49 protein-coding genes (1 of these 49 cut by a window edge) are annotated in these 57,671 nt (G+C 64.2%); 26 read left to right on the forward strand and 23 right to left on the reverse strand.

Annotated features, from left to right (window positions below; genetic code table 11):
- Nucleotides 1–11: 11 nt before the first annotated feature.
- The 3 genes from I6F24_RS28515 to I6F24_RS28525 are packed head-to-tail and all read right to left on the reverse strand — an operon-like array spanning nt 12 to nt 3,183.
- Nucleotides 12–887, reverse strand: a complete 876-nt coding sequence (locus tag I6F24_RS28515; protein ID WP_036023925.1) for an acyl-CoA acyltransferase — start codon at nt 885–887, stop codon at nt 12–14.
- A 41-nt stretch (nt 888–928) separates the two neighbouring features.
- Nucleotides 929–1,909 carry an amino acid--[acyl-carrier-protein] ligase gene (locus I6F24_RS28520; protein WP_225152344.1) on the reverse strand — a complete coding sequence of 327 codons (981 nt, stop codon included), beginning with the start codon at nt 1,907–1,909 and terminating at the stop codon, nt 929–931.
- 56 nt (nt 1,910–1,965) lie between these two features.
- Entirely contained in the window at nt 1,966–3,183 is a 1,218-nt protein-coding gene (locus I6F24_RS28525; RefSeq protein WP_225152347.1) for an acyl-CoA dehydrogenase family protein, read from the reverse strand.
- A 359-nt stretch (nt 3,184–3,542) separates the two neighbouring features.
- Between I6F24_RS28525 and I6F24_RS28530 the strand changes: the two genes are divergently transcribed.
- The 3 genes from I6F24_RS28530 (at nt 3,543) to mtnA (ending at nt 5,915) form a co-directional block, all read left to right on the forward strand.
- A complete protein-coding gene (locus tag I6F24_RS28530) occupies nt 3,543–3,815 on the forward strand; it encodes a phosphopantetheine-binding protein (protein ID WP_036002155.1) in 273 nt (90 codons plus the stop codon).
- 87 nt (nt 3,816–3,902) lie between these two features.
- Nucleotides 3,903–4,778, forward strand: coding sequence for an S-methyl-5'-thioadenosine phosphorylase (locus tag I6F24_RS28535; protein ID WP_057025947.1), 876 nt, complete (start codon nt 3,903–3,905; stop codon nt 4,776–4,778).
- A gap of 30 nt (nt 4,779–4,808) precedes the next feature.
- Nucleotides 4,809–5,915, forward strand: coding sequence for an S-methyl-5-thioribose-1-phosphate isomerase (gene mtnA, locus I6F24_RS28540; RefSeq protein ID WP_225141268.1), 1,107 nt, complete (start codon nt 4,809–4,811; stop codon nt 5,913–5,915).
- Nucleotides 5,916–6,035: 120 nt separating this feature from the next.
- Here the strand turns inward: mtnA and I6F24_RS28545 are convergent, their stop codons facing one another.
- Nucleotides 6,036–6,671, reverse strand: coding sequence for an HAD-IA family hydrolase (locus I6F24_RS28545; RefSeq protein WP_036002146.1), 636 nt, complete (start codon nt 6,669–6,671; stop codon nt 6,036–6,038).
- 104 nt (nt 6,672–6,775) lie between these two features.
- Here I6F24_RS28545 and I6F24_RS28550 point away from each other — a divergent pair, with 104 nt between their 5' ends.
- Together I6F24_RS28550 and I6F24_RS28555 are read left to right on the forward strand one after the other, a co-directional pair.
- Nucleotides 6,776–7,534 carry a trypsin-like serine protease gene (locus I6F24_RS28550; RefSeq protein WP_036002143.1) on the forward strand — a complete coding sequence of 253 codons (759 nt, stop codon included), beginning with the start codon at nt 6,776–6,778 and terminating at the stop codon, nt 7,532–7,534.
- A 125-nt stretch (nt 7,535–7,659) separates the two neighbouring features.
- Nucleotides 7,660–9,162, forward strand: a complete 1,503-nt coding sequence (locus I6F24_RS28555) for an NAD(P)/FAD-dependent oxidoreductase (RefSeq protein WP_225152349.1) — start codon at nt 7,660–7,662, stop codon at nt 9,160–9,162.
- A gap of 230 nt (nt 9,163–9,392) precedes the next feature.
- Here I6F24_RS28555 and I6F24_RS28560 read toward each other — a convergent pair whose 3' ends face one another.
- On the reverse strand, nt 9,393–10,319 hold the full coding sequence (locus tag I6F24_RS28560) for a response regulator (RefSeq protein WP_225130491.1): 927 nt from the start codon (nt 10,317–10,319) through the stop codon (nt 9,393–9,395).
- A complete protein-coding gene (locus I6F24_RS28565) occupies nt 10,303–13,674 on the reverse strand; it encodes an ATP-binding protein (protein WP_225152351.1) in 3,372 nt (1,123 codons plus the stop codon). The genes I6F24_RS28560 and I6F24_RS28565 overlap by 17 nt, the downstream gene beginning before the upstream one ends.
- Nucleotides 13,675–13,843: 169 nt before the next feature.
- Here I6F24_RS28565 and urtA point away from each other — a divergent pair, with 169 nt between their 5' ends.
- The 8 genes from urtA (at nt 13,844) to I6F24_RS28605 (ending at nt 21,679) form a co-directional block, all read left to right on the forward strand.
- A complete protein-coding gene (gene urtA / locus I6F24_RS28570) occupies nt 13,844–15,103 on the forward strand; it encodes an urea ABC transporter substrate-binding protein (protein WP_036002134.1) in 1,260 nt (419 codons plus the stop codon).
- A 146-nt stretch (nt 15,104–15,249) separates the two neighbouring features.
- Entirely contained in the window at nt 15,250–16,176 is a 927-nt protein-coding gene (gene urtB, locus I6F24_RS28575) for an urea ABC transporter permease subunit UrtB (RefSeq protein ID WP_225141260.1), read from the forward strand.
- Between the two features lie 17 nt (nt 16,177–16,193).
- Nucleotides 16,194–17,336 carry an urea ABC transporter permease subunit UrtC gene (gene urtC / locus I6F24_RS28580; RefSeq protein ID WP_225113327.1) on the forward strand — a complete coding sequence of 381 codons (1,143 nt, stop codon included), beginning with the start codon at nt 16,194–16,196 and terminating at the stop codon, nt 17,334–17,336.
- 10 nt (nt 17,337–17,346) lie between these two features.
- Nucleotides 17,347–18,102: an urea ABC transporter ATP-binding protein UrtD gene (gene urtD, locus I6F24_RS28585; RefSeq protein ID WP_225152353.1), complete on the forward strand. Its 756-nt coding sequence runs from the start codon at nt 17,347–17,349 to the stop codon at nt 18,100–18,102.
- A 68-nt stretch (nt 18,103–18,170) separates the two neighbouring features.
- Nucleotides 18,171–18,860: an urea ABC transporter ATP-binding subunit UrtE gene (gene urtE, locus I6F24_RS28590; RefSeq protein ID WP_036002119.1), complete on the forward strand. Its 690-nt coding sequence runs from the start codon at nt 18,171–18,173 to the stop codon at nt 18,858–18,860.
- Nucleotides 18,861–18,887: 27 nt separating this feature from the next.
- Nucleotides 18,888–20,117, forward strand: coding sequence for a formamidase (gene fmdA, locus I6F24_RS28595; protein WP_036023909.1), 1,230 nt, complete (start codon nt 18,888–18,890; stop codon nt 20,115–20,117).
- A 109-nt stretch (nt 20,118–20,226) separates the two neighbouring features.
- Nucleotides 20,227–20,604 carry a zinc ribbon domain-containing protein gene (locus I6F24_RS28600; protein WP_225144867.1) on the forward strand — a complete coding sequence of 126 codons (378 nt, stop codon included), beginning with the start codon at nt 20,227–20,229 and terminating at the stop codon, nt 20,602–20,604.
- 34 nt (nt 20,605–20,638) lie between these two features.
- Nucleotides 20,639–21,679: an aliphatic amidase gene (locus I6F24_RS28605; RefSeq protein WP_225152355.1), complete on the forward strand. Its 1,041-nt coding sequence runs from the start codon at nt 20,639–20,641 to the stop codon at nt 21,677–21,679.
- A 191-nt stretch (nt 21,680–21,870) separates the two neighbouring features.
- Here I6F24_RS28605 and I6F24_RS28610 read toward each other — a convergent pair whose 3' ends face one another.
- The 4 genes from I6F24_RS28610 to I6F24_RS28625 all read right to left on the reverse strand — a co-directional run bounded on the left by I6F24_RS28610 (nt 21,871) and on the right by I6F24_RS28625 (nt 28,251).
- Nucleotides 21,871–22,692, reverse strand: a complete 822-nt coding sequence (locus tag I6F24_RS28610) for an MlaD family protein (protein WP_036002108.1) — start codon at nt 22,690–22,692, stop codon at nt 21,871–21,873.
- A gap of 157 nt (nt 22,693–22,849) precedes the next feature.
- Nucleotides 22,850–25,066, reverse strand: coding sequence for an acetate--CoA ligase family protein (locus tag I6F24_RS28615; protein WP_225144869.1), 2,217 nt, complete (start codon nt 25,064–25,066; stop codon nt 22,850–22,852).
- A gap of 134 nt (nt 25,067–25,200) precedes the next feature.
- Nucleotides 25,201–25,770: a class GN sortase gene (locus tag I6F24_RS28620; protein WP_225144870.1), complete on the reverse strand. Its 570-nt coding sequence runs from the start codon at nt 25,768–25,770 to the stop codon at nt 25,201–25,203.
- A 216-nt stretch (nt 25,771–25,986) separates the two neighbouring features.
- Complete coding sequence (locus I6F24_RS28625; RefSeq protein WP_225152357.1) at nt 25,987–28,251, reverse strand: marine proteobacterial sortase target protein; 2,265 nt, start codon at nt 28,249–28,251, stop codon at nt 25,987–25,989.
- A 186-nt stretch (nt 28,252–28,437) separates the two neighbouring features.
- Here I6F24_RS28625 and I6F24_RS28630 point away from each other — a divergent pair, with 186 nt between their 5' ends.
- The 9 genes from I6F24_RS28630 to I6F24_RS28670 all read left to right on the forward strand — a co-directional run bounded on the left by I6F24_RS28630 (nt 28,438) and on the right by I6F24_RS28670 (nt 39,228).
- A complete protein-coding gene (locus tag I6F24_RS28630; protein ID WP_057025963.1) occupies nt 28,438–29,208 on the forward strand; it encodes a helix-turn-helix transcriptional regulator in 771 nt (256 codons plus the stop codon).
- A gap of 127 nt (nt 29,209–29,335) precedes the next feature.
- Nucleotides 29,336–30,472, forward strand: coding sequence for an acyl-CoA dehydrogenase family protein (locus tag I6F24_RS28635; protein WP_225152386.1), 1,137 nt, complete (start codon nt 29,336–29,338; stop codon nt 30,470–30,472).
- Between the two features lie 116 nt (nt 30,473–30,588).
- The gene (locus tag I6F24_RS28640) at nt 30,589–31,752 is read left to right on the forward strand and encodes an acyl-CoA dehydrogenase family protein (RefSeq protein WP_225130465.1); all 1,164 of its coding nucleotides are present in this window, start codon (nt 30,589–30,591) and stop codon (nt 31,750–31,752) included.
- The gene (locus I6F24_RS28645; RefSeq protein ID WP_225130463.1) at nt 31,752–32,408 is read left to right on the forward strand and encodes a glutathione S-transferase family protein; all 657 of its coding nucleotides are present in this window, start codon (nt 31,752–31,754) and stop codon (nt 32,406–32,408) included. Before I6F24_RS28640 ends, I6F24_RS28645 begins: the two co-directional genes overlap by 1 nt.
- Before the next feature lie 184 nt (nt 32,409–32,592).
- Nucleotides 32,593–33,393, forward strand: a complete 801-nt coding sequence (locus I6F24_RS28650) for an AraC family transcriptional regulator (protein ID WP_036023887.1) — start codon at nt 32,593–32,595, stop codon at nt 33,391–33,393.
- Between the two features lie 218 nt (nt 33,394–33,611).
- The gene (locus I6F24_RS28655) at nt 33,612–34,478 is read left to right on the forward strand and encodes a 3-keto-5-aminohexanoate cleavage protein (protein WP_225152359.1); all 867 of its coding nucleotides are present in this window, start codon (nt 33,612–33,614) and stop codon (nt 34,476–34,478) included.
- A gap of 110 nt (nt 34,479–34,588) precedes the next feature.
- Nucleotides 34,589–36,205 carry an acyl-CoA carboxylase subunit beta gene (locus I6F24_RS28660; RefSeq protein ID WP_225152361.1) on the forward strand — a complete coding sequence of 539 codons (1,617 nt, stop codon included), beginning with the start codon at nt 34,589–34,591 and terminating at the stop codon, nt 36,203–36,205.
- Nucleotides 36,202–38,178: an acetyl-CoA carboxylase biotin carboxylase subunit gene (locus tag I6F24_RS28665; protein WP_225152363.1), complete on the forward strand. Its 1,977-nt coding sequence runs from the start codon at nt 36,202–36,204 to the stop codon at nt 38,176–38,178. The genes I6F24_RS28660 and I6F24_RS28665 overlap by 4 nt, the downstream gene beginning before the upstream one ends.
- 246 nt (nt 38,179–38,424) lie before the next feature.
- On the forward strand, nt 38,425–39,228 hold the full coding sequence (locus I6F24_RS28670) for a hypothetical protein (RefSeq protein ID WP_225156532.1): 804 nt from the start codon (nt 38,425–38,427) through the stop codon (nt 39,226–39,228).
- Between the two features lie 105 nt (nt 39,229–39,333).
- On the opposite strand, the gene I6F24_RS28675 is transcribed toward I6F24_RS28670, so the two are convergent.
- Together I6F24_RS28675 and I6F24_RS28680 are read right to left on the reverse strand one after the other, a co-directional pair.
- On the reverse strand, nt 39,334–40,308 hold the full coding sequence (locus I6F24_RS28675; RefSeq protein WP_036002174.1) for an ABC transporter substrate-binding protein: 975 nt from the start codon (nt 40,306–40,308) through the stop codon (nt 39,334–39,336).
- 493 nt (nt 40,309–40,801) lie between these two features.
- Complete coding sequence (locus I6F24_RS28680; RefSeq protein ID WP_346656940.1) at nt 40,802–41,803, reverse strand: ABC transporter substrate-binding protein; 1,002 nt, start codon at nt 41,801–41,803, stop codon at nt 40,802–40,804.
- A gap of 598 nt (nt 41,804–42,401) precedes the next feature.
- On the opposite strand from I6F24_RS28680, the gene I6F24_RS28685 reads away from it, so the two are divergent.
- Complete coding sequence (locus I6F24_RS28685; protein WP_306469161.1) at nt 42,402–42,635, forward strand: hypothetical protein; 234 nt, start codon at nt 42,402–42,404, stop codon at nt 42,633–42,635.
- A gap of 813 nt (nt 42,636–43,448) precedes the next feature.
- On the opposite strand, the gene I6F24_RS28690 is transcribed toward I6F24_RS28685, so the two are convergent.
- A complete protein-coding gene (locus tag I6F24_RS28690; RefSeq protein ID WP_225145710.1) occupies nt 43,449–43,820 on the reverse strand; it encodes an SPW repeat protein in 372 nt (123 codons plus the stop codon).
- Between the two features lie 537 nt (nt 43,821–44,357).
- Here I6F24_RS28690 and I6F24_RS28695 point away from each other — a divergent pair.
- Both I6F24_RS28695 and ftsH read left to right on the forward strand, forming a co-directional pair.
- The gene (locus I6F24_RS28695) at nt 44,358–44,639 is read left to right on the forward strand and encodes a hypothetical protein (RefSeq protein ID WP_036002069.1); all 282 of its coding nucleotides are present in this window, start codon (nt 44,358–44,360) and stop codon (nt 44,637–44,639) included.
- A gap of 227 nt (nt 44,640–44,866) precedes the next feature.
- Entirely contained in the window at nt 44,867–46,708 is a 1,842-nt protein-coding gene (ftsH, locus tag I6F24_RS28700; RefSeq protein ID WP_225114817.1) for an ATP-dependent zinc metalloprotease FtsH, read from the forward strand.
- A gap of 6 nt (nt 46,709–46,714) precedes the next feature.
- Here ftsH and I6F24_RS28705 read toward each other — a convergent pair whose 3' ends face one another.
- A complete protein-coding gene (locus I6F24_RS28705; RefSeq protein ID WP_128262508.1) occupies nt 46,715–46,948 on the reverse strand; it encodes a hypothetical protein in 234 nt (77 codons plus the stop codon).
- Nucleotides 46,949–47,324: 376 nt separating this feature from the next.
- On the opposite strand from I6F24_RS28705, the gene rpoH reads away from it, so the two are divergent.
- On the forward strand, nt 47,325–48,212 hold the full coding sequence (gene rpoH, locus I6F24_RS28710) for an RNA polymerase sigma factor RpoH (protein WP_225152369.1): 888 nt from the start codon (nt 47,325–47,327) through the stop codon (nt 48,210–48,212).
- A 343-nt stretch (nt 48,213–48,555) separates the two neighbouring features.
- Here rpoH and I6F24_RS28715 read toward each other — a convergent pair whose 3' ends face one another.
- The 9 genes from I6F24_RS28715 to I6F24_RS28755 all read right to left on the reverse strand — a co-directional run.
- Nucleotides 48,556–48,888 carry a hypothetical protein gene (locus I6F24_RS28715; RefSeq protein WP_036002054.1) on the reverse strand — a complete coding sequence of 111 codons (333 nt, stop codon included), beginning with the start codon at nt 48,886–48,888 and terminating at the stop codon, nt 48,556–48,558.
- Nucleotides 48,889–48,967: 79 nt separating this feature from the next.
- A complete protein-coding gene (groL, locus tag I6F24_RS28720) occupies nt 48,968–50,587 on the reverse strand; it encodes a chaperonin GroEL (RefSeq protein WP_225134689.1) in 1,620 nt (539 codons plus the stop codon).
- 36 nt (nt 50,588–50,623) lie between these two features.
- Nucleotides 50,624–50,938, reverse strand: a complete 315-nt coding sequence (groES, locus tag I6F24_RS28725; protein ID WP_036002037.1) for a co-chaperone GroES — start codon at nt 50,936–50,938, stop codon at nt 50,624–50,626.
- 361 nt (nt 50,939–51,299) lie between these two features.
- Entirely contained in the window at nt 51,300–52,286 is a 987-nt protein-coding gene (locus I6F24_RS28730) for a dipeptide ABC transporter ATP-binding protein (protein WP_225152371.1), read from the reverse strand.
- On the reverse strand, nt 52,283–53,290 hold the full coding sequence (locus I6F24_RS28735; protein ID WP_225152373.1) for an ABC transporter ATP-binding protein: 1,008 nt from the start codon (nt 53,288–53,290) through the stop codon (nt 52,283–52,285). Before I6F24_RS28735 ends, I6F24_RS28730 begins: the two co-directional genes overlap by 4 nt.
- Entirely contained in the window at nt 53,290–54,183 is an 894-nt protein-coding gene (locus I6F24_RS28740; RefSeq protein WP_036020171.1) for an ABC transporter permease, read from the reverse strand. Before I6F24_RS28740 ends, I6F24_RS28735 begins: the two co-directional genes overlap by 1 nt.
- Before the next feature lie 9 nt (nt 54,184–54,192).
- Nucleotides 54,193–55,140 carry an ABC transporter permease gene (locus I6F24_RS28745; RefSeq protein ID WP_057025974.1) on the reverse strand — a complete coding sequence of 316 codons (948 nt, stop codon included), beginning with the start codon at nt 55,138–55,140 and terminating at the stop codon, nt 54,193–54,195.
- Between the two features lie 33 nt (nt 55,141–55,173).
- Nucleotides 55,174–56,772 carry an ABC transporter substrate-binding protein gene (locus tag I6F24_RS28750; RefSeq protein ID WP_225152375.1) on the reverse strand — a complete coding sequence of 533 codons (1,599 nt, stop codon included), beginning with the start codon at nt 56,770–56,772 and terminating at the stop codon, nt 55,174–55,176.
- A gap of 412 nt (nt 56,773–57,184) precedes the next feature.
- Nucleotides 57,185–57,671, reverse strand: partial view of an AMP-binding protein gene (locus I6F24_RS28755; RefSeq protein ID WP_036020173.1) — the final stretch only. 1,064 nt of this gene lie beyond the right edge of the window; 487 of the gene's 1,551 nt are visible here — the last part of the coding sequence; its start codon lies off the right edge, out of view — the gene reads right to left on this strand; it ends in the stop codon at nt 57,185–57,187.

A 57,671-nucleotide genomic window follows, 5' to 3' on the forward strand; every position in this document is an offset into this window, starting at 1 on the left:
CGGGCGTTGCTCTACGGCCCGTACAGCACGAGCTCCGTGTCGGTGAGGTCGCCGAGCTGTGGCTGGTGCGGGCCCCTGAAGTATTTTCGGCCGCGCCGCTCGGTGTAAATGCCGACGAGACCGGGAACCGGACCGTTGGCATCGACGGCCACCGCGATCTTGCCGAGCCGCAGCAGCAGCCGTCCGATGCGGCCGGCGCATTCGGCAAATTCTGCGGTGCTCCGGCAATAGATCAGCTTCATGGCGGGCGGTGCGATGAAACCGCGGCGGATGCGCACCGGTTGCAGGATGAAGGGGAAGGTTCCCTTCGGCGTGCGGCACACCAGACTGAGGCAATTGTAACGCGCATGTCGCGTCAAAAGCTCGGTCTCCGCCTCGGAAAGCCCCTTGATCTCCTTGGCGTGCGGCGGAATGACCTCGATCTCGTTCCAGCGCGGGACGCGCGCTAGCGCAGGGACCGAGAAGAATATGCCGCGGCAATAGGCGCGAAAGCCCTGCGTCTCGATGATTGGCCAGGTCCACTGCGCCGGGCTGATGTTGAAATAAGTGACGTGCTTGTGCCGCTGGGCGATCTTGGTCAGCAGCGGCGCGTAGTTGCGGTAGGCCGGGTCGACATACCAGCTCGACAAATTGCACCGGATGGCGGTCTCTTCGCCCTCCTTGCGTGAGGTGTAGATCAAGAGCAGCACGCCGACCGGCCTGCCGTCGTCGTCGAGCATGTAGCCGAAGCGCGGATAGCCCTCCGGCACGGCCCGGAAGGCCTGCCGGCGCAGACCCTGGATCCAGTAGTCGCGTGAACGGCCGACGAAGCCGCGCGTCAGCAAGTCCGCGATCTTATCGACGTCGGACTCGGTGATCTCGCGGCATCGGACCTTGGTATGGATCACGCTCGTCTTGCCCGTGGAAATGGTCGGCCTCGTGCGTTGCTCTAGCGCCAGCCTTCGCCATGGGCCTCGGCCGCGACAGGCGACTGCAGGCTCAGGACGTCCCGCACCTTGGCGGGCCAGGCGGAAAGATCGGTACCGTGAGTGTGGAACATGGCGACGGCCAGACGGTCCATGCCGAAGGCAACGCAGCCGGTGTGGGCCGGCTCGCCGTTGGCGTCCTGGATTCCCCAGGTCGTGCCGAAATGCTCGCGGTGATAGTTGAAGCTCATGCACGCCGTCGGCTGCTCTTCCGAGCGCAGCGGGATGAGCAGCTCGAACTTGAGCTGCTGCTGCTTCTGGCTCACCGCCTTCATCTGGCCGACCCGGCCGAAGAACGGATCGCTGGCATAGTCGACGCGGAAGCTGAGGCCGAGGTCGGTCGCGATCTTCTGCGCGCGCACCATCCAGCGCTCGCGGAAATCGGCGACATCGTCGGGGCTGCCGATGCAGACATATTCGCGCATGCGGAACGATTGCAGCCGGTCGAGATGCTTCGACGGCTCGCGGCGGAAGCAATCCGCGGCAACGTCGAAGCGCAGCCCGCCCTTCGGCAATGGGCCGCGGCTCGCCGCGATCGGATAGACCGGATAGCAGGCGGCCGGCGACAGCACGAGATCAGCCGGCGACAGCGAAGTCGTCCAGTCGCCGCCGGCATCGAAGCGGCTCACCGCGGCGTTGATCTCGCGTTCGGTGCCGTGCAGGCCGCAGACGCAGCCGAGCAGGTTGGGAAAGCTCTTGAGATAGCCGGACTTCTCCAGCTGCGAGCGGCTCATCACCGGCGGGAAGCGCATCACCTCGGTGCCGGCCTCGCGATGACCGGTGATCAGCGCGGCGAGCTTCTCGACGATGCCCTCATAGAGGGCGGTGCGGGCATAGACGCCATCGGCGCCCATGCGGTGGAACAGCTTGTCGGCGAGATGATCGAGCGGATCGATCATTTGCGGCGCGGTGGTGGGCGAGTCGGGGAGGACGGCAATATTCATGGTTCGATGTCCTGCTATCTCAAAATTGTTCTTGTTGAATCGGCCGCGGAGCTACGTCAGTCGCGAAGGCTCGCCGGCACCCCGCTCATCAATGTCGACGTCGCGGCATTGGCCAGGATCCGGTCGTTGTTGATCATGATCGGCGACGACAGCACGTCGCGGAGGTGGCGGCCCATCGTGAACTCGCCGTCGTTGCGATAGCCGGCAAGTCCCGCGGTGCGCATCGCGTGCATCACGGTCTCGACCGCGAGCTCGGAGGCCTGCACCTTCAAGAGCGTGATCGAGGACTGGAAGTCGAGCGAGCTCAGAGCACGCTCGTCGTGCTCGACGCGGGCGAAAGCGTCGTTATTGGCTGATATCAGCGCGCGCAGCTTGGCCAGCGACATCTTGGCGGCGGTGAAGTGCGCCGCGGCCGGGGGCATCTGTCCGCCGGACGAGCGGGCCGCCTTGCGGATGAAGGCCTGCGCGCGCGTCACCGCCGCAGCGGCGATGCCGGCCCAGGCCGACGACCAGCACAGATGCGCGAATGGCGTCATGGTCTGGGCGTGGATCTTGTCATAGGATTCCGGGAAGATGCGGTCGGCGGGGCAGTCGACCTTCAGCTCGAACCCGGTCGAGCAGGTGCCGCGCATGCCGAGCGTTTCCCAGCCCAGCGTCCGCTTCAGCGAATAATCGTCCTTGGCGAGCGCCAGCAGCACCTGGTCGGAGGCGGCGGCTTCGGTGGCGCGGCGGGCGATGGTGACGAGGCCATCGGCTTCGGCGCCGTAGGAGATCACGGTGGCGTCGCGCACCAGCGAGACGGTATCGCCGGCATGGTCGACCGCAGCCGCGCTGGCGCGGATGTTGCCGCCGTTCTGGCCTTCGGTGGTGGAGGAGGCGAGCAGCCACTGGTCGCGGGCGACCCGGCGCATCATGGTCTCCATCCAGGGGATGCCATGGCCGTGCCTGATGACGCAGGCGACCTTGGTCTGGTGCATCGCGTAGATCATCGCCGTGGACGCGCAGGCGCGTCCGAGCGTGTAGCAGATGTCGGTGACGTCATGGATCGAGGCGCCGAAGCCGCCGAACTCGACCGGAATCATCACGCCGAGCAGCTTCTGCTCGCGTGCGACGTCGAAAGCCCGGTGCGGGAAGCGGGCGTCGCGATCGACCTCGTCGGCGTCGGCCGCGGCCGCTGCGGCGGTCCGGGCGGCGCGCTCGATCAGGGAGGGACCCTGCTCGAGAAAGCTCGCCTGCATTTCGTCGACAGTGAGGACTGCTTCACGCACGTTCATGCTCGTCCGCCTCCGGTTTGCCGTTCGAGATCGCCGGCATCATTCGCGATGCCGCTTGAGGCGATCCTCCAGCCATCTTTGCTTGTGAGACGAGGCTACGGATTTAATTCAAATTCGTCGATGAAATAGAGGGTAAACAAAACCCAATTCCGAACGAACAGTTAAGGTCCGGTTGTTCGCATCGCCGGATTTTCCGGCATCGCGTTAGGACTCTGGAAGAAGGTTGGATTTCCGACAATCTGAGTCATCGTTTACTAAGAAACGCGAAGTATTGGTGCCGCCCATTGCAGGACCGGCAGCCCGCACCCATCGTAGCCGGCAGTCCGGTCCGCCTCCGATAGTCAGATGGGAATTTGCCGATGCAGGCCTTTGATACCGTTTTGCGCAATCGCATCATCAAGCTGGTGAAGGGCATCCTCGAACAGAATTCGCTCACCGCGAACGTTACGCCTTCGGCCAAGCTCGTCGATATCGGCCTGACCTCGATGGACATGGTCAATCTCATGCTCGGCGTCGAGGCCGAATTCGACTTCACCATTCCGCAGTCCGAGATCACGCCGGAGAATTTCCAGTCCGTCGAGACGCTGGAGCGGATGGTCGCGATGCAGCTCCAGCCGGCGACCGCGGCTTAACAGGGGCGCATCTCCCCCCGTTCCAAATCCGCCGCAAAACTGGCATAGCTTAACCATGTCACATTTGGCGGACAGGGTGGAGCAGGCATGACGCAGGCGGTATTGGGCATCATCGGCGGCTCGGGCATCTATGACCTGCCCGGCTTAGAGGGTGCGCGCGAAGAGGTGATCGAGAGCCCCTGGGGCGAGCCGTCGGCTCCTTTAAGGCGTGGCTCCATCGCTGGCCTGCCGATCGTGTTCCTGCCCCGGCATGACAAGGGGCACCGGCTGTCCCCCTCCGACATCAATTATCGCGCCAACATCGACGTGCTGAAGCGCGCCGGCGTCACCGATTTGATCTCGCTCTCGGCCTGCGGCTCCTTCAGGGAGGAACTGCCCCCTGGGACCTTCGTTCTCGTCGATCAATTCGTCGATCGCACTCACAAGCGCGAGAGCTCGTTCTTCGGCCGCGGCTGCGTCGCGCATGTGTCGATGGCGCACCCGGTCTCGCCGCGGCTGCGCATCCATCTGGCGGCCGCCGCGGAAGCCGAAGGCATCGCGATCGCGCGCGGCGGCACTTATGTCTGCATGGAAGGGCCGCAATTCTCCACTTACGCCGAAAGCATGACCTACAAGACGCTGGGCTACTCGGTGATCGGCATGACCAATATGCCCGAAGCCAAGCTCGCCCGTGAGGCGGAGATCTGTTACGCCACCGTCGCAATGGTGACGGATTTCGACTGCTGGCATCCCGACCACGATGCGGTCACTGTGCAGGACATCATCCGCGTGCTGAATTCGAACGCCGACAAGGCGAAGGCGCTGGTGGCGCGGTTGGCCAAGGATTTTCCGCGTGAGCACGAGCCGTGCCCGATCGGTTCGGACCGTGCGCTCGACACCGCGCTGATCACGGCACCCGAGGCGCGCGATCCCGAGCTCCTGAAGAAGCTCGATGCGGTGGCCGGGCGCATCCTGCGAGCGTGAGACGCAAGAAAAACGAAAAGGCAGAATGCCATGAAGGTCGACGGCAAGCATTTCCGCAGCATCTGGCGCGAGCGCGACGGCTGGTCGGTCGGCGCGATCGATCAGCGCCGGCTGCCGCATGAATTCGTCATTGCGCGGCTGACTTCGTGTGAAGATGCGGCCGTTGCTATACGCGACATGCTTGTGCGCGGCGCGCCGCTGATCGGCGCCACCGCCGCCTACGGCATGGCGCTCGCGATGCGCGAGGACGCTTCCGACGCCGGGCTGCAACGCGCTTATGACACGCTGGTCGTGGCGCGGCCGACCGCGATCAATCTGAAATGGGCGCTGGACGAGATGCGCGCGGCGCTCGCGCCGATCGACCCGGTGGAGCGGGCGGAAGCGGCCTATGCGCGCGCCGACGAGATCGCCGAGCAGGACGTCGAGATCAATCGCGGCATTGCCGACAACGGCCTGAAGCTGATCGAGGCGACCGCGGCGAAGAAGCCGGGCGAAGTGGTCAACGTGCTGACCCATTGCAACGCCGGCTGGCTCGCCACCGTCGACTGGGGCACGGCGACGGCGCCGATCTATCTTGCGCATGAGCGCGGCATCAAGGTCCATGTCTGGGTCGACGAGACGCGTCCGCGCAACCAGGGCGCCTCGCTCACGGCCTGGGAGCTTGGCCATCACGGCGTGCCGCACACGGTGATCCCGGACAATACCGGCGGACATCTGATGCAGCACGGCATGGTCGATCTCGCCATCGTCGGCACCGACCGCGTCGCCGCCAATGGCGACGTCTGCAACAAGATCGGCACTTACCTGAAGGCGCTTGCCGCGCATGACAACGGCGTGCCGTTCTACGTCGCGCTGCCGTCGCCGACGATCGATTTCGCCGTTCATGACGGCATCCGCGACATCCCGATCGAGCAGCGCAGCGGCGTGGAGGTCACCGACATGACCGGCCGCACTGCCGATGGCCGGCTGGAGACGGTGCGCATCGTGCCCGAAAACTCGCCGGTCGCGAACTACGCCTTCGACGTGACCCCGGCGCGGCTCGTCACCGGTCTCATCACCGAGCGCGGGGTGCTGAAGCCGGATCGTGCGGCGCTGGCCGCGGCGTTTCCGGAGCGGACCTCTGCTGCGGCGAAGTAGATTTGGTTGGGCGATATCTCGCCACAACCGTCATTGCGAGCGCAGCGAAGCAATCCAGACTCCCTCCGCGGAAAGACTCTGGATTGCTTCGCTGCGCTCGCAATGACGGCGTATGTCGAACTACCCCAGCTTCAGCCCGGTCGCCGTCTCCAGCTCCGCAATCGCCTGCGCCCCGCTCGTCACCTTGATCGTGGTCATGCCCATCTGACGCGCCGGCTTCAGGTTGACGCCGAGATCGTCGAGATAGACGCAATTGTTCGGGTCGACCTTCAGCGTCTCGACCATCATCTGGTAGATGCGTGGATCGGGTTTGCGCAGACCGATCTTGGCGGATTCGATGACGTGATCGAACAGCACCATGACTTCGGCGATGTAGAGAGAACGTCCCGTCATGCTGCCGATCGCGTTGGCCGGCAGATTGTTGGTGATGCAGCCGGTCTTGAATTGCGCCTTGATGCGCTTCAGGGCCTCGACCATCTCCGGGCGCAGATCGCCCTGCAGCAGCGGCAGCACGTCTCGGCCGCGCACCTCCGCACCGAGCGCGAGCGATTCGGCGGCGAACAATGCGTCGAACGTCTCGATGTCGACCTCGGCCCGCTCGAATTTGGCCCAGGCGTTTTCCAGATGATTGGCGGCGTTGGTGCGCCGGATGATATCGGCGGGCAGGCCGCGCTCGGTCTCGAACCGCGTGAACGCCTCGAAGGGCGAGCTCGTCAGCACGCCGCCGAAATCAAAGATCACCGCCTCGATCGCCAATGTCCTGCCCTCGTCAATTGCTTTCCAAGAGGGCTAGCATGCGCTATCGGCAAGAGCCAGTCCGAAGCAATCGCCCGCCTTCATCGATGCCGATGCGTGTTCCCATGAAGAAGCTTGCCACCCTCATCGCAGCTACGCTGCTGCTCGCTGCGCCCGCTCACGCCATCGTCGGCGGCGGCACGCCGCAGGCAGATGGCGTCGCCCGCGCCGTCGTCACCATCGTCGGCTCGCGCGGCAATTTCTGCACCGGCAGTCTGATCGCCCCGAGGCTGGTGTTGACGGTCGCCCATTGCGTGCAGCCGGGCGCGGATTACAAGGTGGTCGATCGCGGCGGCGACGGCCAGCCGCAATTGCTGAACGTGCGCACCGTCGCGATCCATCCGAACTTCAACATGCAGGCGATGCAGGCGCATCGCGCCACCGCCGACGTGGCGCTGCTGCAGTTGGAAATTCCACTGAAGGGAAAATCCACGGTGACGGTCGGCATGCCCACGATTCCAATTCAGGTCGGCAGTCGCTTCGTCGTCGCCGGCATCGGCGTCACGGTTCTCGGTGATGGCAAGAGCGGCGGCACCACGCGCGTGGCCGGCCTCGTTGCAACCGGGCAGCCCGGCACGCTGCAGATTCGTCTGGTCGATCCCGTAACCAACGGTGTTCGCGGCGGAATTGGCGCCTGCACCGGCGATTCCGGCGGCCCCGTGTTCGAGGACAGGTCGAACGGTCCCGTGCTCGTCGGCCTCATCAGCTGGTCGACAGGACCGAACGGCGCCGCCGGTTGCGGCGGCTTGACCGGCGTGACGCCGCTGACGCTCTATCGCGACTGGATCGTGCAGACCGCGCGGAGCTGGGGTGCGGCACTGTGATTTGACCGCGACTTGATCTATGTCATTTTGAAGCGGAGGCGCGGCGGGTGATCATGCCCGTCGCGGAGGAAACGCGCCGTCCAATCAAGGACGGCCACAAAGACAAGCAAGGCATAGAAGCAACAATGAATGTCGCTGTTCGCAGTCACGCCACGGCCAAACAGGCTTCTGAACATTTCGACGTGCTGATCGTCGGCGCCGGCATCTCCGGCATCGGTAGCGCCTATCACATCCAGAAGCAGCTGCCGGGCACGAGCTACGTCATCCTGGAGACGCAGGAAACATTCGGCGGCACCTGGAGCACACATCGCTATCCCGGTATTCGCTCCGACAGCGATCTCCACACTTTCGGCTACAGCTTCAAGCCTTGGGTCGGCCCGCCGATTGCGACCGCCGAAGAGATCCTCTCCTATATGAAGGAGGTGATCGACGACAACGATATCGCGCGGCACATTCGCTACAAGCACAAGATCAATTCCGCGAGCTGGTCGAGCGAGCAGAATCTCTGGACCATCGACGCCGTGACGACCGACACCGGCGAGCCCAGGACCTTCACGGCGAACTTCCTCTGGATGTGCCAGGGCTATTATCGCCATTCCGAAGGCTACACGCCGGAATGGAAGGGCATGGACCGTTTCAAGGGCCGCATCGTCCATCCCCAGACCTGGCCCGACGATATCGACCTCACGAACAAGAAGGTCGTCGTGATCGGCTCGGGCGCGACCGCGGCAACGCTGGTGCCGAACATCACCGACAAGTGCGCCCATGTCACCATGCTGCAGCGCTCGCCGACCTATTTCCGCCTCGGCCGCAACGCCATCGAGATCGCGGAGGAGCTGCGCCGGCTGCAGGTCGACGAAGCCTGGATCCACGAGATCGTGCGGCGCAAGATCCTGTTCGAGCAGGATGCGTTCACCAAGCTCTGCGTGTCCAAGCCCGAGCAGGTGAAGAAGGAGCTGATCGGCCAGATCAGCGCCGTGCTCGGTCCCGACTACGACGTCGAGACCCATTTCACGCCAAAATACCGGCCCTGGCGGCAGCGCATTGCCTTCGTGCCGGATGCCGATTTGTTCAAGGGCATCGCCAGCGGCAAGGCCTCCGTCGTCACCGACGAGATCGAATGCTTCGTCGAGAATGGCATCCAGCTCAAGTCCGGCAAGCTGCTTGAGGCCGATGTCGTCGTCACAGCGACCGGCTTCAATCTTGCCGCGCTCGGCGATATCGCCTTCGAGATCGACGGCAAGCCGCTCGCCTTCGGCGACACAGTCACCTATCGCGGCATGATGTTCACGGGCGTGCCGAACATGGTCTGGGTGTTCGGCTATTTCCGCGCCAGCTGGACGCTGCGCGTCGATCTCGTCGCCGATTTCGTTAGCCGGCTGCTCGGGCACATGAAGGCGAAGGGTGCAAAGAAGGTCGAGGTCAAGCTGCGACCTGAAGACCACAACATGCCGATCCTGCCCTGGATCGATCCGGAAAACTTCAACCCCGGCTACATGATGCGCAACATGAACCTGCTGCCCAAGCGCGGCGACAAGCCGGAATGGCAGCACAGCCAGGATTACTGGACCGAGAAGGACGAGATCCCGAAGACGGACCTGGACGACAAGGCGTTTGTGTACAGTTGACGATGCCGATGTAAGGCGAGGTTAGCGATCGCCACTGTCGTCCCGGGGCGCGAAGCGAGCCCGGGACCCATACTCCCAGGCGGTGGTTATAGAGCGAGCTGGTCACTCCGAGCCTTCGCCAAACTACTCCCTGGGGTTATGGGTCCCGGATCGGCGCTCCGCTTCGCTGCGCTTGTCCGGGACGACACCATTTGCTCGGTTGGCAGCGCCTCAACTCATCTACACCACGCTCAAGAATTCCGCCGCGTCGCATTCGCGGCGATCGCGGCCGCGGCGGTCCGGTTCTCGACGCCGAGCTTGGCGTAGATCTGCTCCAGGTGCTTGTCGACGGTGCGCGGGCTGAGGCCCAGAATTTGCGCGATGTCGCGGTTGGTCTTGCCCTTGCTGAGCCAGGCCAGCACCTCGCCTTCGCGCGTGGTGAGGCCGAGCTCGCTGGTGAATTCGGGCGGCAGCGCGGTGCCGGCTTCCTTGGACAGCCGCAGCAGGAATTCGTTCGGCGCGGTCTCGCCCATGTAATAGAAGCGGAGCTGCGGACTATCGGGCAGCGACGCGGCCTGGGATTTCGAGCCGCTCTTGGCCTTCGCCTGCTCGAGCCATTGCAGCAGCGTCGGCGGCAGCACGAAGTCGTCGGTCTGCGCGCCGTGATGATCGGATAGCAGCTTCTGCGCCTGCGGCGTCGCCCACAGCACGCTGCCCTGGCGATTGACCGCGAACAGGAAACGGCCGGAGACGTCGAGCGCGGCGCGCGCGCTCTGGGTCAGCCGGGCATTGCCGAGATGGACCCGGATGCGCGCCAGCATCTCCTCGATCACGATCGGCTTGGTCACGTAGTCGACGCCGCCGGCTTCCAATCCACGCACGATGTGCTCGGTTTCGGCCAGACCCGTCATGAAGATCACCGGGACATTGGCGAGACCCGCGTCGCGCTTGAGCCGGCGGCAGGTCTCGAAGCCGTCGATGCCGGGCATCACGGCATCGAGCAGGATGATGTCGGGCGTGATCTGGTCGATGATTCGCATCGCCGCGGCGCCGTCGAGCGCCACCATCACCGTCATGCCGGCGCTGTCGAGCGCGTCGGTGAGCAGCCGGAGCGTCTCCGGGGAATCGTCGACGACGAGCGCGACGTCGCGCTTCTTCGATTCAATGCTCATAAGCATGCAACGTCTTCAATGTGTCCATGTACTGGTCGAGATCGAAGCGATCGACCAGCGACCGCATCTGCGCGACGAAGTCGGCATGCTCGGGGTGCTCGCTGCCGATCTCGTCCAGCTTCAGCTGGATGCCCTTGACGTAGCCGATCTGGCCGAGCCCGATCAGCGCCTCGATGTGCCGCAGCGGCGGCTTCGATCCGGTCTCCGGATGCCAGAACGGCACCGCGACCTCATGCGAGCCGTATTGCCATTCGATCTTGAGAAGCTGGCGAATCGTCGCCAGCAGCCGCGGGATGTCGATCGGCTTCATCAGGTAGCCGTCGTGGAAGGGCTGCGCCAGCGGCGTGCCATGAGCCTCGAGCGCGCTTGCCGACACCATCAGGATGCGGGCCTGATGATGGCCGCTGGCGCGCAAGGCCTCGGCGACCGCCCAGCCGTCCATGGCAGGCATCGAGATGTCGAGCAGGAACAGATCGGGCCGGCAATGCTGCGCCAATGCGAGGCAGCCGGCGCCGTCGGGTGCGCTGAGCAGGATGAAGCCGAGCGGCGTCAGCACTTCGCGCAGGAGGTCGCGATGCACGGGATCGTCGTCGGTGACGAGGATGGTCTTGCGCGGGCCGTGATAGCCTGAGACCGGCGCCTCCACCGGCGCGATCCGCTGGGGATTGGCGACCTCCGAGAGCAGGATCTTGACCCTGAAGGTCGAGCCGGTGCCGACCGTGCTCGTGACCTTGATGTCCCCGCCCATCACGCCGGCGAGCAGGCGGCTGATGGTGAGCCCGAGGCCGGTGCCGGTCTGCGGCTGCGACGCGCCGAGCGCACCCCGCTCGAATGGCGCGAAGATGCGTTCGAGGTCGTCGCCCTGGATACCCGGGCCGGTGTCGATCACCTCGAACTCGGCGACCGGGCTGCGGTAGTGCACCACGAACTGCACGCTGCCGGACTGGGTGAACTTGATGGCGTTCGAGAGCAGGTTGATCAGCACCTGACGCAGCCGCTTCTCGTCGGCATAGACCACCCGCGGTAGCGTCGGCGGCCGCCTGAACACGAAGTCGATGCCCTTGGCGGCGGCCTGGAGGCGGAACATGCCGACGAGCTGGTCGAGGAACTCGCTCAAGCGCACCTCGTCGCGCGACAGATACAGCCGCCCCGCCTCGATCTTGGAGATGTCCAGGATGCCGTCGATCAGGCCGGAGAGGTGGTCGGCGCTGCGGCGAACGACGCGGACCTGGTCGCGCGGCTTGGCGCCGAGAGTCGTATCCTGCTCGAGCAGTTGCGCATAGCCGCTGATTGCATTGAGCGGCGAGCGCAGCTCGTGGCTCAGCCCGACCACATAGCGGCTCTTGGCGAGGTTGGCGGATTCGGCGACCTCCTTGGCACGCTGGAGCTCGGCATCGGTGCGCTTGTGCGCGTCGATCTCCTGGATCAGCAGCGCGGTCTGCCGCCGCGTCTCGGCCTCGGCGGCGCGGCGGCTCTGCTGCGCCAGCACGAACAGCCACGCCACCACGCCGATGATGATGCTGAGCGAGAAGAACACCTTCCACAGCACGTCGGACACGAGCTCGTTGTCGCCGTGCACATTCGCCGACGTCTGTAGATAGATCAGTCCCAGCACCAGGGCGATCAGGCCGGCGGAGACCACGAACACGCCTATATAGTGGCCCACTTGCGAGTTGATCCGGGCGTAGATCGGCTGCGGCATCAGCCGGCCCAGCGCTTCCGACACCTGCGCCTGGAATCTCGCATGCGGCTTGCAGAGATCGTGGCAGCGCGCGTCCAGCGAGCAGCACAGCGAGCAGATCGGCCCCGCGTAAGCGGGGCAGGAGGCCATGTCCTCCGGCTCGAACGAGTGCTCGCAGATGCAGCACTGGATCGCCTCGATGTTCTGCCAGCTCCGCTTCGGCTTGCGCGCGATGTAGTATTTGCCGCCTGTGGCCCAGGCGATCAACGGCGCCGTGAGGAAGGCCGCCGCGAGCGCGATGAAGGCCGACAGCGCCTTCGCGGTCGGCCCGAACAGGCCGTAGAAGGCGCTGATCGAGACGATGGTCGCGATCGTCATCGCTCCCACGCCGACTGGATTGACGTCGTAGAGATGCGCGCGCTTGAACTCGATCTGCTGCGGCCGCAGTCCGAGCGGCTTGTTGATGACGAGGTCGGCGACCAGCGCGCCGACCCAGGCGATCGCGACGTTGGAATAGAGCGCCAGCGTCTGCTCCAGGGCCTTGTAGACGCCGATCTCCATCAGCAGCAGGGCCACGACGACGTTGAAGACCAGCCACACCACGCGCCCGGGATGGCTGTGGGTCAGGCGCGAGAAGAAGTTCGACCAGGCGATCGAGCCGGCATAGGCGTTGGTGACGTTGATCTTGACCTGCGACAGGATCACGAAAGTGCCGGTCAAGGCCAAAGCGAGGTCGGGCTGCGACAGCACATAGCGGAATGCTTCGAGATACATGTGCGCCGGCTCGGCGGCTTCTTCCGGCGGCACGCCGTGGCTGAGTGCGAAGAAGGCGAGGAACGAGCCCGCCAGCAGCTTCAGCGCGCCCAGCACGATCCAGCCCGGCCCCGCGCTCATCAGCGCCATCCACCAGGAGGCCCTGGAGGCGCGGCGGTCGCGCGGCAGGAACCGCAGGAAGTCGACCTGCTCGCCGATCTGCGCCACCAGCGAGAACACGACCGAGGCCGCAACGCCGAACAGCAGGAGATCGAAATGCCCGTTGAGGTCGCCGTGCTCGCCGGAGAACTTGTGCCACTCCGCAAAGGAGCGCGGGTTGTGCCAGGCGATCGCGGCAAACGGAATGATGTGAAGGATCACCCACAGCGGCTGCGTCCACAATTGGAAGCGGCTGATCAGCGTGATGCCGTAGGCCACCAGCGGGATGATGACGACGGCGCTGATGAGATAGCCCACCGGCCGCGGAATCCCGAAGCACATCTCGACCGCTGAGGCGAGGATCACGGCCTCGATCGCGAAGAAGATGAAGGTGAAGGAGGCGTAGATCAGCGAGGTGACGGTCGAGCCGATGTAACCGAAGCCGGCACCCCGCGTCAGCAGGTCGATGTCGATGCCGCATTTGGCGGCATAGTACGCAATAGGCACCCCGCAGCCGAAGATGATGATGGAAACCACGACGATGGCGGCAGTCGCGTTGGTGACGCCATAGTTCAGCGTGATGGTCCCGCCGATCGCCTCCATCGCCAGGAACGAGATCGCGCCCAGTGCCGTGTTGGCGACGCGGGCGGCGGACCAGCGCCGCGCGCTCTTGGCGGTGAAGCGCAGGGCGTAATCTTCCAGCGTCTGGTTGGCGACCCATTGATTGTACTGGCGCCTGACGCGGTCTATTCGCTGCCGCCCTGCCACTTAACCCCACTCCCGATACGGACCCGGACCCCTCGCAAATTCCGTACCAGAAGCCTACGTCGGCATTTTGCGGTGCAGTATACGCGATCTTGCGTATGCGTGGGCTGCATAAATTCGAGCCATCCTCACGGGCACCAATCGCGTGTTCTCGAACAAAAGTGGGGTGCTCATGTCAGACGAAGCAAACAAGGGCCTGTTGTCGCCGCTGCGGCGCAAATTATTGATGGGAATGGCCGCGGTCCCGGCCATCACCATGCTGCCGCGCGGGTCATTTGCGCAGGCGCCGGCGACCTCGGCGGTCAACACCACGGGTCTGGCCGTCACCGACACCGAGGTCACGGTCGGCATCCTGCATTCGGCGACCGGCACCATGGCGATCTCCGAGACCGGCTCGATCCAGGCCGAAAAGCTTGCGATCGAGCAGATCAACGCGGCCGGCGGCGTGCTCGGCCGCAAGATCAAGTTCATCCAGGAGGACGGCGCATCGGACTGGCCGACCTTCGCCGAGAAGGCGAAGAAGCTCCTCGTCAACGACAAGGTCGCGGCGATCATGGGCTGCTGGACCTCGGCCTCGCGCAAGGCGGTGCTGCCGGTCGTCGAGCAATATAACGGCATGCTCTACTACCCGACCTTCTACGAAGGCCTCGAGCAGTCCAAGAACGTCATCTATACCGGCCAGGAAGCGACCCAGCAGATTCTCGCCGGCCTGAACTGGATCGCCAAGGAGAAGGGCGCCAAGTCCTTCTTCTTCATCGGCTCGGATTACATCTGGCCGCGCACCTCCAACAAGATCGCGCGCAAGCACGTCGAGAACGTGCTCAAGGGCAAAGTGGTCGGCGAGGAATATTATGCGCTCGGCTCGACGCAGTTCAATTCGGTCATCAACAAGATCAAGCTGACCAAGCCGGACGTGATCTTCACCGACGTCGTCGGCGGCTCCAACGTCGCCTTCTACAAGCAGCTCAAGGCGGCCGGCATCGATCTCTCCAAGCAGGCACTGCTGACGATCTCGGTGACCGAGGACGAGATCGACGGTATCGGCGGCGAGAACATCGCGGGCGCCTATGCCTGCATGAAGTACTTCCAGTCGCTCGACAATGCGAACAACAAGGCTTTCGTCTCGGCGTTCAAGAAGATGTGGGGCGAGAAGACCGTGATCGGAGACGTCACCCAGGCTGCCTATCTCGGCCCGTGGCTGTGGAAGCTGACGGTCGAAAAGGCCGGCTCTTTCGACGTCGACAAGATCGCCACGGCTTCGACAGGCGTCGAGTTCAAGGGCGCGCCGGAGGGCTATGTGCGCATCCATGAGAACCATCACCTCTGGTCGAAGACCCGGGTGGGGCGCGCCAAGCTCGATGGCCAGTTCGAGCTGATCTACGAGACCGCCGATCTCGTCGAGCCGGATCCGTTCCCGAAGGGTTACCAGTAAGAAGCGTTACCGTTAAGACGCGGCGTCCGCCGCACTTTCTCCTCAACGCAAAACCGCTCCCTGGCGTGGATCGCAAGTCCATGCCTCAAGCCCCCGCGTCGCGAACCTGCTCGCGACGCGGGACCCTTTCCCGACGGAGGACACGGATGTTCGGCGACTATTCGATTGGCGACCTCGGCTCGATCTTCGTCATGCAGGGGTTTGCCGGACTGATCCTGTTCTCCGTCTATGTCCTGATGGCGCTCGGCCTTGCCATCATCTTCGGCCAGATGGGTGTCATCAACATGGCCCATGGCGAGTTCATGATCCTCGGGGCCTACGTCACCTGGATGACCTCCAATCTCTTCCAGGCTAATTTGCCGAGCCTGTTCAGCGGCTACTTCTTCCTCGCGATGATCCTGGCCTTCTTCGCCTCCGGCGCCTTGGGGATGCTGGTGGAATGGGTGCTGATCCGGCACCTCTACAAGCGCCCGCTCGACACGTTGCTCGCCACCTGGGGCCTCAGCCTGATGCTGCAGCAGGCATATCGCTCGGTGTTCGGTGCGCGCGAGGTTGGCGTCGAGCTGCCGCAATGGATGCTGGGCTCGCTGCGCGTCACCGACAGCATCGAGGTGCCGATCAACGGCGTCTTCGTGATGTGCCTCACCGTGCTGATCACCATTGCGGTCGCCTACGTTCTCTACATGTCGCGCTGGGGCCGTCAGGTCCGCGCGGTCGTGCAGAACCGCATCATGGCCGGCGCGGTCGGCATCAACACCGAGAAGGTCGACCGCTACACCTTCGGCCTCGGCTGCGGCATCGCCGGTGTCGCCGGCAGCGCCTTCACCATGATCGGCTCGACCGGGCCGACGTCGGGGCAGCTCTACATCGTCGACACCTTCCTCGTCGTCGTGTTCGGCGGCGCCGCCAGCCTGCTCGGCACCATCGCCTCGGCCTTCTCGATCTCGCAGACGCAATCGACGCTCGAGTTCTTCATGTCGGGCTCGATGGCCAAGGTGCTCACACTGCTCGCCGTCGTCGGCATCCTGATGCTGCGGCCGCAGGGTCTGTTCGCCCTCAAGGTCCGCAAATAACGAGAAGCAGGCAAGTCATGATCATCAACTCACGCTTCTTCAATCGATCCGAACTGATGGGCTTCATTGCGCTCGCCGCCGTGCTGTTCGTGATCCTGCCGCTGACGCTGGATGTCTTCCGCCTCAACCTGGTCGCGAAATATCTGACCTACGCCTTCGTCGCGATCGGCCTCGTGCTGTGCTGGGGCTATGGCGGCATCTTGAGCCTGGGGCAGGGCGTGTTCTTCGGCCTCGGCGGCTATTGCATGGCGATGTTCCTCAAGCTCGAGGCCTCCAGCGTCGAGAACACCAAGATACAGTCGACGCCCGGCATCCCCGATTTCATGGACTGGAATCAGATCACGGCGCTGCCGTTCTTCTGGCAGCCGTTCCACAGCCTCACCTTCACCATCCTCGCCATCATCCTGGTGCCCGGCCTGTTCGCTCTGATCATCGGCACCGCGATGTTCAAGCGCCGCGTCGGCGGCACCTATTTCGCGATCATCACCCAGGCCGTCGCGGCCATCCTCACCATCCTGATCGTGGGACAGCAGGGCTATACCGGCGGCATCAATGGCATGACGGACCTGCGCACGCTGAAGGGTTGGGACATCCGGCCCGATCACGCCAAGATCATCCTGTACTTCGTCGAGGTGGTATTGCTGTTCGCTTGCATCGGCATCGCGCAGTTCATCCGCCTGACCAAGCTCGGCCGCATCCTGGTGGCGATGCGCGAGCAGGAGGACCGCGTCCGCTTCTCCGGCTACAGCGTCGCCAATTTCAAGATCTTTGCCTTCTGCATGGCCGCGGTCTTCGCCGCGATCGGCGGCGCCATGTTCGCGCTCAACGTCGGCTTCATGTCGCCGTCCTTCGTCGGCATCGTGCCGTCGATCGAGATGGTGATCTACACCGCGGTCGGCGGGCGGATGTCGATCTTCGGCGCGGTCTGGGGCGCGATCCTGGTGAACTTCGCCAAGACCAGCCTGTCGGAATCCTTCCCGCAACTCTGGCTGTTCGGCCTCGGCGCGCTGTTCATCGCGGTCGTGCTTGCTTTCCCGAACGGCTTGTCCGGGCTCTGGGCCGATTACGTGCAGCCGCGCATCGACCGGCTGTTCGCCTCGCGCAAGGCGAAGGAGAACTGGACCGACAATTCCGTCGCCGACGGCGCGCCGGCAGAGTGAGGAGGCGATCATGCTCATCGGTCATCAGCCGAAGGACTTCCTGCTCGCGGTCTCCGGCCTCACCGTCTCGTTCGACGGGTTCAAGGCGGTCAACGATCTCTCGTTCTATGTCGAGGAGAACGAGATCCGCGTCATCATCGGCCCCAACGGCGCCGGCAAGACCACGGTGCTCGATCTGATCTGCGGCAAGACCAAGGCGACCTCGGGCTCGATCCAGTTTCGTGGCAAGGAGCTCACGAAGATGAAGGAGAACGAGATCGTGCAGACCGGCGTCGGGCGCAAGTTCCAGACGCCGTCGGTGTTCGAGGATCTCACCGTGTTCGAGAACCTCGAGATCTCGTTTCCGCGCGGCCGCACCGTGTTCGGCTCTCTGACCTTCCAGCGCGACCAGCTGGTGAAGGAGCGGGTCGAGGAGGTCGCGGAGATGATCTTCCTCAAGGACAAGCTCAACACCTATGCCGACGAGCTCAGCCACGGCCAGAAGCAGTGGCTCGAGATCGGCATGCTGCTGATCCAGGATCCCGACCTCTTGATGCTCGACGAGCCCGTCGCCGGCATGAGCGTGTCCGAGCGCGTCAAGACCGCCGAATTGCTCAACCGCATCATCAAGAACCGTTCGGTGCTGGTGATCGAGCACGACATGAAGTTCGTTGAGGACATCGCGCACAAGGTCACCGTGCTGCACCAGGGCCAGATCCTCTCGGAGGGGACGATGGAGAAGGTGAAGAACGATCCCAAGGTCATCGAAGTGTACCTCGGTCACTAGCGCATGATCCCGGAAAGTGGCGTCCGGTTTCCGGACAAGATCATGCGCCAGAAGCAAGGAGCAGGCTGATGCTGGCTATTTCTGATCTCCACGTCGCCTACGGCCAGAGCGAGGTGCTGCACGGGCTCAACGTCAAGGTCGCGGCGAACGAGATCGTTGCGATCATGGGCCGCAACGGCATGGGCAAGACTACGCTGATGAAGTCGCTGATGGGCATCCTGCCGGCTAAAAGCGGCTCGGTGAACATGGATGGCGCCGAGCTCGGCAACCTCAAGAGCTTTGAGCGCGTCGCCAAGGGTCTCGCCTATGTGCCGCAGGGCCGCATGATCTTCTCCACCATGACGGTGAAGGAGAACATCGAGACCGGGCTCGTCGTCTCCGGCGGCTCCGAGGTGCCTGACGACATCTACGAACTGTTCCCGGTGCTGCTGGAGATGAAGGGCCGCCGTGGCGGCAATCTCTCCGGCGGGCAACAGCAACAATTGGCGATCGCGCGCGCGCTCGCCACCAAGCCGAAGGTGCTGCTGCTGGACGAGCCGACCGAAGGCATCCAGCCCTCGATCATCAAGGAGATGGCGCGCACGTTGAAGCGCATCCGCGACGAGAAGGGGCTCTCGATCGTCGTTTCCGAGCAGGTCCTGAGCTTCGCGCTCGACATCGCCGACCGCGTGCTGGTGATCGAGAACGGCGAGATCGTGCGCGATGATCCGCGCGATGCCGTCGATGCCGCGCAGGTCTCGAAATATCTGTCCGTCTAACCAACCGTGTAAAAGGGGAGCATCTCGATGCCAGAGACATTGATCAAGGTCGATCTCACCAAGTCGGCCTATGAAAACGACATGGTGCACAACCGCTGGCACCCCGACATCCCGATCGTGGCCTGGGTCAATCCCGGCGACGATTTCATCATCGAGACCTATGACTGGACCGGCGGCTTCATCAAGAACAACGATTCCGCCGACGACGTGCGCGACATCGACCTGTCGATCGTGCACTTCCTCTCCGGCCCGATCGGCGTCAAGGGCGCCGAGCCCGGCGACCTTCTCGTCGTCGACCTGCTCGACGTCGGTCCGCTCAAGGAGAGCCTGTGGGGCTTCAACGGCTTCTTCTCCAAGCAGAACGGCGGCGGCTTCCTCACCGACCATTTCCCGCTGGCGCAGAAGTCGATCTGGGACATCAAGGGTCTCTACACCTCATCGCGTCACGTGCCCGGCGTCAACTTTGCCGGTCTGATCCATCCTGGCCTGATCGGCTGTCTGCCCGATCCGAAGATGCTGGACACCTGGAACAAGCGCGAGGCCGAGCTGATCTCGACCAACCCGACCCGCGTGCCCGGCCTTGCCAATCCGCCGTTCGCGCCGACCGCCCATGGCGGCCGCGCCAAGGGCGATGTGAAAGCCAAGATCGGCGCCGAGGGTGCGCGCACCGTGCCGCCGCGCGAGCATGGCGGCAATTGCGACATCAAGGATCTCTCGCGCGGCTCGAAGATCTACTTCCCGGTCTACGTCCCCGGCGCGGGTCTTTCGATGGGCGACCTGCACTTCAGCCAAGGCGACGGCGAGATCACCTTCTGCGGCGCGATCGAGATGGCCGGCTGGCTGCACCTGAAAGTCGAGGTGATCAAGGACGGCATGTCGAAATACGGCATCAAGAATCCGATCTTCAAGCCGTCGCCGATCACGCCGAACTACAAGGACTATCTGATCTTCGAGGGCATCTCGGTGGACGAGGCCGGCAAGCAGCATTATCTCGACGTCCACGTCGCCTATCGCCAGGCCTGCTTGAATGCGATCGAGTATCTCAAGAAGTTCGGCTATTCCGGCGCCCAGGCCTATTCGATCCTCGGCACCGCGCCGTGCCAGGGCCACATCTCCGGCGTCGTCGACGTGCCCAACGCCTGCGCCACGCTATGGTTGCCGACCGAGATCTTCGACTTCGACGTGATGCCGTCGGCGGCCGGACCCATCAAGCACATCACCGGCGACATTCAGATGCCGATCTCGCCGGACAAGTGACGCCGCGCTCCCTCTCCCCGTTCTCACGGGGAGAGGGTTCGGGGTGAGGGGCTGTCTCCACACGCACGGTGGCAGCGAGTTGTGTTGAGCACAGAAGTGGGATGATGCGATGCCGGTCTACGAATATCTCTGTGACGACTGCGGTCCCTTCAAGGACCTGCGCCCGATGGCGGAATGCGACGATCCGCAGAGCTGCCCACACTGCGAGACGATGGCGCCCCGCGTCATCCTGACGGCGCCGAACTTCTTCTGCATGCCGGCGGAGAAGCGCAAGGCGCACGCCGTCAACGAGCGCAGCACGCACGCACCGCAGACGCTGGCGCAATACAAGGCCTCGCACGGCCCGGGCTGCGGCTGCTGCTCCTGGGGCAAGACCGTGAAGGACAAGAGCGCAGCGGATAGGACAAAGCCGGCGCGGCTGGTGACCAAGACCAGGAGCGGTGCCAAGGGCTTTCCGACCGCACGCCCTTGGATGATCAGCCACTAACCCACGCCAGCATCAGACAACAGGAGCGCTCCACATGCTTCACGGTGACATCTCCAGCAGCAACGACACGGTCGGCGTCGCGGTGGTCAATTACAAGATGCCCCGCCTGCACACCAAGGCCGAGGTGCTCGACAACGCCCGTAAGATCGCCGACATGATCGTCGGCATGAAGGTCGGGCTGCCCGGCATGGATCTCGTGATCTTCCCGGAATATTCCACGCAAGGCATCATGTACGATGCCAAGGAGATGTACGAGACGGCCTCGATGGTGCCGGGTGAGGAGACCGCGATCTTCGCGGAAGCCTGCCGCAAGGCCAAAGTGTGGGGCGTGTTCTCGCTCACCGGCGAACGCCACGAGGAGCATCCGCACAAGGCGCCCTACAACACCCTGATCCTCATGAACGACAAGGGCGAGATCGTGCAGAAGTATCACAAGATCATGCCCTGGGTGCCGATCGAAGGCTGGTACCCCGGCAATTGCACCTATGTCTCCGAGGGGCCCAAGGGTCTGAAGGTCAGCCTGATCATCTGCGATGACGGCAATTATCCGGAGATCTGGCGCGACTGCGCCATGAAGGGCGCGGAGCTGATCGTGCGCTGCCAGGGCTACATGTATCCGGCCAAGGAGCAGCAGGTCATGATCTCAAAGGCCATGGCCTGGGCCAACAACGTCTATGTCGCGGTCGCCAATGCCGCCGGCTTCGACGGCGTCTATTCCTATTTCGGCCACTCCGCGATCATCGGTTTCGACGGCCGCACGCTCGGCGAATGCGGCGAGGAGGATTACGGCATCCAGTACGCGCAGCTGTCGAAGCATCTGATCCGCGACGCGCGCCGCAACGGCCAGTCGCAGAACCATCTCTACAAGCTGGTTCACCGCGGCTACACCGGCATGATCAATTCCGGCGACAGCCCGCGCGGCGTCGCCGCGTGCCCGTATGATTTCTACAAGAACTGGATCAGGGATCCCGAAGGCACGCGCGACATGGTCGAAGCAATGACCCGCGCGACGCCGGGCACCGAGGAATGCCCGATCGACGGCATCCCGAACGGCGCGGCGGCCGGCAATTACTGAGCCGTCGCCGATTCCGCCTTACCCTCCCCTGGAGGGGGAGGGTTGATCGCGCGTAGCGCGAGCGGGGTGGGGCGATCCCTCCTCTCGGGCGCTGTTGGATGGGGAGAGACCGTCACCCCACCCCGTCTCACATTTCGCTACGCTCCATGTGAGCCGACCCTCCCCCTCCAGTGGAGGGTAAGAAAGAGGCGTTACCGCTTCTGCTCGGTGGGCCTGCGCGGGGGCCGCGGCGGCGCCGGCGTGCCGCTCATCTTGTTGGCGGCCTCGCTGACGTCGAGCAGCGAGCGGCGAATGTCGTCGAGGTAGGCCGCCGATTTCTTCTTCATGGTGCCGGCAAGCTCGTGCAGTCCCTGGATCTTCTCGAACAGCTCGTCGGCCTTGCCGTCGACGAAGCCCGGCACCGCGCCCTCGATCTTGGCGACCGCCTTGTCGAAGCCCGCAAAGGCGCTGTCGACCTTGGCCATGACCGAATCGATCTCGGCGCCCTTGCTCCTGAGGTCGGCGGTATAGGTCTCGAACGTGTGCAGGCCCTCCTTGATTGCGGGGGCGTTGTTCACGATGGTGCGGTCGACGCTGTGCAGGGTTTCGACGATGGTTTCGGCGTCGCTGAGATCGGCCGTCAGCACCGGGATGCCGTCCGCGTCCAGCGGCACCGGCGGTGCAGAGGGGGCGCCGCCGATCAGTGAGATCGCGGCAATGCCGGTGAGGCCCTGGAACTCGATTCCGGCCACGGTGTCCTTGCGAATCGGCGCGGTGTTGTCGAGCATGACGAGTGCCACGATCCTGCGCGGACTATCCAGCTTGATCGACAGGATCTGGCCGGCGGGCACGCCGTCGAAATTGACCGGCCCGCCGCGGCGCAGCCCGCTGGCGGAGCCGCCCTCGAACACCACGCGCAACTGGCTGCGGCTCTGGATGGTGCGCCATTTCTGCGCGCCGAGCAGGCCGCCGAACGCCACGGCGATCGCTGCCAGCGTTGCCGTTCCGATCACAAGATTGCTCGCGCGTGCCATGCAGGGGCGATTTTACGGCCAAAGCGGGGAAGTTGGAAGGAGCCCGCGATGTTACGTAGGGCGGGTTAGCGAAGCGTAACCCGCCACCATCTCTCGTACGCCTGGGGATGAATTGGTGGATTACGCTGCGCTAATCCACCCTACGGACCTACGCACCTCAATGCCCGGCCGCCCGCTTTGCCGCAGCATTGTTCAGCACGATCAGGGCATCGACGGCCACGCCCGTCCTGGTGTTGATCAGGAACGGGTTGATATCGATCGAGGCGATGCGATCGCCCGCATCCGCGATCAGGTTGGACAGCCCGACCAGCGCCTTCACCGCCGAGGCCTCGTGCAAGACCGGCCTGCCGCGATAGCCGCGCATCTTGACGCCGGCCTTGGTGCGGCCGATCAGGAGCCGTGCCTCGCTCTCATCCAGCGGCGCGCCGGCGAGCGCGACGTCCTTCATCAGCTCGATATCGATGCCGCCGGTGCCGAACAGCACGACCGGCCCCATCTCTGCATCGAGCGAGGCGCCGACGACGAGCTCGAGCTCGGCCTTGACTTGCTGTGCGATCAGGATGCCGTCGAGCTTCGGCTTGCCCTTGAGCTTCGCCACCCGCGCGGTGATGTCGGCGAACGCCTTCTTTACCTCGGCTGCGCTGTTGAGGTTCAGCACCACGCCGCCGATGTCCGACTTATGCAGGATCTCCGCACTGACGAGTTTTGCCACGACCGGAAAACCGATCTGCTTCGCAATCTTCACGGCGTCCGCCGCAGTCTGCGCGATCGCCTCCTTCGAGATCGGGATCCCGTAGGCCTTGAGCAGCTTCTTCGAGGCGACCTCGTCGAGCGCAGCACCGGTCGCCGATTTCAACGTCTTCTCCAGCACGGCGCGGGCGGCGGGTTTCGAGCTCGAGACGATATCGGGCACCTCCTTGCGCAGCTTCGCATAGGCGAGCAGCGACTTGATCGCGGTCACCGCGCGGTCCATGCCCTGCATGACCGCGAGATGCGGCAGCGACTTCCGCAAGCCCTTGGTGTATTCGGTGAAGCCGATCGACATCGCACTGATGTAGATCACCGGCTTGCCCGCCTGGCTCGCCATCTCGTTGACGATGCGCAAATTGCGCTCGCGCAGCTCGTGCGGCGCCTTCGGCAGCTCGGCATCGACGATGACGATGTCGATATCGGGGTCGTCGATCATCAGCTTGATCGACTTCATGTAGACGGAGGGATCGACCACTGCGGCAAAGCCAGCATCGAGCGGATTGCCGACGATCGAGCCGGGGCCGAGCATCTTCGCCAGCTCCGCGCTGACATGCGGGCTCAGCGGCGTGAAATTCAGGCCTGCGGCATAGAATGCGTCGATCAGCATGCCGCGCTTGCCGCCGGACAGCGTCACAGCGGCGAGCCGGTCGCCTTTCGGAACGGCCGCGTGCACGAAGCACTCGGTGGTCTCGATCAGCTCGTCGAGGCCGCCGACCCGGATCACCCCTTCGCGCGTCGCGATCGCGTCGAACGTCTCGATCGAGCCGGCGAGTGCGCCGGTATGCGCCATCGCCGCGGCCCGGCCGCCTTCGGAGGCGCCGAGCTTGAGCGCGATCACGGGCTTGCTCGCCGCGCGCGCCGCCTTGCAGGCATCGCGGAACGCCTTGGTGTTGCGCACCCCTTCGAGATAGACGACGATCACCTTGATGCTCGGATCCTCGGCGAAATAGCGCATCAGATCCGGCGTCTCGAGCCCGGTCTCGTTGCCCGTGGTCACCATGTAGCCGACGCCGACACCCCGGTCTTCCAGCGTCTGGCGGATCGCCATGACGATGGCGCCGGATTGGCCGGCGATTGCCACCGCGCCCTGTTCCATGGTGACGATGCGATCGTCGATATTGGTGAAGAGCTTTTCGCCAGCGCTCAAATTGCCGAGGCAGTTCGGACCCGTGACCGCGAGCCCCGTCTCGCGCACCGCAGCCTGCAATTCGGCAGCGAGCTTCTGGCTTTCGTCATCCTGCAGCTCGCTGAAGCCGGAGGTGACGATGGTGGCCGACCGCGCGCCGGCTGCGGCGGCGTCGCGGATCACCTGCACGGCAAAGCGCGCAGGCACCAGCACCAGGACGTGATCGGGCTTCTCCGGAAGACTCGCAAAATCCTTGTAGCAGGGAACGCCCCAGACGGTATCGCGCTTGGCGTTGACCGGATAGAGCCCGCCTTCGAAACCATATTTGATCAGATTGTTCCAGATGCGCTCGGCATAATTGCCGGGCTTGTCGGTCGCGCCCACCAGCACGATGTTGTGCGGGTGCAGCATTGCGTGGATGCCCTTGACGATGTCGCTGGCATCGGGCGGCGGAGACCATGGACGTGATGCGGGCGCAGCAGACACACGGGCTTCCATGGCGTGACCTCACCTGTTGTTCTTATTGGTGTCGCGTCACTCTGTTCTATGGCGAGTCCTTTGGCAACTGTGTGGCTGGTATGCCGTGTGGTGGAATGAAGCGCGCACCGGTGCGTGTCAGTCCGATCGGCGATCTATCCGTCGGCGCCAATCAATGTCGCATGCAGGATGTAGCGCTCGGGGCCGGATGTGACGGCATCGAATGGCCAGCAGGTCGCGAGAACAAGCTCGAAACCCTGTGCCATGGGATCGATGCCGGATGCATCGAAGCGAACCACGGCCGAGGAATCCGCGCGATAGCGAAAGTGTCGACCGTCACTGCGCGTGACATCGATGACGTCGCCAATGGCAACATCCTTCAGGAAGCGGAAATGAGTGTCGCGATGGGCGGCATAGACGGCAATCCCGCGTTCGCCCGCATCAGCCGTGTGCTGGATATGACCTGGCCCGAAAGCGAGCGCTTGTCCGCTCGCGCCTTCCAGCACGATGGCGCTGGCACCGATCCGCTTCACCTCGATCCGCGCGACCGGCCAGGTGTCGGCCCAGGACCAGGGCTTTACCGCCTGTCCCGTGGCAATGCTCCGGTCGAAGGCGCGCTCCAGCAGCACCTGCGCCAGCCACGCCTTGGCATGGATATAGGCGCCGTCGCCGAACAGGAAGAGGCCGACAAGCGCGAGGACCAGCGGAGAGATGAAGCGGGGCATTGTGTTTCGTCTCTCGTCATTGCGAGCCACCGGGTCCGCGCGAAGCGCGGCCCGATGACAGGCTCCGCGAAGCAATCCAGACTGTCTCCGCGGCGGCAGTCTGGATTGCTTCGTCGCTTCGCTCCTCGCAATGACAGTGAAAAAAGGCGCGCGCGGCCGTTTGGAGGGGACGGGCAGCCGCGCGCGCTAACAGAGGAGTTCGGGGGAGCTCCTCTCTCAAGCGGCGTCGGTGAGCAAGGTCCGACGCCGGTTGAACACGAACAGGATCAGGGCGAGCACGATCAGGATGAAGCCCGCGATCATCTTCAGCTCGGCCGAGGTCGCGGTCTTGGGCAGGCGGATCGCATCGGGCGCAGCAGGCATAGGCCGTCGCGTTGCCGGCTGATTGCGCGCATCGGCATGGCGCTCGTGCAGCTGTGTCGGCGTCAGATGCGGCCGCTCGCCGAACACCTTCTCGAAATCCCAGCCCGCGGGCAGGTTGATCGGCAGCTCGCTGAGCTTGAGCGGTTCGCCTTCGGGACGGCTTGGCGTCTTGTCGACCGCGACGAGGCTGGTCAGCCGCGTGACGATCTGATGGTCGAGCGCGAGCGCCAAGATCGCCTTGTCGGAGGCTTCGGGTGTCATCTCGCGCAGGGTGCGCGCCACCTCCGCATCGGCGATCTTGCGCCTGGCCCAGAGCTTTGACAGGCCCTTGCCTTCGGCTGCGTTTTGCAGCGGCAGCGTCACCGACCACGGACGGTCGCCGACGCGGCCCTTGATCTCGAGCGAGCCTGCGAGCTTGTCGAGCCTCGCCGCCAGCACCAGGGGCTCGTCGCGATAGACGTCAGGAATGATCGCCGGGGTGACGTCGGCATTGGCTTCGGAAAACGTTGCGGTGAGGCCGGTCACGGCCGGATTCTCCAGCTTGGCGAAGAGGCCGCGCATGCGCTCCTCCACTTGCTCGGTGGAGCCGATATGGGTGAAGGCGCCGCGGCCGAGCTCGGCGGCGCGGGTCATCAGATAGGTGTTGGGCGCGGACCCGATGCCGACCATGAAGATGCGCGAGCGGCCGCGCATCGTCGTGATCGCATCGAACAATTGCTGCTCGTTGCCGATCGCGCCGTCGGTCAGGAACACGACCTGGCGGACCATGCCGGTGTCGCCGAGCCTGTCGGTCAGCGCCGCGCGCATCGCCGGCACCATCTCGGTGCCGCCGCGCGCCTGCAACGCGCCGACGAAGGACGTCGCCTCGCCGACATGGGCGGCATCGGCCGGCACGGCGGCCGGAAACAGCATGTCCATGGTGTCGTCGAAACGGATCACGTTGAAGCGGTCATTCGGCTGCAGGCGGCCGAGAGCGTAGAGCAGGCTTGCCTTGGCCTGCACGATGGACGTGCCGCCCATCGAGCCGGAATTGTCGATCACGAACACGACCTCGCGCGGCAGCGGCTTCTGCGCCGCCTGCTCGGCGCTCGGCGGGGTGACGAAAGCGAGCAAATAATCGGCATCGCCGATGTGCTCGCGGAACAGTCCGACCGACGGCGCTGTCTCGGCCGCCGGCTTCCAGGTCAGCTCGAAATCACGGTCGGCGGGCACGGCACCGTCGGCGAGCGTCACCACGCGCGTCATGTTATCAGGGCTTTCCGTCTTGACGTTGTGATGGTGGCTCTTGACCTCGCCGAGCGCAAAGCCGGCCTGCAGGCGCACAATGATGCTGGTCGGATTGAGCGGCGCATGTTTGGCGGGATCCAGCACAGGGGGCGAGATGCGCTCGCGATCCGGCACCGGGTCCGACGTCGCCGCGCCCCAGCCCGAGCCGTCCTTGCGGAAGTCGACGCTCTGGATGATCGGCGCGGGATTGTAGCGCGGCCCGACCACGAGCGGCAGGCGCAACGAATATTCGTTGCCGACTTGATGCACCGGCTCCTGGTACTCGATCTGCACCAGCACGGTTTCGCCGGGACCGATATTGGCGACCGAGTTGGTGAAGATGTTCGGCCGCTCCTGCTCGGTGAGCGCGGCCTTCTGGCCGGCGCGGCGCGCCTCCTCGTAGATCACGCGCGCTTGCTGCCGTTCCTTGATGTCGCCGATGATGACGCGGTCGCCGACCACCATCTTCAGTGTGTCGACGGCGCCGCCGGCCGCGAGCGGATAGACGTAGGTGGCCTCGACCCAATCCTTGGTCGGGTTGCGAAATGCTTGCGTGACGCGGGCGCGCAAGGTCGGGCCCGACACGGTGATGTCGATATCGGTCCCGAGGCGAATCGCCTCCGTGGTAGTGCCGTCCTCTTTCAGTAGCAGGCTGCCCGACCGTGCTTCGCCGGGCTGGAGCAGGCTGGCCTGTTCGGTCGTCGCCGACCAGCTCGCCCCGAAACTCACCAGCAGGGCCAGGAAGGCGACCAGCATCACGGCGATGCCCTGCGCCAGAAGGAACAGTCCGACCTTGATGAGGCGGCTCAACAGCGGGTGGTCGTCCCTATCGGCCGTGTCGTAGGCGCTCATTTGGCTTGCTCCGAAGCATGTTTGCTAGTCCTCAGCATCCGCCGGCGGGGCGGGATTTCGCGAGCAGAATGATCGGCAATGTTCCGCCGCGGCCGGCCCAGGCTCGCTTGAGCCGGGGCGGTCATGTGCGGTTTTGTGCTGGTTTGTCCGCCCTGCTAGAGTGACCGGCCTGGAGCGGGGCTGACGATGCAGATGCAGGACAAACTCACGGACAAGCAGCTTTCGGACGAGCAGAGCCGCGAGATCGCCGAGACCATCCGCGAGGAGCTCGCCCGGCGCCGGATGTCGCGGCAGGCGCTGGCCGAGCAAGCCAAGCTCAGCCTGTCGACGCTGGAGAAGGTGCTCGGCGGCCGGCGGCCGTTCACGCTGGCGACGACAGTCCGGCTGGAGCAGGCGCTCGGCGTTTCCTTGCGCAAAAATGTCGTCGCGGCGGCGCCTCCCGCCGCAAACGACGTCGCGCCCGACAGTCTCGGCTCCTATGCGCATCGCGCGGTGACCTGGCTCGAGGACGTCTACATCACCCTGCGGCCGTCGTTCGGCGACAAGGACGCGATCTTCGCCTACCGCACCGAGATCGCCTGGGAGCCGAAACTCTCGTCGCTGGTCTTTCGCGAGGGCGATCGGACCGATGCCGCCTACGAGCATACCGGCGAGGTCGCCGTTCCGCATCAGTCCGGCTTCATCTACCTCGTCATCATCAAGCACGGCCAGCACCGCGTGATCACGGTGTCGCGGCCGACGGTATCAGGCGAGATGTACGGCATCATCTCGACGCTGCGCGCCGGGCCCGGCTCGCAGCTCACGCCGATCGCCGCGCCGATCGCCTATGTGCCGCTCAGGAATATCCCAAAACCTTCCTTGGGCCGGGTTGCGCCCGAGGATCCCAACCACGCCTTGTATCGAAAGCACTTGCGCCGCACGGTGGAAGAGCCGTTTGCGCTGTTCTTGACGTTGTGACAGCAATCCGCTGGGGGTGCGTTGCTGGCTTGTTCGAAGCGTCCGCCGATCAGCCACTCCGCGCAAGTGAACGGCCCAGGTTAAAGCCATGGTGGCCGGGACGAATCCGGTCGAGGCAAGTCTCGCGATGAAGAGCCCGTTCTATACCGCCGAGCACGACGCGTTCCGCGACGCGATGCGGCGGTTCGTCGAGAAGGAGATCGCGCCCTTCGCCCATGAATGGGACGAAGCCGGCGAATTCCCGCGCGAGCTCTATCGCAAGGCGGCCGAAATTGGCCTCTTGGGACTTGGATTCCCGGAAGAATATGGCGGCGTCGCCGCCGACCAGTTCATGAAGATCGTCGCGAGCCAGGAGCTTGCGCGCGCCGGCGCAGGCGGCGTCAGCGCCAGCCTGATGAGCCACACCATCGGCTCTCCCCCGATCGCGCGGGCCGCACGCGCCGAGGTGAAGGCGCGCGTGCTGCCGCAGGTGCTGGCCGGCGAGAAGATCTCCGCACTGGCGATCACCGAGCCGGGCGGCGGCTCCGACGTTGCCAACCTGAGCACGCGCGCGCGGCGCGACGGCGATCACTACGTCGTCAGCGGGGAGAAGACTTTCATCACCTCAGGGATGCGTGCCGACTACCTGACGGTTGCGGTGCGGACCGGCGGCGAGGGCGCCGGCGGCGTCAGCCTGCTCCTGATCGACGGCGATACGCCCGGACTGTCGCGCACCAAGCTGAAGAAGATGGGCTGGTGGGCCTCCGACACCGCGACGCTGCATTTCGACGCATGCCGCGTGCCTGTCGAGAACCTGATCGGCGAGGAGGGCCAAGGCTTCAAGATCATCATGCAGAACTTCAACAGCGAGCGCATGGGCATGGCCGCGAGCTGCACCGCCTTTGCGCGGGTCTGTCTCGACGAGGCCATCGCCTACGCAAAGGAGCGCAAGACCTTCGGCAAGCCGCTCGCGCAGCACCAGGTCATCCGCCACAAGATCGTCGACATGGCGCAGAAGGTCGCGGCATCGCAAGCCATGCTGGAGATGCTGGCCTGGCGGCTCGAGCAGGGCGAGAGCCCGGTCGCCGAAATCTGCATGATGAAGAACCAGGCGACGCAGACCATGGCTTTTTGCGCCTCGGAAGCCGTGCAGATCTTCGGCGGCGCCGGCTTCATGCGCGGCATCAAGGCCGAACGCATCTATCGCGAGGTCAAGGTCAACGCCATCGGCGGCGGCACCGAGGAGATCATGAAGGATCTGGCCTCGCGGCAGATGGGGTTGTGACTACGGCCGTCATTCCGGGGCGCGAAGCGAGCCCGGAATCCATCGGGCCGCAGACACCGTAGACAAATGGATTCCGGGCTCGCGCTACGCGCGCCCCGGAATGACGAGAGGACAAAATGTTATTCACCGCCGACCACGACGACATCCGCCGCTCGCTACAAAGATTCATCGCCAACGAGATCAATCCGCACGTCGATGCGTGGGAGAAGGCCGACATCTTCCCCGCGCACGAGCTGTTCAAGAAAATGGGCAGCCTCGGCTTCCTCGGCCTGAACAAGCCGGTCGAATTCGGCGGCTCGGGCCTCGACTATTCCTACGCGCTGATGATGGCGGAGGAGCTGGGCGCCATCACCTGCGGCGGCGTGCCGATGGCGATCGGAGTGCAGACCGACATGGCAACGCCCGCGCTGGCGCGGTTCGGCTCGGACGAGGTGCGGCGCGAATTCCTGGCGCCCTCGATCTCGGGCGATTACGTCGCCTGCATCGGCGTCTCCGAGCCGGGCGCAGGCTCCGACGTCGCCTCGATCAAGACCCAGGCACGTTCCGACGGCGATGACTACGTCATCGATGGCGGCAAGATGTGGATCACCAACGGCACCCAGGCCGACTGGATCTGCCTGCTCGCAAACACCGGCGACGGCCCCGTTCACCGCAACAAGTCACTGATCTGCGTGCCTATGAAGAGCAAGGGCGTCACCGTCGCGCGCAAACTCGACAAGATGGGCATGCGCTCGTCCGACACGGCACAGATCTTCTTCGACAATGTCCGCGTGCCCAAGCGCAACCGGATCGGCGAGGAGGGCCAGGGTTTTACCTACCAGATGATCCAGTTCCAGGAGGAGCGCTTGTGGGGCGCGGCCGCCTGTCTGAAGGCGCACGAATACATCATCGACCAGACCATCGAATACACCCGCAACCGCAAAGCCTTCGGGAAGTCGATCCTCGACAACCAGGTCGTGCACTTCAAGCTCGCGGAGATGCAGACCGAGGTCGAGCTCTTGCGCGCGCTGATCTATCGCGCCGGCGAGCAGCTGGTCGCCGGCGAGGATGTGACGCGGCTCGCGACCATGGCCAAGCTGAAGGCCGGGCGGCTCGGCCGCGAGCTCACCGACGCCTGCTTGCAATATTGGGGCGGAATGGGCTTTACCAACGAGACACCGGTCAGCCGCGCCTATCGCGACAGCCGCTTGACCTCGATCGGCGGCGGCGCCGACGAGGTCATGCTGATGGTCCTGTGCAAGATGATGGGCACGCTGCCCGGCAGCAAAGGAAACGCCTGATGATCACGCTGTATCACTGCGACGCCGCACGCTCGTTCCGTCCGCTCTGGATGCTGGAGGAGATGGGGCTGCCCTATGAATTGAAGATGCTGCCGTTCCCGCCGCGCGTCTTCGCCAAGGACTATCTCGCGCTCAATCCGCTCGGCACCATCCCCTTCATGATCGACGGCGAGACCAGGATGACGGAATCCTCCGGCATCTGCCATTACCTCGGCATCACATACGGCCCGACGCCGTTGATGGTCGGCCCTGAAGATCCCGCCTACGGCACGTTCCTGAACTGGATGTACTTCAGCGACGCCACGTTAACCTTCCCGCAAACGCTGGTGCTGAGATACACCCAGCTCGAGCCGGAGGAGCGCCGCAACCCGCAGGTCGCCACCGATTACGCGAAATGGTTTCTGGGGAGACTGCGCGCCGTTGAGGCAGCGACCGCGAATGCCGAAACATTGTGCGCTGGCCGCTTCACCGCCGCCGACATCGTCATCGGTTACGCGCTTCGGCTCGCGAGCAATATCGGGCTTGCCAAGGATTTCGGGCCAAACGTCACAGCCTATTGGTCGCGTCTGCAGCAGCGCGAGGGTTTCAAGCGCGCGGTTGCTGCGGAGCAAAAGGCCGGGCAAGAGCAGAATGTCGCGCCGAGGGTGAGGGCGTAAGGGAGGCTGTCATTCCGGGGCGCGGAAGCGCGGTCCCGGAACCTCGAGATTCCCGGTTCGCGTTATTGCGCGTCCACGACGCGCCATGTCTTTTGACAGCGCTATCCTACCGTGACAGCGCCCAAATTTCCGCTAAGGTGACCTCCGTCCGCAGCGGCCAGAGAGCCGCGCGAGGAGGAACCCAATGGAATATAACGGTCGCGAATCCGACCATCTGATGCTGATCACGCCGGAGCGGGTGTTTTATGCGGGCCTGCTTGGTCGTCCGCGCAAACGGACACCCGGCTGCTGCCATGTCTATGTCGCGGTGAAGGGCAATCTGCACCTGACCATCGACGACGTTCTCGCCACCGGCGAGCTGTTCGTCACCCTGCCGAACCAGCGGCACTCCATCGCCAGCGACTATCGCACCGTCATCAGCGTGACGCTGGAGCCGGAAAGCATGGCGGATGGCGTGATCGAAGCCTTGGCCGCACGCCTGACCGGACCCGACCAGGCCGCCTATGCCCGCAAGATCCTCGCCGCCTACGCACTTTTGCGTCAGCGCCGCTATGGCGACATCACCACCGCCGAGTTCGACGAGATGTGCTTTGGCGAGGCGCTGCCGCGCCGCGTGCTGGATCCGCGCGTGATGCGTGCGGTGGCCCGCATCGAGCGCTTCTCCGGCGAGCCGGTGACGGCGGATACCTGCGCCGCTGAAGCCGGCCTCTCGGCCTCGCGCTTCCTGCACCTGTTCAAGGAGGAGACCGGCATCTCGTTCCGCTCCTTCCGCGCCTGGAAGCGCGCGCGGTATCTGCTGCACTTCGCCAACCAGGACCTCAACCTCGCCCATCTGGCGCAGGACATCGGCTATCCCGATTCCACGCATTTCAGCCACTCGATCCGCCGCTTCTACGGATTGAAGCCGCGGGCGATCTTCGTCGGCTCGCGCGATCTTGCGATCTATCGCAGCACCGAGACCGTGCGGATGGCGGAGGCTTCGTAGCTTCGTAGGGTGGGTTAGCCGATCAGATGCGCGAAGCGCAGCTGCTCGGCGTAACCCACCTCTTCAATTTCCACGGAGGCAGACAGTGGTGGGTTACGCCTTCGGCTAACCCACCCTACGAAAGCTCGTCTTTTCCCAGCTTCTCCGCGCAAGAAGCCGCATGTCGCGCGTCACATGATCGCAAGCGTTGAATTCTCAACGTGCGAGACAGTGAACGCATGAGCGACAAGGCCGTCATCACCTGCGCGCTGAACGGCGTGCTCACCGACCCCAAGCAGCACAACGTGCCCGTGACGCCCGAGCAGATGGCGCGCGAGGCCAGGGCTGCGTTCGAGGCCGGCGCGTCCATCATGCACATCCATCTGCGCCAGCAGGCGCCGGGCAAGGGACATCTGCCGTCCTGGGAGGTCGCGGTCAGCAAGGAGATCCAGCAGGCGATCCGCGAAGCCTGCCCGGGCGTGATCATCAACCACACCTCGGGCGTGTCCGGGCCGAACTATTCAGGCGCGCTCGACTGCATCCGCGAGACGAAGCCCGAGATTGCCGCCTGCAATGCCGGCTCGCTGAATTATCTGAAGGTGAAGGCCGACAACAGCTGGGCCTGGCCGCCGATGATGTTCGACAATGCGGTCGAGAAGGTGAAGGACTATCTCGACGTCATGAACGCGGTCGGCACCATCCCCGAGTTCGAGTGCTTCGACGTCGGTATCGTCCGCTGCGTCGGCATGTACCACCAGGTCGGCATGTACAACGGCCCGCTCGAGTACAATTTCGTCATGGGCGTCGCCTCCGGCATGCCGGCCGATCCTGAATTGCTGCCGATCCTCTTGAAGCTGAAGCGCCCCGAGGCGCATTGGCAGGTCACCGCCATCGGCCGCGAGGAGATCTGGCCGCTGCACCAGCGCTGCGCCGAGCTCGGCGGTCATCTGCGCACCGGCCTCGAGGACACCTTCTATCTCGCCGACGGCAAGAAAGTGACATCGAACGGCCAGCTGATCGAAGCCGTCGCCGCCTGCGCAAGGCGCGCCGGCCGCGAGATCGCGAGCCCCGCCGAGGCGCGGAAGATCTTTGGGACGAACAGGTAAGGTATCGCCCCGTCATTGCGAGCGAAGCGAAGCAATCCAGAATCTTTCCGCGGATGCAGTCTGGATTGCTTCGTCGCTTCGCTCCTCGCAATGACGAGCAGGATCAAGTCATGTCCACCATCGAAAACACCATCTCCCCCGGCAGCGCCGCCTACCAAGCCAACCGCGACGGCATGCTCGGCCTGATCGACCGCATGCGCGCGCTCGAGGAGCGCACGCGCGCCGCGTCCGCCGCGGCCAAGGACCGCTTCCACAAGCGCGGCCAGCTGCTGCCGCGCGAGCGCGTCGCGCTGGTGCTCGATCCCGGCGCGCCCTTCATCGAGCTCTCGACGCTGGCGGGCTACATGTTCGACGTGCCGGATGCGAGCAAGAGCGTGCCGGGCGGCGGCGTCATCGCCGGCATCGGCTTCGTCTCGGGCATCCGCTGCATGGTCAGCGCCAGCGATTCCGGCATCGACGCCGGTGCGCTGCAGCCTTACGGCCTCGACAAGACGCTGCGCGTGCAGGAGCTCGCGCTGGAGAACAAGCTGCCTTACGTGCAGCTGGTCGAAAGCGCCGGCGCCAATCTGCTGCGCTACCGCGTCGAGGATTTCGTTCGCGGCGGCAACATCTTTCGCAACCTGGCGCGGCTCTCCGCTGCCGGTCTGCCGGTCGTCACCGTCACGCACGGCTCCTCCACCGCGGGCGGCGCCTATCAGACCGGCCTCTCCGACTACATCGTCATGGTCCGCGGCCGCACCCGCGCCTTTCTCGCCGGACCCCCGCTTCTGAAAGCCGCGACCGGCGAGATCGCGACGGAGGAAGAGCTCGGCGGCGCCGAGATGCATACGCAAATCTCCGGCCTCGGCGATTACCTCGCCGAGGACGATCGCGACGCATTGCGCATCGCGCGGGAGATCATGGCGGCGCTGCAATGGGAGCGGCCGGGCAGAGCGTCGGCGCAGTTCAAGCCGCCGCGCTACGATCAGGACGAGCTGCTCGGCATCATGCCGATGGACCACAAGCGCCCGGTCGACATGAAACAGGTGATCGCGCGCATCGTCGACGATTCCGACTTCACCGAGATGGCGCCGAGTTACGGCCCGGCCACCGTCTGCGGCCATGCCCGCATCGAGAGCCAGGCCATCGGGATCATCACCAACAACGGCCCGCTCGATCCCGCCGGCGCCAACAAGGCGACGCATTTCATCCAGGCATGCTGCCAGACCCGCACGCCGATCCTCTATCTCAACAACACCACCGGCTACATGGTCGGGAAAGCCTATGAGGAAGCCGGCATGATCAAGCACGGCTCCAAGATGATCCAGGCGGTGACGTCGGCAACAGTGCCGCAGATCACCATCTATTGCGGCGCCTCGTTCGGCGCCGGCAATTACGGCATGTGCGGCCGCGGCTTCCATCCGCGCTTCTGCTTCTCCTGGCCCAACGCCAAGACCGCGGTCATGGGCGGCGAGCAGGCCGCCGAGACCATGGCGATCGTGACCGAGGCCGCTGCTATCAGGCGCGGCAAGCCGATCGAGAAGGACAAGCTCGACGCGATGAAGGCGCAAATCATCGGCGTGTTCGACGGCCAGATGGACGTGTTCTCCACCAGCGCCCGCGTGCTCGACGACGGCGTGATCGATCCGCGCGACACCCGCGCGGTGCTGTCGGAGGTACTCGCGATCTGCCGCGAGGGCGATGCGCGCGCGCCGCAGCGCATGCAGTTTTCGGTGGCCCGCCCATGAGGAACGGATCAGTGCAGCACCGGCCGTTCTTCAAGGTCCTGGTCGCCAACCGCGGCGAGATCGCGCTGCGCGTGATGCGCAGCGCGCGGCAGCTCGGCCTCGGTGTCGTCGCGGTCTATTCCGATGCGGATCGCGATGCGCTCCACGTGCGGCAGGCCGATCAGGCCGTACGCATCGGCGAAGCCTTGCCGGCGCAATCCTATCTCAACATCTCGGCAATCATCGCCGCGGCCAAAGCCAGCGGCGCGGATGCCGTTCACCCCGGCTATGGCTTTCTCGCCGAAAACGAGGCGTTTTCGCGCGCCTGCAAGGATGCCGGCCTCGTCTTCATCGGCCCGTCGCCGCAGGCGATCGAGGCGATGGGCAACAAGGCCGGCGCGAAGGAGATCATGAAGAAGGCCGGCGTGCCCATCGTGCCCGGCTACCAGGGTGCTGAGCAAGGCGACGAGGTCATGTTCGCCGAAGCCGGGAAGATCGGCTTTCCCGTGATGATCAAGGCGGTCGCCGGCGGCGGCGGCCGCGGCATGCGGCTCGTCACTGACGCGGCATCCTTCCCCGAAGCCCTGCGCAGCGCGCGGTCGGAAGCGAAAGCCGCGTTCGGCGATGCTGCCGTCATCCTCGAGCGTGCGATCCAGAATCCGCGCCACATCGAGATCCAGGTGTTCGGCGACAGCCACGGCAATGCCATCCATCTCGGCGAGCGCGATTGCTCGGTGCAGCGGCGGCACCAGAAGCTGATCGAGGAGGCGCCGTCGCCGGCGGTCACGCCGGAGCTGCGCGCGAAAATGGGCGAGGTCGCGGTGTCAGCGGTCAAGGCGCTGCGCTATGAAGGCGCCGGCACGCTGGAATTCCTGCTCGATGCCAGTGGCGCGTTCTACTTCATGGAGATGAACACGCGGCTGCAGGTCGAGCATCCCGTGACAGAGGCGATCACCGGGCTCGATCTCGTCGAGCTGCAGCTGCGCGTCGCGCGCGGCGAACCCTTGCCGGTGAAGCAGCAGGACATCAGGTTCTCCGGCCACGCCATCGAGGTGCGGCTCTGCTCGGAAGATGCCGCGGAGGATTTCATGCCGCAGTCCGGCCGCATGGCGCGCTGGCAGGTGCCTGAGGGCATCCGCGTCGAGCACGCGTTGCAACCGGGCTCGGAGATTCCGCCGTTCTACGATTCCATGATCGCCAAGCTGATCAGCCATGGCGCCAATCGCGAGGAGGCGAGGGGACGGCTGATCGTTGGCCTCGAGCAGCTTACGGCCTTTGGCGTGACGACCAATCAGGCGTTCCTGTTATCGTGCCTGCGTCATCCCGGCTTTGCCAAGGGTGAGGCGACGACGGCTTTCATCGGCGCCCATCGCAACGAGCTGCTTGCGCCGCGTGCGGACGCGGCATTCAAGATCGCGCTGGCAGGCCTGCTGCTCTACGTCACCAATCCGCGCGCGCCATCGCGGCAGGGCGGACGGAGCCTCGCCGCCACCTTTCCGCTGCCGGCGAAAATCGACATCGGCGGCGATGCGCACGAGCTCGACATCATGCGCGAGCGCGACGGCAGCTACACCGTCGCCGTCGAAGGCCGCCAGCATAAGTTCGAGATCGACCAGCTCGATCCCGACGCCGTCCGCTTCCGCCTCGCCGGCGTGATGGACAGCGCAAAATTCCTGCGGGATGGCGAACGGCTGTACGTCCAGCACCGCGGCATCCCGCTCGGCCTCACCGATCTCACCCTCGCGGCACCAAAAGCAGCCGCAAGCAATGGCGGTGACGGCAAGGTCCGCGCCGCCATGAACGGCCGCGTGGTCGCCGTCCTCGTCAAGCCCGGCGACCGCGTCACCGCCGGCCAGCCGGTGCTGACGCTGGAAGCGATGAAGATGGAGCACGTCCACAAGGCCGGCATCGACGGCGTGGTCAGCGCGATCGACGTCGCCGAAGGCGAGCAGGTCACGACGGGCCGCATCGTCGCGGAGATCGGGGCGGGTTAGCGCCACAAACGCGGTCTCGTAGGGTGGGCAAAGGCGCGTAGCGCCGTGCCCACGAATGTCGATCATAAGCGGAATGGTGGGCACGCTTCGCTTTGCCCACCCCACGGCTGTGGTGGCCGCGCACATTCAAAAAACAAAGCAATTTCAATATCTTGCTTGTTGCAGAAATCTCGCGACATCTCCCATTGAACATAGTTCATTTTCGAGCTACCAATATTGAACAATGTTCAATATCTGGAGATGTTCATGCTGCGCGCGCGCGACCAAGCTCAACCGGCCAATGCACTGGTCCCGCCAGTCGTTCGCCGACTCTCGTACGCCCCCCTTCAAACCGGCGAGAAATATCTTATCGGTGCGCTCCTCGTCCTGACGCTCACCGCGCTTCTGGCGCCCACGATGCCCGCCGCCGCCTGGCACATCCCGCATTTCGTCGATAGCCGCACCTTCCTCGGCGTGCCCAATGCCGGCGACGTGCTGAGCAATCTCGCCTTCCTCGCGATGGGCGTCTGGGGCTCGGAGCGGCTGCGTGCCCGCCACGATGCGCCGGTGGGTGCGAACTGGTTCTTCGTCGGCCTGATCCTCACGTGCCTCGGCTCGGGCTTCTATCATCTCGACCCCGACGTGCCGCAACGGCTCATCGCCGATCGTCTCGGCATGGCGGTCGCGTTCGCGGGCTTTCTGGGCATCGCGGCCAGCGAGCGCATCAGCACGCGCGCAGGCGAAGCGGTGCTGGTGCTGACGACGATCGCGGGCCTGTTGGCGGCCTGGGTGGCACGCGAGAATCTCACGCCCTGGGTGGTCGTGCAGTTCGGCGGCATGGCGCTGGCCGTGGGCCTTGCGTTGACACGCCCGCGACCCGGCGCGCTTGGCGTGCCGCTCGGCGGCGTGATGGTCTTCTATGTTTTGGCCAAGCTGTTCGAACTCGGCGACGTGACCGTGTTCGAAGCGACCGGCCACATGGTCTCGGGCCATACGCTCAAACATCTCGCCGCCGCGCTCGCGGCCTGGCCGGTGATCCGGGCACTGGGATCTAGGCCGTGTACGCATTAAGAGGCTGGCCGTCGACTGATGTCCGCTTAAGCCCCAACACCAGCGGAGAAGCAGCAATCTTCCAATGTCGCTGAAGGGCCACATGCGGACTCATGCAGGGCAGCATCATTCAATCACCTCGTCAGCCGTCGCGAGTAGCGCGGTTGGAATATTCAGACCGAGAGCGCGAGCAGTCTTAAGATTGATCACCAATCGGAAGCGTTCCGGCTGCTGGATCGGGAGTTCGGCCGCTTTCGCGCCCCGCAGCAGTTTTGCAACATAACCGGCGGAGCGGCGATTGAGGTCAATGATGTCAGGGCCATACGCGAGAAGGCCACCTTCGACCGCTTCTTCACGCCAGTGATACACCGCCGGAATGCGGTTTTGCGCGGCGAGCTCGATGATCTTGCGCCGGTTGGCGAACCCGATGGGGTCCACAAGCACGAGCAGGCCCTGAATATCCTTCGAAGCTATGGTCTGGAAAGCAGGGCCTATGTCCTCCACCGAGCGTTTGATCACCGGAAGTATCTCGACCTGCCGGTCCGCGGCGGTTTTCTGGAAGTCGGCCATCAGCCGTGCATGATATTGGTTGTCGGGGTCGAGGAGCACCGCGAACCGCGACGCCCGTGGCAGTAACTCCAACAGAAGCCCGAAATTCTTGCCGCTGCTTGCGACCCCGGTCAGTCCCGTCACGTTTCCACCCGGCCGCGCAAGACTTGCCGCAAGGCCGACACCGACCGCGTCTGCGGTGGCAGTCACGATGGGGATCGTGCCGGTGACTGCCCTGGCGGCAATTGCCTCGGGCGTGCTGGACGCCACAATCACCTCGACTTCGAGAGCCACCAGCTCGGCGGCAAATCTCGCCAGTTGTTCCCGGTCATTCTTCCAGAACCGGCGCTCGATGATGATGTTCGCGCCCTCCACATATCCCATCTCGCGGAGTCCGCGATCGAAGGCTTCGATTCGTTGGTGCGGAACTGACGCCAGGAAACCGATGCGAGGCATCTTCTTCATGAGCTGATGGGCGGGCTGCGCGATCAAGCTGCGCGGCCAAACGGCACCGATGGCCCCGATCAGTGCAATGAACTCCCGCCGCTGCATGTACCCTCCAAGGACCACGCCTGGGGATGACTACATTAGCATTTTGCCGTGGGACCGTGTGATCGACGGAGGTATGCGGGACTGAGATGGGCCGTTTGGGTTGAATAAGTCGAAAATAACGTCACAGCAAGAACCTCGCTGAATTAGGTCAGAGCGAGTGATGAAGTTCTCGCCTTCAACCCAACTATGCTCTCGGAGCTTTCGCAGAAAAGCATCGAGCGTGCGTTGTACCAACTCCCGGCTCGGAGCACTTAGATAAACAATTCGATGGACACGTTCCTTTTGCCGGGCGCGCGCGGCAATTGGCCAAATTGCGGCCAGTCCGCCGAGGGTCGACATGAAATCGCGTCGCCTCATGACTAGCCTCCAAACAGCGGAGCATTATGGGGCGCAATCAGGACCGAGGATAGGGAAATGAGTCCGCAATGGGTCGAATGCAGACGGTCGCGGTCGCGCGGCAAGGTCGCTACGGGCCGACCTCGGGCGTAGAGCCTTATTCGATCACCTCGTCCGCACGGGCGAGCAGTGATGGCGGGATTTCGATGCCTAAGGAGCGCGCGGTTGCTGAGTTGAGAACCAAACTGAACTCCGTGGGCTGCTGAATGGGCAAATCCTCCGGCCGAGCACCTCCCAAGATTCGTGCGGCGTAGATGCCGGCTTTTTCAAAGTTTGCGACAAGGCTCGGCCCGTAGCTCATCAGGCCACCGGCCGCCGGAAATTCGCGGAATTCATAGGACGCCGGAAGCGAATGACGATCGGCCAATGCGACAAGTTGCGCACGCAGGTTGAAAAATATCGCATCGTTGCTGACGAGGACCGCACCGACTTGGGCGCTAACAAGCTGCCTGAAAGCTGGCTCTAATTCATCCTGGTTGCGCGCCTTGGCTACTTTCAAGGTCCGCCCGGTCGAACGGGCAACTTCGTCAATTTCCTGAAGCAAGTCTTGATTGTCAGGGTTCACCAAAAATCCGACGGTAGCCTTTTGCTGGAGCAGCTCCTGGATCAGTTCGAGGCGCTTTAGGACAAGCCTCGCTGTCATCATAGATATGCCCGTGGCGTTGCCCCCGGGGTGAGCGAAGCTCTTTGCCAGTCCGAGCTTCACGGGGTCTGACGCGATTACGAATACGATCGGAATGGTTGAAGTTACTTTCCTTGCGGCGAGCGCAACCACATTGCCCCCTCCGATGATCAGCGCTGGATTGAAATGCAAGAGCTCCTGAGCGAGCTCCAAAAGCCTACTGTGGTTTCCTCGTGCCCACCTACGTTCTATCGTAACGTTTTTGCCAACTACGAAACCCCTCTCCGCGAGACCTCTTTCGAATGCTGCGTCATAGGGACTCGCAATGTCAGGGGAACCCACGGACAACACACCGATAACAGGTACCGCTGAACGTTGCGCGCTCGCCGTCAGCGGCCACAGAGGTGCCGCGCCGACAAGAAGCGTGATGAACTCCCGCCGTCTCATATGCGCTCCTAAGCTCTCTGGTGACGGCATCGTAGCCGTTCAGGCGAGCTCATTGAAAGTGGCCAAGGTCAAAAGTGTTGCATCCGCGAACCGCCGCAGACTTCTGTCTCCCCCAGCTCCACGAAGCGAGAAACATTTGTTCCCGCTCCTAGAATTGCAATATGGCAAGCCAATTTGCGACAGCATTACTGCTACACATCTCGCTGGGATTGCTGACCATGCCATTGTTTAAGGAGATCAGGGACCCTGACGATGCTCACGTTCCGGCGTCAGGCACGTGCAACCGCAAGAATGAGTTTCGACCCGGGCGGTTGAGGGGTTGGAGTGCAGGCTCAGACTTCTGCTATGGGTCAAAAGCGGTGCTCGGAGGGCGAGGTCCCAATGGTCGGCTGAGGGCCACAAGCGGACATCAACGGGACGATGCAAGAGCACATGGCGGATTTTCGGTTGCCATGATCCGGCCCCGCGCTGGGGAGCACGGAGCGTACAGAACGCTGGCTTGAGGTTGAGGCAATTGGTCCAATCTTCTGATCCATCTTGAAACAAGATCAAGCCTCTCTAAGTCTCACGCCGGAGGGCTCCTCCGACCTCTTTTGGAAAGGATTGCTTGTAACCGTCGAGGACGACGATGATGACACTGGAAGAAAAGCTCGCCCGGTTGCGCACCCACCGCAATAGCATTCACCGCTACCACCGGCTGCTCAAGACCCGCCTTTCCGATCTGGAGCGCGAGTACATCGAAAGCCGTCTCTCCGAGGAACGGGCGGCGCTGGTAAGCCTCGCGCGCACGCCGTTCCCCATTCCTTTTAAAATGCCGCCGCCAGAGCAGCAGCCGCAGACCTTCAAGCCTGAGGTGACCTGAGCTTGCCGTGGGCATCAGGAGGTCGCTCCCGTGCGACAGCGGCCCATCAACGGCGTCGAGCCGGAAAGAACCGAGGATGACATTACGCGTGAGCTGCTCGGCCCCAGGGGCGTTCCGGGCGGTCCCGATCCCGCCCGCATGGTCCCGCAGGTCGAGAAGAACACGCCAAAGCACATAAGGTGGAGAAACCCCGAGCTCCCGCGATGAACCGAGCGCCAGAAACCGGAACCTTGTTGATCTGGTCAAGGGCAGAGAGGCGGAACGGGTAGTGGCAAATCACCGTTGCTCCGAATTGCGGGGCGCCTTTGATTGCGGTGCAATGATGCAGGACGCTCAGAAGTACATCAACATTGCCGCTCTAGTCGCGCTCGCTGGTTGGCTTGGTCTCTGTTTCAAGATGGGCTGGTACTGATGGGGCGGCTTACGCCCGGAGTAGACCACATCGGCCCCAGCCTGGAGGTTTTTCCGGATCGAAAAACGAGCTGGGACCGAGATGTCTGCCGTTGGATGGCAAACGCAGCTTGGTCCCAAAAATCATGCCCCGTGGCATTCAAATTTGGGAATCCGACGCAAACGGAATGCCCGATGAACCTAGCCCCGGAGCAAGGCCTTTCCATCGGCGCTTTCGGAATTTGGCGCCGGGAGTAAGCCGTCCAGCAAGGCTAGCTCGAGCTGCGGCACTTACGGCTGACCCAAGGCCGACTGCGCTGAGTAGCTGCCGGCCCCAGGTCCGCACCGAATTTCGTCCGCGTCGGCTGGACAGGTTTTTCCGATGACGGCGAAGCTATGCCACGAGCCAAACGATCCAGCTTCTCAGCTACCGGTGGTCAGCCGCGGCGGGTTGCGGGACATAATCCAGAGCTCGATCGCTGCCAAGATTGCGACCGCCGCGCCGATGATCACATGCACGGTCATCGCGGTGGTTCCCTGGAAGCCCAATACCCAGGGCGATACCAGTGCCCACAAGCCGACGACGAGGTTCAGCCATTCCTCCCACACCGCGAACGCCGCCAGCGCCGCGACCGCAAGGATCGCGATGGCGATACCGGTGATAACGGCGTTCTGAGAGACCGTCCCCGCATCGAAACCGAATATCCAGGGCGAAACGAACAGTACCGCGCCGAGGATCAGGTTCGCAACATCACAAAACTTTGCGTTCGTCCAATTCCCTTCCCAATTCTGCATGGCACCCTCCATTGGAGGTTTCGATGCGAAATCAACCGCGTAATCGCCGAGCCGGTTTCCATCGCGGCCCGCGGCATAATGGCAACGGAGAGGCGGACCCGCCGCGCCGGTGCTGTCCTAGGCTGTGTGCTCATTAAGCAGCTGACCGCCTGCGGTCCCAACCTTAACAGCGGCGGGAAAGCGGACGGCTCCGGAGGTCGCTGAAGGGTCAAAATGCGAAGAACTCAGGTTGAGCAAATCTGGACCGCTCTGCCGCGATAAGCAGACCTCTGTGAGACGCAGCGCAACTTCGCAGATGGACCAAAGGCTGAATTTACGGACTTAGTCACTATTGGCACGCGCCAGCAGGGACGTTCGAAGCCCTTCTTCGATTGACACGATCTGACTGTTCTCTCCACTTGGCCAATTGTCGGTTAGAGGCTTGAAGTCGTCGCCGCCCATCCTAAGTTCAGACGCTGCCGGCTGTGTCCGGCAAAACGAAACTCATGCGAAGGATTGAGAAGCCCGCTTGCGCGGGCATAAGTCGAGGGAAGTCACATGAGAAAGCTTGCTCTTGCAATCGCCGCGGCAGCAACGCTCCTCATCGGAACCGTTGCGCCGGCCTCGGCCCATTGGCGGGGCCATCATCATCATTGGGGCGGTCCAGGCATCGGTCCGGCCATCGCGCTCGGCCTGTTCACCGGAGCGCTGGCCGCCGCGGCCGCACCTCCGGTCTATTATGCGCCGGTCTATGGTCCGCCGCGATACTATTATGGCCCCCGCTATTACCGGACCGTGCGGTATTATCCGGCGGCATATCCATACTGGTATCCCTGGTGAACTGATGCAAAGGCCCGGCCCGCAACCGGGCCTTATCGCTGCCCGGCATCTCGATCGCCTGCGTACGGCGCTGCCGAGCTCGCGTTTGGGATGACTGGAACCGATTGCAGCAGGAGAAGTTCTGTCGTGAACATGCAGGTCCGGAGGCGCACCGGGCCCGAGCGAGCGCGCCAAATGCGCCTCGACGCTAGCCCGGCCCGCGTAACACGATCGGATCTGGCCTCCCCATGAACAAGAATGCCCGTTTCAATATCGGATACGCCATCGCCGCAATTTTCGCGGTCTTCCTGATTCAGTATCTGATCTCGGCGGCGAACCAGATCGCGGTGATCCCCTACAGCGAATATCAGCAATTGCTGCGCCAGGGGAAAGTCGAGACGGTCGGCATCTCCGACCGCACCTTGCAGGGCACGCTGAAGGAGCCGCTGTCCGGCGGCCAGAAGCAATTCGTCACCACGCGCGTCGACCAGGACGTCGCCCAGGAGCTCGAGAAGCACAACGTCCGTTTCACCGGGCAGATCGAGAGCACGTTTCTGCGCGACCTGTTGTCCTGGGTCATGCCGGTTCTGCTGTTCTTCGGCGTCTGGTGGTACATCGGCCGCCGCATGGCCGAGGGCGGCGGGATCGGCGGCGGGCTGATGGCAATCGGCAAGAGCAAGGCCAAGGTCTACGTTGAATCCAACACCGGCGTCACGTTTGCCGACGTCGCCGGCGTGGACGAGGCCAAGGACGAGCTGCGCGAGGTTGTCGATTTCCTGAAGAACCCGACAGACTATGGCCGGCTCGGCGGCCGCATGCCGAAAGGCGTGCTGCTGGTGGGCCCGCCGGGCACAGGCAAGACCTTGCTGGCCAAGGCGGTGGCCGGCGAGGCCAGGGTGCCGTTCTTCTCGATCTCCGGCTCGGAGTTCGTCGAGATGTTCGTCGGCGTCGGCGCGGCGCGGGTGCGGGACCTGTTCCAGCAGGCGCGGGAAAAGGCGCCGGCCATCATCTTCATCGACGAGCTCGACGCACTGGGCCGCGCCCGCGGCATCGGCCCGTTCGCCGGCGGCCATGACGAGAAGGAGCAGACGCTCAACCAGCTGCTGGTCGAGCTCGACGGCTTCGATTCGCGCTCCGGGCTCGTCATCCTCGCCGCCACCAACCGGCCGGAAATCCTCGATCCCGCCCTGCTCCGCGCCGGCCGCTTTGACCGCCAGGTGCTGGTCGACCGTCCAGACAAGCGGGGCCGGATCGAGATCCTCAAGGTGCACATGAAGAAGGTGCGCCTGGCCGAGAATGTCGATGCAGACGCCGTTGCCGCGCTGACACCAGGCTTCACGGGCGCGGATCTCGCCAATCTCGTCAACGAGGCCGCGCTGCTGGCGACGCGCCGCGCCGCCGAGGCGGTGACCATGAGCGATTTCAACAATGCGGTCGAGCGCATGATCGCAGGCCTGGAAAAGCGCAACCGCCTGCTCAACCCCAGGGAACGCGAGATCGTCGCCTATCACGAGATGGGGCACGCCCTCGTCGCGCTCTCACTGCCGGGGACCGATCCCGTGCACAAGGTCTCGATCATCCCGCGCGGCGTCGGCGCGCTCGGCTACACCATCCAGCGGCCGATCGAGGACCGTTTCCTGATGACCAAGGAGGAGCTGGAGAACAAGATGGCGGTGTTGCTCGGCGGCCGCGCCGCGGAGCTTATCGTGTTCGGGCACTTGTCGACCGGTGCGGCGGACGACCTGCGCCGCGTCACCGATATCGCCCGCAGCATGGTGACGCGCTACGGCATGTCGGAGCGTCTCGGCAGCGTCGCCTATGAGCGCGATCCCGGCAACTTCCTGGCCGGCCCTGACCGCCCCTATCCGACGCGCGAGCGCGACTATGCCGAGGAGACCGCGGCCGCGGTCGACCACGAGGTGAAAACCATCGTCGACCAGGTGTTCCAGCGCACCCAGGGCATCCTGACCACGCGGCGGCCGATCCTGGACCGCGCCGCAAAAAAGCTGCTCGAGAAGGAAACGCTGGAGCAGAGCGACATCGATGTGCTGATCCGGGAGATGCCCAAGGAAGGGCTGCGGGCGATCTAGGGCCACTCACGCGGCGCGCTTGCGCCTGATCTCGGCGGGAAGCTCGATCATCCGCCTGTCCGGAGGCGAACCGTTCGAGATGAGCGGCGCGGGCGCGCCCTCGCGCTTCGGCGCCTCGATCCCGATGCCGGGATCGGTGCTTCTGGCGTGCCATTCGATCAGGAGATGGCCGGCCACCAACATCAAGCCGGCGCAGAACAGCGCAAGAGCTGCGCTCACGAGATCACGATAGTCATCCATCCCACGAACCAAGCATGCGTGCAGCCTCATCGGCGCCTGCGTGGACCAGATTGGAATGAAGGCTCCGCGTTTCAAGAGCCTGTCTGCAGCGGCAAAGGCATACGGCAATCGCAATTTCCGTCACGACCGTTCACGCTGGAACATTCCGGCCATTTCCAAATTCTAGTGGCGCCCACCGGCCTGAGGCGTCTGGGTGCCATGATCGGGCTCAGCGGATCAGGTTCGCGGTGGTCCAACCATCTTGCTCTAACGAGGATTTGGCCATGAAACCTGACTGCGCTCGGACCGCGCCGCTCTCGGCGCTTCACTCAGATTATCGCTTGGATCGACAAGGCGCCCCTGATCGGGGCGAACGGTGCTCGTGAGGGAGGGCGCGATGTTGGTTGCCTCACTTCCTGCCCTTCACGGGGAAAGCGGGCTATCCCGCTATCTCAAGGAGATCCATCGTTTTCCGTTGCTCGAGGCATCGGAGGAAGCCGACTATGCGAGGCGATTGCGCGATAGCGGCGATCGTGACGCCGCCTATCGGCTGGTGACGAGCCATTTGCGGCTCGCGGCGAAGATCGCGCTGCAATATCGCCGCTATGGCCTCGCCATCGCCGACCTCATCTCGGAGGCCAATGTCGGGCTGATGCTGGCCGTCAAGCGGTTCGATCCCGAGAAAGGCTTCCGGCTTGCGACCTATGCCTCCTGGTGGATCAAGGCCTCGGTTCAGGAATACATCCTGCGATCATGGTCGCTCGTCAAGCTGGGCACCACTGCTGCGCAGAAGAAGCTGTTCTTCAACCTGCGCAAGCTGAAGAACAAGCTTGGCGTCGCGGAGGATGGCGATCTCCGGACGGATCAGCTGACATCTATCGCCAAACATCTCGACGTCAGGGAAGCCGACGTCGCCGAGATGGACGGCCGGCTGCGCGGCGACATCTCGCTCAACGCGCCGATCAGCGTCGAGACGGAAGGCGACCAATGGCAGGACCGGCTCGTGGATCCCTCTCCCGATCCGGAAAGTCTGCTCCTGGACGCGGCCGACCGTGAACGCACCAAGGCTGCCCTCGCCGATGCACTCGCTGCGCTGTCACCGCGGGAGCGCAGCATCGTCGAGGCGCGATATCTCGGCGAGCCGCAGCAGACGCTGGATGCGCTCGCCGGCAAGTTCGCCATCTCGCGCGAGCGCGTCCGGCAGATCGAGCAGCGCGCGTTGCAGCGGATCAAGGCGAAGATGTCCGCGCGTCTCGATGAGGCGCGCCTTGCAACGTCGCGTTAGGCGAGCGAAGAAGAATGCTGATCGGCCAAGGCCGATCAGCATCCTCTGCAGATATCGGGGACAAGACGTTCGGGCGAAAACTCCCGGCTCCTGCGCTCGGTCTGGCCGGACTTCTCAGGATTGCTCCGAGACGCTCCGACGGAACTGGTCGCAAGCTGCCGGGCGGGCTCGGCCGAGCTCCGCATCTCGGCGCGAGGCGTGTCGGCTTCCTTGGCCTGAAGCCCATTGGCCATGCCCAACACAGCGACGGCGAGGACAATGCCTCTCATCTGATGATCCTCCTTTCGCGTGAGCGATGAGTGGCTGAACGATGAGGAGCGGCCTCGCCGGCCGCTCCCCCATTTCAGCTCGTGGCGGGCTCCGGCTTGTCTCGATCAGGCGGCGTGAGGTCGAGCCGGATCCCGGATGGCCCGAGGACCGGCAGCAATGTGTCCACCTTCATGGTCGGGCTGCCCCGATCCCAGCTCGACCACGGCATCGTGTCCAGGTACGGGATCGGCGGCAAGGCGAGCCGCTCGAAACTGTCCGCAGTCTTGGCGGCAGGGCCGGGGCTTTCGGCGCCAAAGGCCGCAAAGGGCACCAGCGAGAGGCCAGCCCCAACGGCCAAGGCGGCGAGCCGCCGCAACGTTTTCCGAGTGGTTTCCCCGCGAGCGGAGAAAGCACGATCCTTGATCATTTCATCCTCCTTTCGTTCGAGAACACAGTCACAGATCCATGGCAAACGAGCCCGGCCGTTCGGCCAGGCTCGCCCGTCCTTAGAAGTCCATCGCGGGAGCGCTCGGCGCTTCCGTCTTCTTCGGCTTCTCGGCCACCAGCGCTTCGGTCGTGATGAGCAGCGAGGCCACCGAGGCCGCATCCTGCAAGGCGGTGCGGACGACCTTGGCAGGATCGATCACGCCCGCCTGCACCAGATCCTGGTACTCGCCAGTCGCGGCATTGAAGCCCCAGGTGTAGGTCTGGTTCTCGAGCAGCTTGCCGACGACGACGGAGCCGTCCTCACCCGCATTCTGCACGATCTGCCGCGCCGGGACCTGGATGGCGCGGCGCACGATGTCCACGCCCGCCTTCTGGTCGGCATTGGCGGTCTTGACCCCGTCGAGCGCCTTGAGCGCGCGCAGCAGTGCCACGCCGCCGCCCGGCAGGATGCCTTCCTCGACCGCGGCCCGGGTCGCATGCAGAGCGTCGTCGACGCGATCCTTGCGCTCCTTGACCTCGACCTCGGTCGCGCCGCCGACCCGGATCACCGCGACGCCGCCGGCGAGCTTGGCGAGGCGCTCCTGCAGCTTCTCGCGGTCGTAATCCGAGGTGGTTTCCTCGATCTGCGCCCTGATCTGCTGGCTGCGCGCCTCGATGTCCTTCTTGGCGCCGGCGCCGTCGACGATCGTCGTGTTCTCCTTCTCGATCACCACTTTCTTGGCACGGCCCAGCATCTTCACGGTGACGTTCTCGAGCTTGATGCCGAGATCTTCGGAGATCACGGTGCCGCCGGTGAGGATCGCGATATCCTCCAGCATCGCCTTGCGGCGGTCGCCGAAGCCCGGCGCCTTGACGGCTGCCACCTTCAGGCCGCCGCGCAGGCGGTTGACGACCAGCGTCGCCAGCGCCTCGCCCTCGACCTCCTCCGCGATGATCAGGAGCGGCTTGCCGGATTGCACGACCTGCTCCAGCAGCGGCAGCACGGTCTGCAGGCCCGACAGCTTCTTCTCGTGGATCAGCACATAGGGATCCTCGAGCTCGGCCTTCATCTTCTCGGCGTTGGTGACGAAATAGGGCGAGATGTAGCCGCGGTCGAACTGCATGCCCTCGACCACTTCGAGCTCGGTGTGCAGGCTCTTGGCCTCCTCGACCGTGATCACGCCCTCATTGCCGACCTTCTGCATCGCATCCGCCAGGAAGCGGCCGATCTCGGTGTCGCCGTTGGCGGAGATGGTGCCGACCTGGACGATCTCGTCGTTGGAGGTGATCTTCTTGGCGTGCGACTTGAGGTCGGCGACGATCGCGTCCACGCCAAGGTCGACGCCGCGCTTGAGGTCCATCGGATTCATGCCGGCAGCGACCGCCTTGGCGCCCTCCTTGACGATGGCCTGCGCCAGCACGGTCGCCGTGGTGGTGCCGTCTCCGGCGAGATCACTGGTCTTGGAGGCGACCTCGCGCACCATCTGGGCGCCCATGTTCTCGAACTTGTCCTCCAGCTCGATCTCCTTGGCGACGGTGACGCCGTCCTTGGTAATGCGGGGAGCGCCGAACGATTTCTCGATAACGACGTTGCGTCCCTTTGGACCGAGCGTGACCTTCACCGCATTCGCCAGTGTGTCGACGCCCCGCAGCATGCGCTCGCGGGCCTCGGTCGCGAACTTCACGTCCTTGGCAGCCATGTTGTTAAACTCCTTTCCGTTCGATGACTGTCAGCGTTACGCCGCCTTCTTCAGCGTGCCGGCCTGCTCGGCCACGCCGAGAAGATCGCTTTCCTTCATGATCAACAGCTCCTCGCCGTCGATCTTGACCTCGGTGCCCGACCACTTGCCGAACAGCACCCGGTCGCCGACCTTGACGTCGAGCGGCACGAGCTGGCCCTGCTCGTTTCGCCCGCCCGGCCCCACGGCGATGATCTCGCCCTGCTGCGGCTTCTCCTTGGCGGTGTCGGGAATGATGATGCCGCCGGCGGTCTTCTCCTCGGCATCGATGCGGCGCACGAGCACACGGTCGTGCAACGGGCGGAAATGCATGCACATCCTCCTTGGGTAGGTTCAGCGATGTCCAAAATCCGGGTCCGGAACCGGCCCCCGGGCGGCAAACGACCTAGGAATACGCGGATTTCTAGTCAAGAGGACCTGCAAAAATTTTTGCGCTACTTCAAGGTTCTTGTCCGGATGGATGTGCCGCCGTCCCTGTCACGCCTGCTTGGCGGGCGAGGTGCATCGGCTTGGGCCCGCAAATCTCGAGAGCCGCCCTTACTGGTCATTTCCATGTGAGGATGATCCCATATAGCCCCTTGAGGTCCGCTTCGGGTCAAAAGCGGTAACGCTCTGCCGAGCAGAAGATTTCCGCTTCTCCCTCAGGAGCTGACATTTCTTCTATGAGCCCGCCTTAGCGGCCTCGCCCCGTCCCGTCATTGAGCAGACACGCCACCTGATGCCCGTCTCCGGCATCCAGCAGCGACGGCCGCTGCGTCTTGCACCGCTCCATCGCAAACCGGCAGCGGGTGTGAAATGCGCAGCCTGACGGCGGATTGACCGGGCTCGGCACGTCGCCGTCGACCAGAGGCGCGAGCTTCTTCGCCAGCGGATTGGCGATCGGCACCGAGGCAAGCAGGGCCTGGGTGTAGGGATGCCTGGGATTGCGGAACAGCTCGTCCTTGTCGGCGATCTCGACGATGCGGCCGAGATACATCACGGCGACGCGGTGGCTGATATGGGCGACCACGGCAAGGTCGTGCGCGATGAAGAGATAGGAGAAGCCGTGCTGCCGCTGCAGGTCGATCAGAAGGTTGATCACCTGCGCCTGGATCGAGACGTCGAGCGCGGAGACCGGCTCGTCGCAGACGATCAGGCGTGGCCCCAGCGCCAGCGCGCGGGCAATGCAGATGCGCTGGCGCTGACCGCCGGAGAATTGATGCGGGAAATTGCGCATCTGGTCGGGCCGCAACCCCACCTGCTCGAACAGCCTTGCGACCCGCACTTCCAGCTCCTTGCCGGTGGCGAGCCCGTGCACGGCGATCGGCTCGCCGACGATGTCGCCGGCGGTCATGCGCGGATTGAGCGAGGCGAACGGATCCTGGAACACGATCTGCATCGAGCGGCGATGCGGCCGCAGCGCCGTCTTCGAAAGATGCGTGATGTCCTCGCCGTCGAGGCGGATCTGGCCCGAGGTCGGCTCGACCAGTCGCAGCACGCTGCGCGCCACCGTGGACTTGCCGCAGCCGGATTCGCCGACGAGGCCGAGCGTCTCGCCGGTGCCTAGCGAGAAGGAGACGCCATCGACCGCGTGCACGGTGCCGACCTGCCTTCGCAACACGCCGGCGCGCACGGGGTAGTGCTTCTTGAGATCGGTGACTTCGAGCAGCGCCTCGGTCATGCCACCTCCGCGACTTCTTCGGCGCGCCAGCAGGCGGCCAGATGCCCGCCGCCCCAATCTGCCAGCGGCGGATATTCGGCCTCGCAGCGCTTGATGGCGAGCTTGCAGCGCGGCGCGAAGGCGCAGCCTTGCGGCAGCCGCACCAGCGACGGCACCGTGCCGGGGATTTCGTTCAGCCGCGCCTGCGCGGCGGCGCCGGAAGCCGGCACCGCCGGGATCGAGGCCATCAGCCCGCGCGTATAGGGATGCTTCGGCGCGGCGAACAGCGCCTCGACGCCGGCCTCCTCGACCTTTCGCCCCGCATACATCACGATCACGCGTTGCGCGGTCTGCGCGACCACGCCGAGATCGTGCGTGATCAGCACGAGCCCGGTGCCGAGCTCCTTCTGGAGGTCGAGGATCAGCGCCAGGATCTGCGCCTGGATGGTGACGTCGAGCGCGGTGGTCGGCTCATCCGCGATCAGGAGTGCCGGCCGGCAGGCCAGCGCCATCGCGATCATCGCGCGCTGGCGCATGCCGCCGGAGAGCTGGTGCGGATATTCGCGCGCCCGCCGCGCCGGCTCGGGGATGCGCACCAGCCGCAGCATCTCGACCGCGATGCCTTGCGCCTCTTTCGCCGAGATATGCCGATGCAGCCGCACCGCCTCGACGATCTGGTCGCCGATCCGCATCACCGGATTGAGCGAGGTCATCGGCTCCTGGAAGATCATGGAGATGCGATTGCCCCTGACCGCGCGCATCTGCGCCTCATCCAGCGCCAGCAGGTCGGTGCCTTCCAGCGAGACGGAGCCGCCGACGATGCGGCCGGGCGGATCGGGCACGAGGCGCATCAGCGACAGCGCGGTCACGCTCTTGCCGCAGCCGGATTCGCCGACGATCGCCAGCGTCTCGCCGCGCCTCACGCTGAAGGAGAGGTCGTCGACCGCCTTGAACAGGCCGGAATTGGTGAAGAACACCGTCTTCAGGTTCTTCACGTCGAGCACGAGATCGGTCTTGTCCGCCATCAGCCGCGCTGCCTCGGATCCAGGATGTCACGCAGGGCGTCGCCGAAGAGGTTGGCGCCGAACACGGCGAGGCTGATCGCGACGCCCGGGAAGATCACCAGCCAGGGCGCGGTGCGGACATATTCGGCGGCGGATTCGGACAGCATGCGTCCCCACGACGGATAGGGTTCGGGAATGCCGAGGCCGAGGAAAGACAGCGAGGCTTCGGTCAGGATGGTCGAGCCGAGCTGCGCCGTCGCCAGCACGATCAGCGGCGCCAGCGTGTTCGGCAGCACATGGCGCAGCGCAATCCGCATCTCGCTCATGCCGATCGACTTGGCGGCCTCCACGAACGGCTGCTCGCGCAGCGCCAGCGTGTTGGCACGGATGACGCGCGCCACCGTCGGGATCAGCGGAATGGCGATGGCGATGATCACGTTCGGCAGCGAGGGCCCGAGCGCGGCTGTCATCACCAGCGCCAGCACCAGGAGCGGCAGCGCCTGCAGCACGTCGGAGACGCGCTGGAACACCAGATCAAACCAGCCGGAGAGATAGCCGGAGGTGAGGCCGACGATCACGCCGATGGTGCCGCCGAGCACGGTCGAGCCGATGCCGACCGCGAGCGAGATCCGTGCGCCGTGGATGATGCGGCTGAACACGTCGCGGCCGAAGGAATCGGTGCCCATCCAGTGCGCCCAGCTCGGGCGCGCCAGCGCGCGGGCGGAATCGACGGTCAGCGGATCATAGCGCGCAATGACATCGGCGAAGATCGCCGTCAGCACGAACAATGTCATGATGACGAGCCCGGCCGCGCCCAGCACGTGCCGCTGCGCCATGAACAGCACGCGCCGCCAGCCCCCGGTCGCATGCGCCCCGGCCCGCCTCAGCTCAACGTCGAAATCGATCGCGGCCAAGCTGCTCTCCTAATCCGTGTACCTGATCCGCGGGTCGAACACCGCGTAGAGCATGTCGACGGTGAAATTGGCGAACACCACCACGACCGCGATGAACATCACGAGGTTCTGCACGATCGGATAGTCGCGCCAGCGGATCGCCTCCACCAGGAAGCGCGCGACGCCGGGGATGTTGAACACGGTCTCGGTGACGATCAGGCCGCCGATCAGGAACGCGGCCTCGATGCCGATCACGGTGATCACGGGCAGGATCGCGTTCTTCAGCGCGTGGTGATAGTTCACCGCCGCTTCGGAGGCCCCCTTGGCGCGGGCGGTACGGATGTAGTCCTGCCGCAGCACCTCCAGCATCGAGGAGCGCGTGATGCGCATGGTCAGCGCCGCGCTGCGGAAGCCGACGGCGGCAGCCGGCACGGCGTAGGTCGCGAACGCCTCGAGCCAGGTCTTCGGGTTGGGATTGAAGATCGGCATCTGCCCGAACATCGCCACGGACGCTGTGAGGATCAGAAGGCCGAGCCAGAACGAGGGCAGCGACAGCCCGCTGAGGCTGACGACGCGAAGCGCGTAGTCGAGCTTCGTGCCCTGCTTCACCGCGCTGATGACGCCGAGCGGAATGCCGATCGATGCCGAGAACAGCAGCGCGAGGCCGGCGAGCTTTGCCGTGATCGGAATCCGCGGCAGGATCTCCTGCAGCGCCGGCTTCTCCGAGACATAGGAGAAGCCGAAATCGCCGCGCATGAAACCGCTGATCCAGTGCCAATATTGCACGATCAGGGGACGGTCGATGCCGAGCTCCTTCTCCAGATTGGCCTTGTCGGCGGGATCGACATAGCCGGCGGCGGCGAACAGGATGTCGACGATGTTGCCCGGCACGATGCGCAGCAGGAAGAAGATGACGACCGAGATCCCGAACAGGGTCACGAACATCAGGAACAGGCGCCGCACCAGATAGGCAAACATGCACCGCCCTCCGCGCCAGCCGTCAGCGTTGCGTCACTTGTCGAGCCACACATCCTCGTAGCGGAAGCCGTTGTAGGAGCTGTTCGACATGATCGTGACGCCCTTGACGTGCGGGTGCCAGCAGGTGCCGGCGCGGGCATGGAAGATGATCGGCCGGGCGACGTCCTCCTGCAGCTTCTTGTCGATGTCCCACACCAGCGGCCTGCGCTTTCCGATGTCGGTCTCCTGCGATTGCACGTCGAACAGCTTCTCGATCTCCTTGTTGCAATAATTGGTGTAGTTCCGTTCCGAGCCGCAGGCATAGTTCTCGTAGAACGACTGGTCGGGATCGTCGACGGCATTGCCGGTCAGGTTGAGGCCGAGCATGTAATCCTTGCGCGCGACCTTCGGGAACCAGTTCGCAGTTTCCACGACGTCGAGCTCGCCGTCGATATAGATGGTCTTGAGCTGGTCGATCAGGATCACGGCGGGGTCGCGATATTCCGCGATGTTGCGCGTCGAGACTTTCACCGCGAGGCGCTTGTCCGGACCATAGCCCGCCTTCTGCATCAGCTTCCTGGCTTCCTCGCGGTTGGCATTGATGTCGCGGCCATAGCCCGGAATGGTCTCCAGCCTGTCCTTCGGCATGCCCCAGAGGCCCTGCGGCGGCGGCAGCATGGTGCCGCCGATGTCGCCCTGGCCTTCGAACAGGATGTCGACGAACGCCTTGCGGTCGAGCGCGAGCGCCATCGCACGGCGGATGTCGATGTTGTCGAACGGCGCGGAGGTCGAATTGACGATGATGTTGGTCGAGACGTTGGTCGGCTCGACGACGCAGGTCGCGTTCGGCGCCTGTGACTTGATGTCCTTCAAAAGCGGGATCGTGATGTGCGTCGGAAAGGTCATGTCGAACTTGCCGGCGACGAAGGCCAGGATCGCGGTCGAGCGGTTGGTGATGATGGTGTATTCGATGCCGTCGAGATGGGGCAGGCCCTGCTTCCAATAATTGGGATTGCGCGTCAGCTTGATCGATTCGTTGGCCTTGAACTCGACGAACTTGAACGGTCCGGTCCCGATCGGATGGGTGCGCATGTCCGCCGGCGAGACATGGCAGGGATAGACCGGTGTGTAGCCGGAGGCGAGCATCGCCAGCAGCGAGGGTTGCGGCCGCTTCAGGTCGAAGGTGACCTCGAATTCGCCGTTGGTCGTGACCTCGTTGACCTCGCTGTACCAGGCCTTGCGCGGATTCTGCCGCAGCTTCTGCTGCGACTTGCCCATCAACAGATCGAAGCTGCATTTGACGTCGGCCGAGGTGAACGGCTTGCCGTCGTGCCATTTCACGCCCTGGCGCAGCTTGAACGTGAGCTTCTTGTTGTCGCTGCTCCAGGACCAGCTTTCGGCGAGGTCCGGCCGCAGCGTATCGGGGCTGTTCTGCGCGATGTGCTGATCGTAGATGAGGAGATTGTTGAACACCCCCATGAAGGGAATGTTGATCGAATAGGTCGCGCCTTCGAGGATCGAGGCGTTGGCCGGACTGTCGCGGTGATACATCCGCAAAATGCCGCCCTGCTTGGGCTCGCCGGCGAGCGTGGCAGTTGAGGCCGTCAGCACAGATAACGCCGCCATTGCGGCGAGCGCCCACACGCTCCGCATGCTCATCCTCCCTGGACCTCGGCCTTTTGCGGCCTGTTTATCCAGACGATAGCGAGGCGCGTGCAGCGAGGCAACCCGCAAGGCCAGCTGCAATCTCGACAATTCGGATGACGGAATATCTCGGGGGCTTCTCTCATCATGCGAGAGTGCAGGTGCGAAGACGCGATTCCTGTGAGAGTTTGCGCGAGGTCGCCTCAACAACCTCCGCTGTCATCCCGGACAAGCGCGCCCTCAGCGCGCGCCGATCCGGGATCCATAGCCACAGGGAGGAGTTTGGCGAAGACTCGGAGTTGCCAGCCCATGCCGCAACTCCTTCCTGGGGTTATGGGTCCCGGGCTCGCGACTTCGTCGCGCCCCGGGAAGACAGTTGCGTGTATGGCGCTTGCTTGCGCACCTTACCTAGCGGAAACCCTCACACGATCCGCGAGACCTTGTTCCCCCAGTACCGGTCCCGCAGCAGCCGCTTGTACAGCTTGCCGGTCGGCAGCCGCGGCAATTCCTTTTCGAAATCGACCGAGCGCGGCACCTTCTGCCGCGACAGCGACTTTGCGCAGAACGCGATCAGCTCCTCGGCGAGCGCCGGCCCCGGCTCCACGCCGGGCATCGGCTGCACCACCGCCTTCACCTCCTCGCCGAGATCGGCATTGGGTACGCCGAACACCGCGGCGTCCGCCACCTTGGGGTGGGTGATCAGGAGGTTCTCGCATTCCTGCGGATAGATGTTCACCCCGCCGGAGATGATCATGAAGGTGGCGCGGTCGGTCAGGTATAGGAAGCGGTCGGCATCGACATAGCCGACGTCGCCGACCGTGCTCATGCTCCCATCGGCAGAGCGCGCCTCCTTGGTTTTCTCGGGATCGTTGAAATATTCGAACGGCGTTGCCGTCTTGAACCAGACC

It is taken from the genome of Bradyrhizobium sp. BRP23, assembly GCF_020194135.1.
GTDB lineage: Bacteria > Pseudomonadota > Alphaproteobacteria > Rhizobiales > Xanthobacteraceae > Bradyrhizobium > Bradyrhizobium yuanmingense.

Excerpts from the sequence above, each read along its gene's own strand:
- I6F24_RS28520 (WP_225152344.1), bottom strand. The coding sequence starts at position 1,909 with ATGAATATTGCCGTCCTCCCCGACTCGCCCACCACCGCGCCGCAAATG.
- I6F24_RS28525 (WP_225152347.1), bottom strand. The coding sequence starts at position 3,183 with ATGAACGTGCGTGAAGCAGTCCTCACTGTCGACGAAATGCAGGCGAGC.
- I6F24_RS28530 (WP_036002155.1), top strand. The coding sequence starts at position 3,543 with ATGCAGGCCTTTGATACCGTTTTGCGCAATCGCATCATCAAGCTGGTG.
- I6F24_RS28535 (WP_057025947.1), top strand. The coding sequence starts at position 3,903 with ATGACGCAGGCGGTATTGGGCATCATCGGCGGCTCGGGCATCTATGAC.
- mtnA (WP_225141268.1), top strand. The coding sequence starts at position 4,809 with ATGAAGGTCGACGGCAAGCATTTCCGCAGCATCTGGCGCGAGCGCGAC.
- I6F24_RS28550 (WP_036002143.1), top strand. The coding sequence starts at position 6,776 with ATGAAGAAGCTTGCCACCCTCATCGCAGCTACGCTGCTGCTCGCTGCG.
- I6F24_RS28555 (WP_225152349.1), top strand. The coding sequence starts at position 7,660 with ATGAATGTCGCTGTTCGCAGTCACGCCACGGCCAAACAGGCTTCTGAA.
- I6F24_RS28560 (WP_225130491.1), bottom strand. The coding sequence starts at position 10,319 with ATGCTTATGAGCATTGAATCGAAGAAGCGCGACGTCGCGCTCGTCGTC.
- urtA (WP_036002134.1), top strand. The coding sequence starts at position 13,844 with ATGTCAGACGAAGCAAACAAGGGCCTGTTGTCGCCGCTGCGGCGCAAA.
- urtB (WP_225141260.1), top strand. The coding sequence starts at position 15,250 with ATGTTCGGCGACTATTCGATTGGCGACCTCGGCTCGATCTTCGTCATG.
- urtC (WP_225113327.1), top strand. The coding sequence starts at position 16,194 with ATGATCATCAACTCACGCTTCTTCAATCGATCCGAACTGATGGGCTTC.
- urtD (WP_225152353.1), top strand. The coding sequence starts at position 17,347 with ATGCTCATCGGTCATCAGCCGAAGGACTTCCTGCTCGCGGTCTCCGGC.
- urtE (WP_036002119.1), top strand. The coding sequence starts at position 18,171 with ATGCTGGCTATTTCTGATCTCCACGTCGCCTACGGCCAGAGCGAGGTG.
- fmdA (WP_036023909.1), top strand. The coding sequence starts at position 18,888 with ATGCCAGAGACATTGATCAAGGTCGATCTCACCAAGTCGGCCTATGAA.
- I6F24_RS28600 (WP_225144867.1), top strand. The coding sequence starts at position 20,227 with ATGCCGGTCTACGAATATCTCTGTGACGACTGCGGTCCCTTCAAGGAC.
- I6F24_RS28605 (WP_225152355.1), top strand. The coding sequence starts at position 20,639 with ATGCTTCACGGTGACATCTCCAGCAGCAACGACACGGTCGGCGTCGCG.
- I6F24_RS28610 (WP_036002108.1), bottom strand. The coding sequence starts at position 22,692 with ATGGCACGCGCGAGCAATCTTGTGATCGGAACGGCAACGCTGGCAGCG.
- I6F24_RS28615 (WP_225144869.1), bottom strand. The coding sequence starts at position 25,066 with ATGGAAGCCCGTGTGTCTGCTGCGCCCGCATCACGTCCATGGTCTCCG.
- I6F24_RS28620 (WP_225144870.1), bottom strand. The coding sequence starts at position 25,770 with ATGCCCCGCTTCATCTCTCCGCTGGTCCTCGCGCTTGTCGGCCTCTTC.
- I6F24_RS28625 (WP_225152357.1), bottom strand. The coding sequence starts at position 28,251 with ATGAGCGCCTACGACACGGCCGATAGGGACGACCACCCGCTGTTGAGC.
- I6F24_RS28630 (WP_057025963.1), top strand. The coding sequence starts at position 28,438 with ATGCAGATGCAGGACAAACTCACGGACAAGCAGCTTTCGGACGAGCAG.
- I6F24_RS28635 (WP_225152386.1), top strand. The coding sequence starts at position 29,336 with ATGAAGAGCCCGTTCTATACCGCCGAGCACGACGCGTTCCGCGACGCG.
- I6F24_RS28640 (WP_225130465.1), top strand. The coding sequence starts at position 30,589 with ATGTTATTCACCGCCGACCACGACGACATCCGCCGCTCGCTACAAAGA.
- I6F24_RS28645 (WP_225130463.1), top strand. The coding sequence starts at position 31,752 with ATGATCACGCTGTATCACTGCGACGCCGCACGCTCGTTCCGTCCGCTC.
- I6F24_RS28650 (WP_036023887.1), top strand. The coding sequence starts at position 32,593 with ATGGAATATAACGGTCGCGAATCCGACCATCTGATGCTGATCACGCCG.
- I6F24_RS28655 (WP_225152359.1), top strand. The coding sequence starts at position 33,612 with ATGAGCGACAAGGCCGTCATCACCTGCGCGCTGAACGGCGTGCTCACC.
- I6F24_RS28660 (WP_225152361.1), top strand. The coding sequence starts at position 34,589 with ATGTCCACCATCGAAAACACCATCTCCCCCGGCAGCGCCGCCTACCAA.
- I6F24_RS28665 (WP_225152363.1), top strand. The coding sequence starts at position 36,202 with ATGAGGAACGGATCAGTGCAGCACCGGCCGTTCTTCAAGGTCCTGGTC.
- I6F24_RS28670 (WP_225156532.1), top strand. The coding sequence starts at position 38,425 with ATGCTGCGCGCGCGCGACCAAGCTCAACCGGCCAATGCACTGGTCCCG.
- I6F24_RS28675 (WP_036002174.1), bottom strand. The coding sequence starts at position 40,308 with ATGCAGCGGCGGGAGTTCATTGCACTGATCGGGGCCATCGGTGCCGTT.
- I6F24_RS28680 (WP_346656940.1), bottom strand. The coding sequence starts at position 41,803 with ATGCCGTCACCAGAGAGCTTAGGAGCGCATATGAGACGGCGGGAGTTC.
- I6F24_RS28685 (WP_306469161.1), top strand. The coding sequence starts at position 42,402 with ATGATGACACTGGAAGAAAAGCTCGCCCGGTTGCGCACCCACCGCAAT.
- I6F24_RS28690 (WP_225145710.1), bottom strand. The coding sequence starts at position 43,820 with ATGCAGAATTGGGAAGGGAATTGGACGAACGCAAAGTTTTGTGATGTT.
- I6F24_RS28695 (WP_036002069.1), top strand. The coding sequence starts at position 44,358 with ATGAGAAAGCTTGCTCTTGCAATCGCCGCGGCAGCAACGCTCCTCATC.
- ftsH (WP_225114817.1), top strand. The coding sequence starts at position 44,867 with ATGAACAAGAATGCCCGTTTCAATATCGGATACGCCATCGCCGCAATT.
- I6F24_RS28705 (WP_128262508.1), bottom strand. The coding sequence starts at position 46,948 with ATGGATGACTATCGTGATCTCGTGAGCGCAGCTCTTGCGCTGTTCTGC.
- rpoH (WP_225152369.1), top strand. The coding sequence starts at position 47,325 with ATGTTGGTTGCCTCACTTCCTGCCCTTCACGGGGAAAGCGGGCTATCC.
- I6F24_RS28715 (WP_036002054.1), bottom strand. The coding sequence starts at position 48,888 with ATGATCAAGGATCGTGCTTTCTCCGCTCGCGGGGAAACCACTCGGAAA.
- groL (WP_225134689.1), bottom strand. The coding sequence starts at position 50,587 with ATGGCTGCCAAGGACGTGAAGTTCGCGACCGAGGCCCGCGAGCGCATG.
- groES (WP_036002037.1), bottom strand. The coding sequence starts at position 50,938 with ATGCATTTCCGCCCGTTGCACGACCGTGTGCTCGTGCGCCGCATCGAT.
- I6F24_RS28730 (WP_225152371.1), bottom strand. The coding sequence starts at position 52,286 with ATGACCGAGGCGCTGCTCGAAGTCACCGATCTCAAGAAGCACTACCCC.
- I6F24_RS28735 (WP_225152373.1), bottom strand. The coding sequence starts at position 53,290 with ATGGCGGACAAGACCGATCTCGTGCTCGACGTGAAGAACCTGAAGACG.
- I6F24_RS28745 (WP_057025974.1), bottom strand. The coding sequence starts at position 55,140 with ATGTTTGCCTATCTGGTGCGGCGCCTGTTCCTGATGTTCGTGACCCTG.
- I6F24_RS28750 (WP_225152375.1), bottom strand. The coding sequence starts at position 56,772 with ATGCGGAGCGTGTGGGCGCTCGCCGCAATGGCGGCGTTATCTGTGCTG.